The organism is Bradyrhizobium sp. SEMIA (assembly GCF_014844175.1).
In the GTDB taxonomy this organism is placed as follows: domain Bacteria; phylum Pseudomonadota; class Alphaproteobacteria; order Rhizobiales; family Xanthobacteraceae; genus Bradyrhizobium; species Bradyrhizobium arachidis.
The window spans coordinates 6708296-6765966 of record NZ_CP046601.1 but is presented as its reverse complement, the minus strand read 5'-3'; the positions used below and the strand labels follow the sequence as shown (position 1 = coordinate 6765966).

General features: G+C 64.9%; 44 protein-coding genes and 8 pseudogenes (2 of these 52 running past the window's edge). 26 read left to right on the top strand and 26 right to left on the bottom strand.

What is annotated here, in order from left to right; all coding sequences use genetic code 11:
- Window positions 1-418, bottom strand: the start of a protein-coding gene (locus tag FOM02_RS32615; protein WP_027558168.1) for an electron transfer flavoprotein-ubiquinone oxidoreductase. It extends 1244 nt beyond the left edge of the window; 418 of the gene's 1662 nt are visible here — the first part of the coding sequence; it begins with the start codon at window positions 416-418; the stop codon falls past the left edge of the window.
- A gap of 136 nt (window positions 419-554) precedes the next feature.
- On the opposite strand from FOM02_RS32615, the pseudogene FOM02_RS32610 reads away from it, so the two are divergent.
- A pseudogene (locus FOM02_RS32610) lies at window positions 555-1297 on the top strand (uracil-DNA glycosylase).
- A 138-nt stretch (window positions 1298-1435) separates the two neighbouring features.
- Here FOM02_RS32610 and FOM02_RS46955 read toward each other — a convergent pair.
- The 4 genes and pseudogenes from FOM02_RS46955 to FOM02_RS32580 all read right to left on the bottom strand — a co-directional run bounded on the left by FOM02_RS46955 (window position 1436) and on the right by FOM02_RS32580 (window position 5729).
- Window positions 1436-2928: pseudogene (locus FOM02_RS46955) on the bottom strand (glycosyltransferase family 39 protein).
- Window positions 2929-3160: 232 nt separating this feature from the next.
- Window positions 3161-4009: a ribonuclease HII gene (locus tag FOM02_RS32590; RefSeq protein ID WP_265440569.1), complete on the bottom strand. Its 849-nt coding sequence runs from the start codon at window positions 4007-4009 to the stop codon at window positions 3161-3163.
- A gap of 74 nt (window positions 4010-4083) precedes the next feature.
- Window positions 4084-4539 carry a VOC family protein gene (locus tag FOM02_RS32585; RefSeq protein ID WP_027558164.1) on the bottom strand — a complete coding sequence of 152 codons (456 nt, stop codon included), beginning with the start codon at window positions 4537-4539 and terminating at the stop codon, window positions 4084-4086.
- A 23-nt stretch (window positions 4540-4562) separates the two neighbouring features.
- Window positions 4563-5729 carry a PA0069 family radical SAM protein gene (locus FOM02_RS32580; RefSeq protein WP_027558163.1) on the bottom strand — a complete coding sequence of 389 codons (1167 nt, stop codon included), beginning with the start codon at window positions 5727-5729 and terminating at the stop codon, window positions 4563-4565.
- A 211-nt stretch (window positions 5730-5940) separates the two neighbouring features.
- Between FOM02_RS32580 and FOM02_RS32575 the strand changes: the two are divergent.
- Both FOM02_RS32575 and FOM02_RS32570 read left to right on the top strand, forming a co-directional pair.
- Window positions 5941-8354 (top strand): annotated as a pseudogene (locus FOM02_RS32575) (phosphoketolase).
- Window positions 8355-8362: 8 nt separating this feature from the next.
- Window positions 8363-9556, top strand: coding sequence for an acetate/propionate family kinase (locus FOM02_RS32570; RefSeq protein ID WP_027558161.1), 1194 nt, complete (start codon window positions 8363-8365; stop codon window positions 9554-9556).
- Between the two features lie 132 nt (window positions 9557-9688).
- Here the strand turns inward: FOM02_RS32570 and FOM02_RS32565 are convergent, their stop codons facing one another.
- A complete protein-coding gene (locus FOM02_RS32565; protein WP_027558160.1) occupies window positions 9689-10528 on the bottom strand; it encodes an RMD1 family protein in 840 nt (279 codons plus the stop codon).
- 334 nt (window positions 10529-10862) lie between these two features.
- On the opposite strand from FOM02_RS32565, the gene FOM02_RS32560 reads away from it, so the two are divergent.
- Together FOM02_RS32560 and FOM02_RS32555 are read left to right on the top strand one after the other, a co-directional pair.
- The gene (locus FOM02_RS32560) at window positions 10863-11438 is read left to right on the top strand and encodes a glycosyltransferase (RefSeq protein ID WP_027558159.1); all 576 of its coding nucleotides are present in this window, start codon (window positions 10863-10865) and stop codon (window positions 11436-11438) included.
- A 63-nt stretch (window positions 11439-11501) separates the two neighbouring features.
- Entirely contained in the window at window positions 11502-12431 is a 930-nt protein-coding gene (locus tag FOM02_RS32555; protein WP_027558158.1) for a bifunctional helix-turn-helix transcriptional regulator/GNAT family N-acetyltransferase, read from the top strand.
- Between the two features lie 286 nt (window positions 12432-12717).
- On the opposite strand, the gene moaB is transcribed toward FOM02_RS32555, so the two are convergent.
- The 3 genes from moaB to FOM02_RS32540 all read right to left on the bottom strand — a co-directional run bounded on the left by moaB (window position 12718) and on the right by FOM02_RS32540 (window position 14655).
- Window positions 12718-13281, bottom strand: coding sequence for a molybdenum cofactor biosynthesis protein B (gene moaB / locus FOM02_RS32550; protein ID WP_027558157.1), 564 nt, complete (start codon window positions 13279-13281; stop codon window positions 12718-12720).
- 157 nt (window positions 13282-13438) lie between these two features.
- Window positions 13439-14377, bottom strand: coding sequence for a neutral zinc metallopeptidase (locus FOM02_RS32545; protein WP_027558156.1), 939 nt, complete (start codon window positions 14375-14377; stop codon window positions 13439-13441).
- A 137-nt stretch (window positions 14378-14514) separates the two neighbouring features.
- Complete coding sequence (locus FOM02_RS32540) at window positions 14515-14655, bottom strand: hypothetical protein (protein ID WP_156950876.1); 141 nt, start codon at window positions 14653-14655, stop codon at window positions 14515-14517.
- 143 nt (window positions 14656-14798) lie between these two features.
- Between FOM02_RS32540 and FOM02_RS32535 the strand changes: the two genes are divergently transcribed.
- From FOM02_RS32535 to FOM02_RS32525, 3 genes are all read left to right on the top strand, one after another.
- Window positions 14799-15929, top strand: a complete 1131-nt coding sequence (locus tag FOM02_RS32535) for a site-specific DNA-methyltransferase (protein ID WP_027558155.1) — start codon at window positions 14799-14801, stop codon at window positions 15927-15929.
- 190 nt (window positions 15930-16119) lie between these two features.
- Window positions 16120-16446: a hypothetical protein gene (locus FOM02_RS32530; protein ID WP_027558154.1), complete on the top strand. Its 327-nt coding sequence runs from the start codon at window positions 16120-16122 to the stop codon at window positions 16444-16446.
- Window positions 16447-16561: 115 nt separating this feature from the next.
- Window positions 16562-17242 carry a glutathione S-transferase family protein gene (locus FOM02_RS32525; RefSeq protein WP_027558153.1) on the top strand — a complete coding sequence of 227 codons (681 nt, stop codon included), beginning with the start codon at window positions 16562-16564 and terminating at the stop codon, window positions 17240-17242.
- Between the two features lie 59 nt (window positions 17243-17301).
- Here FOM02_RS32525 and FOM02_RS32520 read toward each other — a convergent pair.
- The 5 genes and pseudogenes from FOM02_RS32520 to FOM02_RS32500 form a co-directional block, all read right to left on the bottom strand.
- Window positions 17302-19309, bottom strand: a pseudogene (locus FOM02_RS32520) (HAMP domain-containing methyl-accepting chemotaxis protein).
- A 265-nt stretch (window positions 19310-19574) separates the two neighbouring features.
- A complete protein-coding gene (locus tag FOM02_RS32515; protein WP_027558151.1) occupies window positions 19575-22118 on the bottom strand; it encodes an HWE histidine kinase domain-containing protein in 2544 nt (847 codons plus the stop codon).
- Entirely contained in the window at window positions 22115-22633 is a 519-nt protein-coding gene (locus tag FOM02_RS32510) for a biliverdin-producing heme oxygenase (protein WP_231164293.1), read from the bottom strand. The genes FOM02_RS32515 and FOM02_RS32510 overlap by 4 nt, the downstream gene beginning before the upstream one ends.
- A gap of 200 nt (window positions 22634-22833) precedes the next feature.
- A complete protein-coding gene (locus tag FOM02_RS32505) occupies window positions 22834-23049 on the bottom strand; it encodes a DUF1127 domain-containing protein (RefSeq protein WP_035730085.1) in 216 nt (71 codons plus the stop codon).
- Window positions 23050-23054: 5 nt separating this feature from the next.
- Entirely contained in the window at window positions 23055-23498 is a 444-nt protein-coding gene (locus FOM02_RS32500; protein ID WP_027558149.1) for a nuclear transport factor 2 family protein, read from the bottom strand.
- 91 nt (window positions 23499-23589) lie between these two features.
- On the opposite strand from FOM02_RS32500, the gene FOM02_RS32495 reads away from it, so the two are divergent.
- Window positions 23590-24513 (top strand): LysR family transcriptional regulator, encoded by a 924-nt coding sequence (locus FOM02_RS32495; RefSeq protein ID WP_027558148.1) that lies wholly within the window; start codon window positions 23590-23592, stop codon window positions 24511-24513.
- A 301-nt stretch (window positions 24514-24814) separates the two neighbouring features.
- On the opposite strand, the gene FOM02_RS32490 is transcribed toward FOM02_RS32495, so the two are convergent.
- Window positions 24815-25435, bottom strand: a complete 621-nt coding sequence (locus FOM02_RS32490) for a glutathione S-transferase family protein (protein ID WP_027558147.1) — start codon at window positions 25433-25435, stop codon at window positions 24815-24817.
- A 129-nt stretch (window positions 25436-25564) separates the two neighbouring features.
- On the opposite strand from FOM02_RS32490, the gene FOM02_RS32485 reads away from it, so the two are divergent.
- Window positions 25565-26839 carry a flavin-dependent oxidoreductase gene (locus FOM02_RS32485; RefSeq protein WP_027558146.1) on the top strand — a complete coding sequence of 425 codons (1275 nt, stop codon included), beginning with the start codon at window positions 25565-25567 and terminating at the stop codon, window positions 26837-26839.
- A 187-nt stretch (window positions 26840-27026) separates the two neighbouring features.
- Here the strand turns inward: FOM02_RS32485 and FOM02_RS32480 are convergent, their stop codons facing one another.
- Entirely contained in the window at window positions 27027-27446 is a 420-nt protein-coding gene (locus FOM02_RS32480) for a PaaI family thioesterase (RefSeq protein ID WP_027558145.1), read from the bottom strand.
- A 254-nt stretch (window positions 27447-27700) separates the two neighbouring features.
- Between FOM02_RS32480 and FOM02_RS32475 the strand changes: the two genes are divergently transcribed.
- Window positions 27701-29446, top strand: coding sequence for a sensor domain-containing diguanylate cyclase (locus tag FOM02_RS32475; RefSeq protein ID WP_265440568.1), 1746 nt, complete (start codon window positions 27701-27703; stop codon window positions 29444-29446).
- A gap of 6 nt (window positions 29447-29452) precedes the next feature.
- On the opposite strand, the gene mutY is transcribed toward FOM02_RS32475, so the two are convergent.
- A complete protein-coding gene (mutY, locus tag FOM02_RS32470; protein ID WP_027558143.1) occupies window positions 29453-30550 on the bottom strand; it encodes an A/G-specific adenine glycosylase in 1098 nt (365 codons plus the stop codon).
- A 160-nt stretch (window positions 30551-30710) separates the two neighbouring features.
- Here mutY and FOM02_RS32465 point away from each other — a divergent pair, with 160 nt between their 5' ends.
- The 8 genes and pseudogenes from FOM02_RS32465 to FOM02_RS32430 all read left to right on the top strand — a co-directional run bounded on the left by FOM02_RS32465 (window position 30711) and on the right by FOM02_RS32430 (window position 39649).
- Window positions 30711-31208, top strand: coding sequence for a DUF721 domain-containing protein (locus FOM02_RS32465; RefSeq protein WP_027558142.1), 498 nt, complete (start codon window positions 30711-30713; stop codon window positions 31206-31208).
- 127 nt (window positions 31209-31335) lie between these two features.
- The gene (locus FOM02_RS32460) at window positions 31336-32007 is read left to right on the top strand and encodes a DsbA family protein (protein WP_027558141.1); all 672 of its coding nucleotides are present in this window, start codon (window positions 31336-31338) and stop codon (window positions 32005-32007) included.
- A 217-nt stretch (window positions 32008-32224) separates the two neighbouring features.
- Window positions 32225-34813, top strand: a complete 2589-nt coding sequence (locus FOM02_RS32455; RefSeq protein ID WP_265440567.1) for a chromosome segregation SMC family protein — start codon at window positions 32225-32227, stop codon at window positions 34811-34813.
- A gap of 130 nt (window positions 34814-34943) precedes the next feature.
- Window positions 34944-35922, top strand: a pseudogene (locus FOM02_RS32450) (small ribosomal subunit Rsm22 family protein).
- 138 nt (window positions 35923-36060) lie between these two features.
- The gene (locus FOM02_RS32445) at window positions 36061-36621 is read left to right on the top strand and encodes a LemA family protein (RefSeq protein ID WP_027558138.1); all 561 of its coding nucleotides are present in this window, start codon (window positions 36061-36063) and stop codon (window positions 36619-36621) included.
- Between the two features lie 150 nt (window positions 36622-36771).
- Complete coding sequence (locus FOM02_RS32440) at window positions 36772-37977, top strand: M48 family metallopeptidase (protein ID WP_027558137.1); 1206 nt, start codon at window positions 36772-36774, stop codon at window positions 37975-37977.
- Window positions 37978-38165: 188 nt separating this feature from the next.
- The gene (locus FOM02_RS32435; RefSeq protein ID WP_027558136.1) at window positions 38166-38918 is read left to right on the top strand and encodes a hypothetical protein; all 753 of its coding nucleotides are present in this window, start codon (window positions 38166-38168) and stop codon (window positions 38916-38918) included.
- A 62-nt stretch (window positions 38919-38980) separates the two neighbouring features.
- Window positions 38981-39649, top strand: a complete 669-nt coding sequence (locus FOM02_RS32430) for a hypothetical protein (RefSeq protein WP_027558135.1) — start codon at window positions 38981-38983, stop codon at window positions 39647-39649.
- 19 nt (window positions 39650-39668) lie between these two features.
- Here FOM02_RS32430 and FOM02_RS32425 read toward each other — a convergent pair whose 3' ends face one another.
- The 5 genes and pseudogenes from FOM02_RS32425 to petA all read right to left on the bottom strand — a co-directional run bounded on the left by FOM02_RS32425 (window position 39669) and on the right by petA (window position 46352).
- The gene (locus FOM02_RS32425; protein ID WP_027558134.1) at window positions 39669-40208 is read right to left on the bottom strand and encodes an adenine phosphoribosyltransferase; all 540 of its coding nucleotides are present in this window, start codon (window positions 40206-40208) and stop codon (window positions 39669-39671) included.
- 137 nt (window positions 40209-40345) lie between these two features.
- Window positions 40346-42511: an anthranilate synthase component I gene (locus FOM02_RS32420; protein WP_027558133.1), complete on the bottom strand. Its 2166-nt coding sequence runs from the start codon at window positions 42509-42511 to the stop codon at window positions 40346-40348.
- A 297-nt stretch (window positions 42512-42808) separates the two neighbouring features.
- Window positions 42809-43483, bottom strand: a complete 675-nt coding sequence (locus tag FOM02_RS32415) for a dienelactone hydrolase family protein (protein ID WP_027558132.1) — start codon at window positions 43481-43483, stop codon at window positions 42809-42811.
- A 213-nt stretch (window positions 43484-43696) separates the two neighbouring features.
- Window positions 43697-45759 (bottom strand): annotated as a pseudogene (fbcH, locus tag FOM02_RS32410) (cytochrome b/c1).
- Between the two features lie 62 nt (window positions 45760-45821).
- Window positions 45822-46352, bottom strand: a complete 531-nt coding sequence (gene petA, locus FOM02_RS32405; protein WP_027558130.1) for a ubiquinol-cytochrome c reductase iron-sulfur subunit — start codon at window positions 46350-46352, stop codon at window positions 45822-45824.
- A 279-nt stretch (window positions 46353-46631) separates the two neighbouring features.
- Here petA and FOM02_RS32400 point away from each other — a divergent pair, with 279 nt between their 5' ends.
- The 7 genes from FOM02_RS32400 to FOM02_RS32370 all read left to right on the top strand — a co-directional run bounded on the left by FOM02_RS32400 (window position 46632) and on the right by FOM02_RS32370 (window position 51591).
- The gene (locus tag FOM02_RS32400) at window positions 46632-47090 is read left to right on the top strand and encodes a tRNA (cytidine(34)-2'-O)-methyltransferase (protein ID WP_092217874.1); all 459 of its coding nucleotides are present in this window, start codon (window positions 46632-46634) and stop codon (window positions 47088-47090) included.
- A gap of 19 nt (window positions 47091-47109) precedes the next feature.
- Window positions 47110-47742, top strand: coding sequence for a 7-carboxy-7-deazaguanine synthase (gene queE, locus FOM02_RS32395; protein ID WP_027558128.1), 633 nt, complete (start codon window positions 47110-47112; stop codon window positions 47740-47742).
- 17 nt (window positions 47743-47759) lie between these two features.
- A complete protein-coding gene (locus tag FOM02_RS32390) occupies window positions 47760-48125 on the top strand; it encodes a 6-pyruvoyl trahydropterin synthase family protein (RefSeq protein ID WP_027558127.1) in 366 nt (121 codons plus the stop codon).
- A 123-nt stretch (window positions 48126-48248) separates the two neighbouring features.
- The gene (hemF, locus tag FOM02_RS32385) at window positions 48249-49136 is read left to right on the top strand and encodes an oxygen-dependent coproporphyrinogen oxidase (RefSeq protein WP_027558126.1); all 888 of its coding nucleotides are present in this window, start codon (window positions 48249-48251) and stop codon (window positions 49134-49136) included.
- A complete protein-coding gene (locus FOM02_RS32380) occupies window positions 49127-49873 on the top strand; it encodes an HAD family hydrolase (RefSeq protein WP_027558125.1) in 747 nt (248 codons plus the stop codon). Before hemF ends, FOM02_RS32380 begins: the two co-directional genes overlap by 10 nt.
- Window positions 49874-50171: 298 nt before the next feature.
- Window positions 50172-51233 (top strand): hypothetical protein, encoded by a 1062-nt coding sequence (locus FOM02_RS32375; protein ID WP_141262945.1) that lies wholly within the window; start codon window positions 50172-50174, stop codon window positions 51231-51233.
- A gap of 130 nt (window positions 51234-51363) precedes the next feature.
- Window positions 51364-51591 (top strand): YodC family protein, encoded by a 228-nt coding sequence (locus FOM02_RS32370; protein WP_027558123.1) that lies wholly within the window; start codon window positions 51364-51366, stop codon window positions 51589-51591.
- 137 nt (window positions 51592-51728) lie between these two features.
- On the opposite strand, the pseudogene FOM02_RS32365 reads toward FOM02_RS32370, so the two are convergent.
- The 4 genes and pseudogenes from FOM02_RS32365 to FOM02_RS32345 all read right to left on the bottom strand — a co-directional run.
- A pseudogene (locus FOM02_RS32365) lies at window positions 51729-54770 on the bottom strand (efflux RND transporter permease subunit).
- Window positions 54771-54775: 5 nt separating this feature from the next.
- Window positions 54776-55882 (bottom strand): efflux RND transporter periplasmic adaptor subunit, encoded by a 1107-nt coding sequence (locus FOM02_RS32360; protein ID WP_084334200.1) that lies wholly within the window; start codon window positions 55880-55882, stop codon window positions 54776-54778.
- Between the two features lie 13 nt (window positions 55883-55895).
- Window positions 55896-56976: pseudogene (locus FOM02_RS47310) on the bottom strand (calcium:proton antiporter).
- Window positions 56977-57318: 342 nt separating this feature from the next.
- Window positions 57319-57671, bottom strand: partial view of a glycosyltransferase gene (locus FOM02_RS32345; protein WP_027564358.1) — the end only. The gene runs 946 nt beyond the window's last position; 353 of the gene's 1299 nt are visible here — the last part of the coding sequence; its start codon lies beyond the right edge, outside the window; its stop codon occupies window positions 57319-57321.

Below are 57671 nucleotides of genomic sequence, written 5' to 3'. Positions count from 1 at the left end.
CCGGATAGATCTCGACACCGAGCGCTTCCGCCTTCGGCGCGAGCCAACGGCAGACATTGCCGAGCGAGCCGATGTAGCAGTGATGGTTGTCCATCAGCGAGGGCATCGCGAAGCCCGGGAGCTTGATGCGGTTGTCGCCGAACATCCAGTAGAAGTGGTCGTCCTTGACCTGCGTCTTCAGCGGACAGTCGGGATCCTCGCGCCAATCGGGGATCAGCTTGTCGAGCGAGATTGGATCGATCACGGCGCCGGAGAGGATATGCGCGCCGACCTCGGAGCCCTTCTCCACGACGACGATGTTGAGATCGGCGTTGAGCTGCTTCAGCCGGATCGCCGCGGCCAGGCCCGAGGGGCCGGCGCCGACGATGACGACGTCGAATTCCATGGATTCGCGCGGGGGAAGTTCTTCGGTGCTCATCTGATCTCAGCCCTTGAGACGGTTCCTTGTCATTTGCGCTCCCTTGTTTCCGATTTTTCCGGGTAGGACAACCACGGAAATGCGTTCCGCTGGGATGCAAGGCGCCTTAAGATGAACTAATAGTCTGACTTTCCAAATGATCCCCGAGCCCGCACCCACCGTCCGAGAGCTTCTCGCCTTCTATCTGGAGGCAGGGGTCGACTGCGCGCTCGCGGAGGAGCCGATCGACCGCCTGGCGGAATTGGACGCACCGCCTCCGGCCCCGCGCGCGGCACCGCCGGTCGAGGCGCCGCGTCCGCACGCGAGGCCGCGCGCACCGCGCCGACGCTCGAGGCGCTGCGTGAGCTGATGCAAAACTTCGAGGGCTGCGCGTTGAAGCACACGGCGACGCGGCTGGTGTTCGCCGACGGCAATCCGCAGGCGCGCATCATGTTCGTCGGCGAGGCTCCGGGCCGCGACGAGGACATCGAGGGGCTGCCGTTCGTCGGGCGCAGCGGCAAGCTGCTCGATCTGATGATCGGCGCTATCGGCCTCAACCGCACCACCGCCTACATCGCCAACGTCATTCCCTGGCGGCCGCCCGGCAACCGCACGCCGACACCGCAGGAGACGCAGATCTGCCTGCCCTTCATCCAGCGCCAGATCGAGCTGGTGAATCCCGATGTGCTGGTGACGCTCGGCAATCCCTCGACGCAGACGCTGCTGTCGACCCGCGAAGGCATCATGCGCACGCGCGGACGATGGTTCGAGTACGAGATCGGCCAGCGCACCATCCGCGCGCTGCCGACGTTCCACCCGGCCTATCTCTTGCGCTCGCCGGCGTACAAGCGCCTAGCCTGGCAGGATCTGCGCGCGATTGCGAAGGTGCTGGCGGGATAGCGGGCTCCCGTAGCTCGTGTAGGGTGGGCAAAGCGAAGCGTGCCCACCATCCTTATCGTTGCGACGGATCGGCTTGACGTGGGCACGGCGCTTTGCGCCTTTGGCCACCCTACGATGTCAGCGTCCGGAGCACGCGCGTCAGCTCCCCTTCGGCCGCACGATCGCCCAGCCGACCCGCAGCAATCCCTGTCGACCATTGACCAGCCATTCGAACGCGCGCGGCACTTCCGGCACGATGCCGGGAAAGCGCGCGAGGATGTCCGGCGGCGGGGTGCCGGCGGTATCGGAGGCGCGCCAGACCACGACGCCGCCGGTCTCGCTGAACTTGGCCAGGCTCATCCACGGCGTCCGCCCGGGCTGGGCGTCGATGAACAGGTGCGGCCGGCCGGAATGCAGCGTGATCAGGCTGGCAAGCTGGGTCTCGCCGGCAACCGCGCGCAGGCGATGGTTGGTGCGGCGGGCGAAACTCTCGTCGAAGAAATCAGAGATCGCTCGCGCCGGCATCGAGGTCGCGATCTCGTTGGTGCCGGTCCGAGGGCAGGAACAGCACGGCGAGCACGACGCCGGCGGCCGGCGCGGCGACGCATCCGCGCGCGGCGCATCGCGATGAGGTCGCCGGCCGCGACCACCACGGCAAGCCCGGACATCACCAGCACGACGCCGGCGCCGCCGACGACGGAGTCGAGCCCGAGCAGGCCCGACGATCAGCACCGCGCCGAGTGCCGGCCGCCAGCGCCAAAGAAGTCAAACGAAAGTTGCGACCCGAGCGGCTCGACCGGCGGGCGGAAAATGATCGGCGCCTCCTCGCCCTTGGCGACGAAAAGACCGGTGTTGAGGAAGGTCAGCGCCGGGATCGCGGCAGCGCCCAGCACGAGCCCGCCGAGCAGCCAGGCCGCATGGATGGCGCGGGCGTTGAGCTCCGTGACTTGCGGCAAGGCCGGCACCGCAAACGTCTCGGCGCGCATCAGCCAGACCGCATAGGGCAGCGCCAGCACCGCGACGACGATCAGCGCGAACAAGGGATCGAGCGAGCGCAGCGTGCGGCGGCCGCCGGCGGTCGAGACCGCGAAGACGACGATCAGCAGCAGGAGGAAGATCGCGGCGGGCGTGGTGAGCAGCAACAGGCCGGCCTCGATCGACCAGGCGAACCAGGCATTGCCGCGGCGCTGGCCGATGATCTGCCAGGAATGCAGCAGCAGCAGCGCCCAGAGCGGCCGCGCCAGCACCAGCGGGCCGAAATCGAGCGCGGGCGAGGAGAAGGCCAGCACCGTCATGGTCAGCAGCACGGCGAGCACCGCCTGCTGCGAGCCGACCACGACGCGGGAGAGATGATAGAGCGCGACGAAGGTCGCGATCTCGCAGAGCTGGGCCAGCACATAGACGCCGAACACGTGGCCGCCGGCGGCGCGATAGGCGATGTCGGCGAGCCAGATCGGCAGCGGCGGACCCAGATCCGTACCGACCTGATATTCGCGGCCGAATGCCAGCAGCGTCGCGAGACTGCCGGGCGGGCTGCGATAGAACGCCAGCGCCACGAACAGCCACATCGAAGCCTGGAGCAGCACGGCGATCCACACGATCAGCCGCGGCCGGGCGCGAATGAGCTCGATGACCAGGGAGGTAAACCGCATGCAACGTCCGAAAGATGCAGCCAACCCGTCCAGCCGGCCCTATTCGCTCACACCTGTTTTGATAATGGGCGCTGCGCGCTGTGGCAACGACCGTCTGCTCCCTCTCCCGGTTCTTACGGGGAGAGGGTTGGGGTGAGGGGCCTCCCTCCACAATGACGGTGAGAGCTGAACTCGCGGAGACTCCCCCTCACCCGCACGCGGGGAGAGGCGAAAGACGCTGCGGAGAGACGCGCTACAGATTTGCCGACGCGTCGACCTCGACGCCCGCTTCCATCTGCACCTCGACCTCGCTCACCGAGAACAAATCCTGCACCGGCTCGACGGTCCAGGGCATGTGCTTGGCACGCGCCGCCGCGACGGGGGCGAAGAAGCTGCGGTGGTGGACGCTGGGGCCGAGGCGATCGAGGGCATCGAGATGCTCGGGGACCGCATAGCCCTTGTGCTGCTCGAAGCCGTAGCCGGGGCAGTCCTGCGCCAGCGCGCACATCAGGCGGTCACGCGTTACCTTGGCGATGATCGAGGCGGCGGCGATCGACAGCACGATGCCGTCACCGCCGATCACGGCCTCGCAGTCGCAAGCCGTGTCGAGCCGGTCGCGGCCGTCGACGAAGACGTGGCGCGGCTGCTCCGGCAGCGCCACCACGGCACGCTTCAAGGCCCACAGCGAGGCGCGCAAAATGTTGTCGCGGTCGATTCGCGACGGCGAGGCGACGGCGACCGAGACCTGCGCGGTGGCGCAGATCTTGTCGAACAGCTTTTCGCGCTCCTCAGCGGTCAGGCGCTTGGAATCGTCGATGCCGCGCGGGATGCGATCGGGGTCGAGAATCACGGCGGCAGCCACCACGGGGCCGGCCAGCGGCCCGCGGCCGGCCTCGTCGCAGCCGGCGACCGGGCGCTTGATCAGCGCGCGCTCGCGGCGGAAGCTCGGCGGCGCGATCGCGATGATGCCCTTCTTGCCCGGCAGGACCGGCGCGGCCTTGACGGCAGCTGCCTTCGCCTTGGCAGGCGCCGCCTTCTTCGCAGCAGCGCTGGCCTTGGGCGCGTCTTTGGCCGGCTTCTTGGCGGACTTGTCCCGAATCATGGCCGGGATCGTGCGCAAGCGATCCAGCCAGCGCAACCGGGAACCCTGCGCAATTCCCGTTATTCAGACCGTCGCTACTCCGCCAGATGCACCCGCCGGTCCTCGCCGACCTCGATGCTGGGCGCGACGACCACTTCCCAGGTATGGCCGTCGGGATCGGCAAAATAGCCGGAATAGCCGCCGTAATCGGTCTCATGCGCCGCCTTCAGCGGAGCAGCACCCTTGCCAAGCGCGAAGGCTAGCACCGCATCGACCTCCTCGCGTGTCCGGCAGTTCCAGGCGAGCGTCGTGCCGCGGAAGGTCGATGGCCTCGGATCGTCAGGCAACTTGGCGTCGGCCGCGAGCAGATCCCAGGGATACAGCGCGAGCACCGGGCCGCCGGTGTCGTAGAACGCGACGGCCTCGCCGGTCGCCTTCAGCCGGCGCGCAAAGCCGAGCGCGTCGTAAAAGGCGATGCTGGCGCGGATGTCGCTGACGCCGAGCGTGATGACAGTAAGCCGCGGTACCGGCGGAGGGAGTTCCTTGCTCATGCGACGCCTCTTCCGTTTCCCAATCAAAACAGGCTGAGCTGCTCGCCGTTCTGCTTCGGCTTGGCAAAGTGATCAGTCGTCAGCTTCGAGCGCCGCTTGTTGAGACCAAGCCTCTCGCAGGCGATCTCGAAGCGGCGGCCGATGGTCCAGGCCATCGGTCCCGTTCCCTTCATCCGCTCGCCCCATTTCGCGTCGTAATCGCGGCCGCCGCGCATGTCGCGGATCAGCGTGAAGACGTGACGATAACGGTCCGGATAGTTGGCCATCAGCCATTCGCGGAAGAGATCGCGCACCTCCAGCGGCAGCCGCAGCAATACGTACGACGCTTCCTTGACGCCGGCATGGGCGGCGGCATCGAGGATGCGCTCGATCTCGGAATCGTTCAGCGCGGGGATCACGGGCGCGACCATCACGGTGGTGGGAATGCCGGCCTCAGAGAGCTGCTTCAGCGCCTCCAGCCGCTTCGGCGGCGTCGAGGCGCGCGGTTCCATGGTGCGCGCCAGCTTCGGATCGAGCGAGGTGACTGATAGCGCGACCTTGGCGAGGTTGCGCCTCGCCATCCGCGCGAGGATGTCGATGTCGCGCACCACCAGCGCCGATTTGGTGACGATGCCGACGGGATGGCCGGTGCGCTCCAGCACCTCGAGAATGCCGCGCATGATTTTGCGTTCGCGCTCGATCGGCTGATAGGGATCGGTGTTGGTGCCGATCGCGATCATCCGCGGCTCGTAGCCGGGCGCGGCAAGCTCCTTCTCGAGCAGCGACGGCGCCTCGGGCTTCACGAACAGTTTTGACTCGAAGTCGAGCCCCGGCGACAGGCCGAGATAGGCATGCGTCGGCCGCGCGAAGCAATAGACGCAGCCATGCTCGCAGCCGCGATAGGGATTGATCGACCGGTCGAAACCGATGTCGGGGGAATCGTTGCGGGTGATCACCTTGCGCGAGGTGTCGACGCCGACGATGGTCTTGAACGGCGGCAGATCTTCCAGGCTCTGCCAGCCATCGTCGAAGGCGACGCGGGCCTCGGCCTCATATCGGCCGCTGGCATTGGATTGGGCGCCCCGCCCTCGCCTGCGCTGGCGGTCGATGGCGACGCCGAGCTCGGGAAAATCAGAGTCCGCACCCGCCGGCTCGGAGGGCGCCGTGACCGGCGGGTGCTTGAGAGCATGAGAGGATGCTGCTGGACTCATGAAGCCAAGATAGCACGGCATAGGAACAAATCAAGAACACAAACGAAAAACTCGAAAACAACCCCATGCACAGTAGCCGCCCAAATTTCGGGCGCGCGGCTTTGACCTCACGCAACACGCTTGCCGGGACGATCCAGTTTGATGCGGCCCAGGGATCGATCACGCTGGAACAATGTTGATGACGATCCCCCGGTGAAGGGTCGGCATGAAAATGACAAATCAACAACAATCGGCCGCCGCAAGCAGCGACCTCGATCTGCTCGATCGCTATTGGCGCGCCGCCAACTATCTCTCCGTCGGGCAAATCTACCTGCTGGACAATCCGCTGCTGCGCGAGCCGCTGCGGCCCGAGCACATCAAGCCGCGTTTGCTTGGCCATTGGGGCACGACGCCCGGGCTGAACTTCATCTACGCCCATCTCAACCGCGTCATCCGCGCGCTTGATCTCAGCATGATCTATATCTGCGGGCCCGGCCATGGCGGCCCGGGCATGGTCGCCAACACCTATCTCGAAGGCAGCTACAGCGAGATCTATCCTGATATCGCGCGCGATGCGGACGGATTGCGAAAACTTTTCAGACAGTTCTCCTTCCCCGGCGGCATCCCGAGCCATGCGGCACCGGAAACGCCGGGCTCGATCCACGAAGGCGGCGAGCTCGGCTACGCGCTGGTGCATGCCTATGGCGCGGCATTCGACAATCCCGATTTGATCGTCGCCTGCGTCGTCGGCGACGGCGAGGCCGAGACCGGCCCGCTCGCGGCCTCCTGGCATTCGAACAAGTTCCTGAACCCCGCCCACGACGGCGCGGTGCTGCCGATCCTGCATCTCAACGGCTACAAGATCGCCAACCCGACCGTGCTCGGGCGGATGCCTGACAGCGAGATCCGCGACCTCTTCCGCGGGCTCGGCCACGAGCCGCTGTTCGTCGAGGGCGACGATCCCAAATTGATGCACCAGGCCATGGCGGACGCACTCGACGTCGCGCTCGCCAGCATCCGCTCGATCCAGCAGCACGCCCGCGACGGACGCAAGGTGGTCGAGCGGCCGCGCTGGCCGATGATCGTGCTGCGCAGCCCGAAGGGCTGGACCGGCCCGAAGGAAGTCGACGGCAAGAAGGTCGAAGGTTTCTGGCGCGCGCATCAGGTGCCGGTTGCGAGCTGCCGCGAGAACCCGGCTCACTTAAAGATTCTCGAAGACTGGATGCGCAGCTATGAGCCGGACAAGCTGTTCGACAAGAGCGGCGCGCTCATCCCCGAGCTTCAGGCGCTGGCCCCCGACGGTACCAGGCGCATGGGCGCCAATCCGCATGCCAATGGCGGGCTGCTCAAGAAGGAGCTGAAGCTGCCGGACTTCCGCAGTTTTGCGGTGGATGTGTCTCAGCCCGGCAGCGTTGTGGCGGAGGCGACACGTGAGCTCGGCAAATTCCTGCGCGACGTCATTCGCCTCAATGCCGACGCGCGTAACTTCCGCATCATGGGACCGGACGAGACGGCGTCAAATCGGCTCGACGCAGTGTTCGAAGCGACCGAGCGGGTCTGGATGGAGCCAACGGAACCTTACGATGTGCATCTCGCGCAAGACGGGCGCGTGATGGAGGTGCTGAGCGAGCATCTCTGCCAGGGCTGGCTCGAGGGTTATCTCCTCACCGGCCGCCACGGCTTCTTCTCCTGCTACGAGGCGTTCATCCATATCGTGGATTCCATGTTCAACCAGCATGCCAAATGGCTGAAGGTGACGCGGCATCTGCCATGGCGGCGCCCGATCGCCTCGCTCAATTATCTCCTGACCTCGCATGTCTGGCGTCAGGACCATAACGGCTTCAGCCATCAGGATCCGGGCTTCGTCGATCTCGTCGCCAACAAGAAGGCCGACATCGTCCGCATCTATTTCCCGCCGGATGCCAACACGCTGCTGTGGATCGCCGATCACTGCCTGCGCACCTATAACCGCATCAACGTCATCGTCGCCGGCAAGCAGCCGCGCCGCAATGGCTGTCGATGCAGGAGGCCGCGACGCATTGCGATGCCGGCATCGGCATCTGGACCTGGGCCGGCAACGAGGATGCAGACAGCGAGCCCGACGTGGTGATGGCCTGCGCCGGCGACGTGCCGACGCTGGAGACGCTCGCCGCCGTCGACCTGCTGCGCAAGGCGCTGCCGGACCTGAATATCCGCGTCGTCAACGTCGTCGATTTGATGACGCTGCAACCGAGCGAGCAGCACCCGCACGGCCTCTCCGACCGCGACTTCGACAGCCTGTTCACGCGCGACAAGCCCGTGATCTTCGCCTATCACGGCTATCCCTACCTGATCCACCGTCTCACCTATAACCGCACCAACCATGCCGGCATGCATGTGCGCGGCTTTGCCGAGGAAGGCACCACGACGACACCATTCGACATGGTCGTGCTCAACGGGCTCGACCGCTATCACCTCGCGATCGAGGCGATCGAACGCGTGCCGGGCCTATCGACCAAGGCCGCGCAGGTGAAGCAGCAGTTCCGCGACAGACTGATCGAGCATTCGCGTTACGTGCGCGAGCACGGCGAGGACATGCCTGAGGTTCGCGACTGGGTCTGGCCAAACAGCGCCGGCGGCAACACGCCGGCCGAAGCCGGCGATTGACGCCCGCCATGTCGGATGCGGTCCTCGTTCTCAACTCGGGCTCGTCGAGCGTCAAGTTCGGCCTGTTCGATATCTCCGCGGCCGAGCCCACCCTGCTCTGCAAGGGCCTGCTCGACGAGCATGAGGCAAAGCCGCGGCTCGCCGTGAAGAGCCCTGCCGGCGAAGACCTTTTCGAAGCACACAGGCAAGCATCTGGTGCGGACAGCGGCGATCTGTTCGCTGATGTGCTCGGCTTCGTCGATGATCGTTTTGGCGACCATCGCCTGCGCGCCGTGGGTCACCGCATCGTTCACGGCGGGCCGGACTATTCAGGCCCGGTGGAAGTGACGGATGTTGTCTACGCGAAGCTGGAGCAACTGACTCCGCTGGCGCCTCTGCATCAGCCACGATGCCTGGAGCCGATCCGAACCATAGCGGCGATCAAGCCTGACCTCACGCAGATCGCCTGTTTCGACACTGCCTTCCATCACAGCATGGCGCCGCCGGCGAGCCGTTTTGCGATCCCGCGGCGCTTCGAGGCGCGCGGCATCCGCCGCTACGGCTTTCACGGTCTCTCGTTCGAATATGTCGCGGGCCGCATCGCGGAAATCGCGCCAGTGCTTGCGACGAAGCGCACCGTCATCGCGCATCTCGGCAATGGCGCGAGCCTCTGCGCATTGCGCGATGGCCGCAGCGTCGATACCACGATGGGGCTGACGCCGCTCGACGGCCTCGTGATGGGCACGCGAAGCGGCACGATCGATCCCGGCGTGCTGCTCTACCTGCAACAGCACGAGAAGATGTCTGCCGAAGACGTCCAGCACCTGCTCTATCACCAGTCGGGCCTGCTCGGCGTCTCCGGCATCTCCGCCGACATGCGCACGCTGCTCGCAAGCGGCGAGACTGCCGCGCGGGAGGCGGTCGATCTCTTCACGCTTCGTGCAGCGCAGCAGGTCGCAATGATGGCGACCACACTCGGCGGGCTTGCGTGTCTGGTCTTCACCGGCGGCATCGGCGAGCATGCGAGCGAGATCCGCAGCGCGATCGGCGAGCATCTTGCGTGGCTCGGCGTGCGCATCGATGCGGCGGCGAATGACAAGGGACGTGAGCGGATCAATACCGGCGCCTCGACGGTGGATGTCTTCATCATTCCGACTAACGAAGAGCTGACGATCGCACGGCATTGCGTCTCGGTGCTGCAAGCTACGGGGATAGTATCGTAGGGTGGGCAAAGCGGAGCGTACCCACCAATTCAAGGTGGTGGGCACGGCGCAAGCGCGCCTTTGCCCACCCTACGATACTACGATACCGGGACTTGCGGAGACATAGCGCACAACAACTTCCAGGCTCAGCGCTCAGTGAAGACCGGCAAAGATCTGGATGCACCCGATCGCAACCTCGATCAGGATCAGCACGACGACCGCAATCTCGAGTCGCAGCGACCGCTGGGTGTCGATGATGTCGGTCAGCGCATCGGCCGTCTCAGCAACGACCGTAAGCTTGCGCTCGAGCGTGTCGAGACGCTCCTTCAATTCGTACTCATCTTCGAGACGCGCATAGAGCCGGTCGAGCTGCGGTTTTTCCCACAGTGCGTCGGGCTTCTCGGCAACCGCGACGCGGCCGGCGACGCGCTGCTGGACGAGCAGCGCGTTGCCGATGAGCTGCAGGATGCCCCTGCGTCGCCGCGACGTACGGCCTTTCTCGGCGAGCTCCCGCGCAAAAGGCTCGATGACATCGAAGACCGCAGCGACGCGCCGCTCGTCGCGCGCAAGCGACGTGCTTTTGGCGAGTGCGTCCGCGATCAGCAGCAGCCGTTCGTCGGAAAATTTCGAGAGGTTGATCGGGCCGCCCGGCTGGATCGCTTCGGCATTTTCATCCTTGCAGAGCTGGGCCTGCGCGGTCTCCTCCTCATGGGGGCTGAGCTCGCCGATCACGCGGGACTTGAGGCTGTCAAGCAGCACCTTCTCTTCCGACGGCAGCAGACCGATCAGCACCACGACGCCGTAGCGGAAGATCACGACGAGGCCGGCATGGACGCGGAAAGCGGCCGGCGTCGAGGAGACGGGCGCACCAAGCTCGAGGCCAGACGGATTGATGCGTTCGCCGAGCATCACGGCGCGGATCCGCAAGGTCGGCGCGGCGTCCGGCTTCGGCGATGCTGGTGTGGTGCCAACGGGAAGTTGATCGGCGCTCACTCGACTATCTCACTCTCAGTGCCGGCGGTTGCAGGTTTTCCCGTCGCAGGGTCGATGTCAGACCGCCGATGCGGGCTTGCGGACCGGTAGCATCCTCACCTCGATCATATCGGCGGAGACAGCCCCGTTTGAAGCTCACGAAGCCGAAATTCGCCGAAAACGTTGGGCAATATTGCCACCCCGCGCAGGACAGATTTAGCAGCGATGGGCGGGCGTGGTTTACCATCGCATGGCGGAACGCCGCCAAAAAGTTGCACTCGGCGACGCCGCGTGTTTATGACAAAGCCATAACAAGCTACGCTTCTCCCGAATTGCGGACCTCGAAGCCTCAATCATGCTGAGCGTCATCATTCCGACCGAAGGTGTCGAGCAGACGGCGGTCGCAACTCTGGCCGCGCTGGTACCCGGTGCGGCCGCAGGCATCATCCGCGAAGTGCTGCTGGTCGACGGCACCCGCAACGGCGTCATCGAGCGCGTTGCCGACGTCGCAGGCTGCCGTTTCATCGACTTCGAGGGATCTTCCCATGGCGCGGCGCTCGCCGCCGGTGCGCATCAGGCCCGTTCGCCCTGGCTGATGTTCTTGCCCGCCGGCGCCGTGCTGGAAACCGGCTGGATCGAGGAGACCACCCAGTTCATCCAGGCCGTCTCCGCCAGCGGACGGGATCGTGCAGCGGTTTTCCGTTATGCCCGCTCGCCTTACGCAGATACCGGTCTGCGCGACGTGTTCCGCGCCGTAGCGCGTAACTTGGTCGGCCCGCTGGGGGATCAGGGGCTTTTGATCGCGCGTGACCATTACGACCGGGTTGGCGGCTATCCGCCCCAGGCCCGCCGTTCCGAGGCACGGTTGCTCCGCCGCCTCGGCCGCTCGTCCCGGACCATGCTGCGCAGCCGGATCGTCATGGTCGGCTGAGGGCACCTAATACTTGCCAAAGTCAAATAATTATTTGACAGTGGCAATTATTGAGGTGTCCCGATGTCATTCAACGGTACCGACCACCAGATCGCGGCAGTCCGCGCCTTCAACCGCTTCTACACCCGCAAACTCGGCGTGCTCGACCAGCACCTTGGACAGAGCCCGTTCTCGCTCAGCGAGGCCCGCGTGCTGTACGAACTCGCGCATCGCGACGAGCTTTCGGCAAAGGAGATCGGGAACGAGCTTGGTCTCGACCCCGGCTATCTCAGCCGCATCGTGCAGAGCTTTGACGAGAAGGGTCTGATCACGCGAACGCCACTGCCCGCAGATCGCAGGCAATATCAGCTCAACCTCACCGCCAAGGGCCGCCAGACCTTCGCCAAGCTGAACCTCGGCTCGCAAAACGAGGTTGCCGCCATGCTGGCGCAGCTGTCGGCCGGCGATGCAGTGCGGCTCACCCAGGCCATGGCGACCATCGAGGCCGTGCTGGAGCAACGCCGAAGCCAGCCCACTTCTTTCATGCTGCGCAGCCATCGCGTCGGCGACATGGGCTGGGTCGTCTCTCGCCAAGGCGCCGCCTATGCCGCGGACTATGGCTGGGACATCAGCTACGAGGCCCTGGTCGCCGAGATCTGCGCGCAGTTCATCAGGAATTACGATCCCGCGCGCGAGCACTGCTGGATCGCGGAGGTCGGCGGCGAGCCGGTCGGCTCGATCTTCCTGGTCAAGGCCACGGACGAGATCGCCAAGCTGCGCCTGTTGCAGGTGGAGAAGAAGGCGCGCGGACTCGGCGTCGGCCGCGCGCTGGTCGAGCAATGCATCCAGGGCGCGCGCGAGCGCGGCTACAGCAGAATGACGCTGTGGACCCAGAGCATCCTGGTCGCCGCACGCGGCATCTATCAGAGTGCGGGATTCAAACCCGTGAAGGAAGAGAAGCACCACAGTTTTGGTGCCGATCTGGTCGGCGAGACGTGGGAGCGGGATCTCTAGCTGCGCACACAGCGATGCGCATGAATGTGCCCTCTCCCCTTGCGGGAGAGGGCAGCGACGCTGGCGGACACAACCTCACTTGGGTGAGGGGTATTTCCCGCGAGCGTGAACTCGTAGGGTGGGCAAAGGCGCACTTGCGCCGTGCCCACCACTGATGCCGCATTGACCGAAGTCGTGGGCACGCTTCGCTTTGCCCACCCTACGAGACTGTGAGCGCGGAGACATACCCCTCATCCGGCGCTTCGCACCACCTTCCCCCACAAGGGGGAAGGGAAGAAAGAACAGACTACACCGTCGCGCCCTGCGCCTTTGGCCTGCGCAGATGCTCATCCAGCCGCGGCATGATCTCGACGAAATTGCAGGGGCGCGTGCGGTAGTCGAGCTGGCTTGCGAGGATGCCGTCCCAGCCGTCGCGGCAGGCGCCGGGCGAGCCCGGCAGGCAGAAGATATAGGTCGCGCCCGCAACGCCGGCGGTGGCGCGGCTCTGGATCGTCGACGTGCCGATCTTGGCGTGGCTCAACATGTGGAAGGCGATCGAGAAACCGTCCATGCGCTTCTCGAACAGCGGCTCGATCGCCTCCGGCGTGACGTCGCGCCCGGTAAAGCCGGTGCCGCCGGTGGTGATGACGACGTCGATGCCGGCGTCCGCGATCCAGCGGCGGATGACGGCGCGGATCGCCTCGACGTCGTCGGTGACGATCTCGCGCGCGGCGAGATGATGGCCGGCTAAGGTCAGGCGATCGGCGAGCGTCTGGCCCGACTTGTCGTCGGCGAGCGCGCGCGTGTCGGAGACGGTGAGCACCGCGATGTTGAGCGGGATGAACTGTTTTGTTTCGTCGATCGAGGCCATTTGCCCTATCCTCTCGTGTCCCGGACGCGATGCAGCGCGTTAGCGGTGCGCTGCAGAGCCGGGACCCATTCTAAGGGACGTGAGGACCGGCAATATGGGCCCCGGCTCAGCAGCGCAGCATTACATGCTGCGCCGCGTCCGGGGCACGAGACCGTCGCTACTGCCCGCCGCCGAACGTGTTGCAGGCCTGGACCGTGCCTTGCTGATAGCCGGTCATGAACCATTGCTTGCGCTGCGCGGCCGAGCCGTGGGTGAAGGAATCAGGCACGACGCGGCCCGTCGCCTGGCGCTGCAGCGTGTCGTCGCCGATCGCGCTCGCCGTGGTCAGCGCGGCGTCGATGTCGCCGGGCTCGAGGAAGTTCGGACGCTTCTTGGCCTCGCGGTTGACCCAGACGCCGGAGAGACAATCCGCCTGCAGCTCCACCTTGACCTGGAGCGCGTTGGCCTCGGCCTTGCTGCCGGCCTGCTGCTGCAGCCGCGTCACGCGCGGGATGATGCCGAGCAGGTTCTGGATGTGGTGGCCGGCTTCATGCGCGATGATGTAGGCGGTGGTGAAGTTGCACGCCGACTTGCCGGAGCAGCCGCGGAAGCGCGTCTCGACCTCGCGGAAGAAGCTGGTGTCGAGGAAGATGGTGCGGTCCGGCGGGCAGTAGAACGGCCCCATCGCCGACTGCGCCATGCCGCAGCGGCCGCCATTGGTGGCGTTGCGGAACAGCACGACCTTCGGACCGGTATAGGACTGACCGCTGGCCTGGAAGATCTCGCTCCAGCGATCGTCGATCTCGCCGAGGATGCCTGATATCATGCTGCCGACCTCGTCGGTCGGCGCGCCGCGCTTGGCCGAGGTCGACTGCCGATCGGTCTGGTAGCTCGGCGCCTGGCCGCCGCCGCCGAGGATCTCGGCGCCGCCGATCAGGATGCGCGGATCGATGCCGAAGGCATAGCCGATCAGGCCGAGCACGATGATGGTACCGATGCCGAGCCCGCCGCCGCCCATCGGCAGGCCGAACCCGCCGCCTCCACCGCCGCCAAAGCCACCACCTTCGTCGCGACGATCCTCGACGTCGTCGCTGCGGCGGAAGTCATCGTAACGCATGGCGGTCTTCCCTTGGGGGTCCCAGATTTGCGGGTCCCTGATTCAGTTTCGGCGGTGCGCAAATACGCAAAAGCTCAACGCGCCACACAGGTAAAATTTCCATTGCGTTAATCAATATCCCGGTCGGCAAAAATTGCCTAGTGCGACAGCACGCCCGCACCAGCAATTTTTTCCGATCCGCGTGCAATTTTTTCCGAGAGAAATTTGCGGCCGCGACAGCCGCCGCGCCGCAGATGAATGCGAAATATACCGTAAAACACAGCGATTGCGCGCATCATGCGGCATGTCGCGGGCGATGCGGCGCCTGCTCAGAAAAGCAGCGGGTTAAGTCGTTTTTTACTTTGCCGCTGCAATGTAACGGCCAGTCGGTTGTTTGGTCCCGCGTCGCCGACAGCGTCGCCTGAGTCAGAGTTCTTGAGTCATGGTAGAGTCGCGTCGCGGGGCGTCTGCAAGGGCGCCCCGCACAAATTTTGAGTCCGCCTCGCATCGCATCATCGTCGGCGATTGCGTCGCCGAGATGTCGAAGCTTCAGGCTGGCAGCGTCGATCTGGTGTTCGCAGATCCGCCGTACAATCTCCAGCTCAAGGGCGATCTCAAGCGTCCCGACGAATCCCATGTCGATGCCGTCAACGACGACTGGGACAAGTTCGATTCGTTTTCCGCCTACGACGATTTCACCCGCGCCTGGCTGCTTGCCGCGCGCCGCGCGATGAAGCCGTCGGCGACGATCTGGGTGATCGGCTCCTATCACAACATCTTCCGCGTCGGCGCGATCATGCAGGACCTCGGCTTCTGGCTCCTGAACGACATCGTCTGGCGCAAGACCAATCCGATGCCGAATTTCCGCGGCCGCCGCTTCACCAACGCGCACGAAACGATGATCTGGGCCGCGCGTGACGAAAAAGCCAAGGGCTACACGTTCAACTACGAAACGCTGAAGGCCGCCAACGAGGACGTGCAGGCACGTTCGGACTGGCTGATCCCGCTCTGCACCGGCGAGGAGCGCCTCAAGGGCGCGGACGGCAAGAAAGTGCATCCGACGCAGAAGCCGGAAGGCCTGCTCGCGCGCGTGCTGCTGTCGTCGTCGAAGCCCGGCGATCTCGTGATCGATCCCTTCAACGGCACCGGCACGACCGGCGCCGTCGCCAAGCGCCTCGGCCGCTCCTATATCGGCTTCGAGCGCGACAAGACCTATGCGAAAGCCGCCGAAGCGCGCATCGCCAAGGTCGAGCCGCTGCCGGAAGAGAGCCTCGCCCCGTTCATGACCGCGCGCGAAGCCCCACGTGTCGCGTTCTCCGAGCTGATCGAGCGCGGCATGATCATGCCCGGCACCAAACTGTTCGACGCCAAGAAGAAGCTCGGCGCCCTCGTCCGCGCCGACGGCGCCATCATGCTCGGCGACAAGGTCGGCTCGATCCACCGCATCGGCGCGGTGGCGCAAGGCGCGCAGGCCTGCAACGGCTGGACCTTCTGGCACGTCGAGACCAAGAAGGGCCTCAAGCTGATCGACGAGCTCCGCGCCGAGATCCGTGCGGGCATGGCGGCAGAGTAGCTGCTGCCGCACGTCGCGACCGTGTAGGGTGGGCAAAGGCGCTCTTGCGCCGTGCCTACGGCATCTTTCCGGAGCATGCAGAGTCCGTGGGCACGGCGCTTCGCGCCTTTGCCCACCCTACGGCTCCTTGAATGGCGCGACAGCCGGGACTACATTTGCCCGATCAGCCCCGTCCCGACGGGTGGCCCCCATGCGACGACAGTCCGAGACTTTGCTGTTGGTGCCGCTGCTGCCGATCTTCCTGCTCGGCATGTTTCCGATGTTCCTGATCGCCCTGCTCGGCTTCTTTGGCCTCGCTCTGTTCGGCGTGCTCGTGATCTGCGTTGGCCTTGCCAGCAGCAACGAGGCGCACGACAATTTCAATCACGACGTCATCGTGCACGGCTATGCCCGCGAAACCGAGCGCGCGGCGCGGGCGTCCGACATGCATCTCGCCGCCAAGCTCGGGCTGAGGCTGGAAGCGGTCGGCGCGGCGATGATCGTTACGGCGGCGATCGGGCTTTGTTACGCCGGCTGATCTGCGTGGCGCGCAGATACCGCCCGGCAAACTCGGCGGTTGCGCGTCTGGTCCCGAGTTTGGCAAGAGAGGGCGCCACGCGTTCGCTCTCGGCAACACACTGGGGAGATGCTCAATGCTCAAATTCTATTTCAACGGATCGCCGAACCCGACCAAGGTCGCGCTGTTCCTCGAGGAGTCCGGACTGCCGTTCGAGCCCGTTGCGGTCGACACCCGCAAGGGCGATCAGTTCACGCCGGACTATCTGAAGATCAATCCGAACGCCAAAGTGCCGGCGATCGACGACAATGGCACGATCGTGTTCGATTCCAACGCCATCCTGCTCTATCTCGCCGAGAAGACCGATAAGTTCCTGCCCGCCAATCGCGCCGAATTGCTGTCATGGCTGATGTTCGTGGCGACCGGCGTCGGCCCGTATTCGGGTCAGGCCGTGCACTTCAAGCATTTCGCGCCGAAGGACCAGAACCACGACTACGCCCATAACCGCTACCAGTACGAGACCGACCGCCACTACACGATCCTCGACGGTCACCTCAAAGGCCGCAGCTACATGGTCGGCGATGCCTATTCGATCGTCGACATGGCGCTGTGGGGCTGGGCGCGGATGGTGCCGTTCAAGCTCGGTGACGGCGCCTTTGCGCGCTACCCGAACGTGAAGCGGCTTGTCGACGAGATCTCGGCGCGTCCCGCCGCGGCACGCGCAATCGCGCTGAAGGACAAGTTCACCTTCAAGGCCGAGATGGACGACGAGGCCCGTCGCAACATGTTCAAGCACATGATGACCAAGGTCGCCTGATCGCGTCCTGCCGCAGTTTAAAGGCCACGCGCATGCGCGTGGCCTTTTGCTTCTAGGGTTCAGGCGGCGTGGACCGAGTTCAGGAATTTGGCGACTTCCTGCTTCAGCCGGTTGCTGTCGGCCGACAGCGAGCGTGCCGCCGACAGCACTTGCGATGAGGCCGAGCCGGTCTCGGACGCGCCGCGCTGCACGTCGCCGATATTGGTCGAGACGCGCTGGGTGCCGTGCGCCGCCTGCTGGACGTTGCGGGAAATTTCCCGCGTCGCCGCGCCCTGCTGTTCAACGGCCGCCGCAACTGTCGAGGAAATCTCCGACAGCCGCTCGATGGTGCCGCTGATCTCCCTGATGGAGCCGACCGACTCTTCCGTGGCGGCCTGGATGCCGGAGACCTGCTGGGCGATCTCGTCGGTCGCCTTCGCGGTCTGTTGGGCGAGCGCCTTGACCTCGGAGGCGACCACGGCAAAGCCGCGGCCGGCATCGCCGGCGCGCGCCGCCTCGATCGTGGCATTGAGCGCAAGGAGATTGGTCTGGCCGGCGATGGTGGTGATCAGCTCGACCACGTCGCCGATGCGGGCGGCGCTTGGACAGCTCGCCGACGCGCGCATTGGTCCGGCTCGCCTGGCCGACGGCCTCGGTGGCGATGCGGGCGGATTCCTGCACCTGGCGGGCGATCTCGCTCACCGAGGAGGACAGCTCCTCCGTCGCCGACGCGACCGCCTGCACGTTGGCCGTGGCCTCCTGCGAGGCGGAGGCCACTTCGGTCGACCGGTCCTGGGCACGCGAGGCGGTCGCGGTGAGCGTGCCGGCCGAGGCTTCCAGCTCGCTCGATGCCGACGACACCGTGTCGACGATCTCGCCGACCGCCTGCTCGAACTGATCGGCCAGCCGGACCATGTCTTTCTTGCGGCTTTCGGCCTGCCGCGCCTCGACCTCGACCTGCTCGGCGCGAAGGCGCTCGGTTTCGACCATGTTGTCCTTGAACACCTGGATCGCCTTGGCCATGTCGCCGATCTCGTCGGCCTTGCCGCGACCGGGGATCTCGATCTCGAGATTGCCGCCGGCCAATAGCCCCATCGCACGCGTCATTGAGGTCAGGGGACCAACGAGGCTGCGGGCGGTCAGGAAGGCGACGATCAGGCCGAACAGGACGGCGATGCCGCCTGCAATCTCCTGCACGGTCGTCGTGCCGTCGATGACGGCTTCGGCCTGGCTGCGGGATTCCTTGTAGTCCTTCTTCAGGGCGGCTTCCGCCACCTTGAGCTTGGCGATGCTGTCGACGATCAGCGGCGCGAGATTCTTGTGATAGATCTCGTCAGCCTGGAGCATTGCCGCCGACGTGGTCTCGAACGCGGATTTGTAGATTCCGAGCGAGGTCTTCACCGGAGCCAGCGTGGTGCGCAGCTCGCTCGCCTGCGGGCTCTTTTCGAGCGCCGAAAGCCGCTGCATCGCCCGGTCCACATTGGTCCGGAAGTTGGCCGGCCCCTTGGTGTCGCGCAGGGCCAGGAAACGCCAGTTGGCGATCTGCACGACCAGCAACCTGGATTCGAGATCCGCAACCAGCGCCGCGGTGTCTTCGTCGACGGCCGCACGGGCGACGTCGACCAGCTTGCCCATCTTGACGGTCAGCTCGTCGCCGCTCGGCAGCAGCGTCGCCTTGCCCGTCCGCGCCTCGTTGACGGCATCGCCGAGATTGTCACGCAGGCTTCGCATCCTGGCGATATCGGCGATCAGATCGTTGTAGAGCTTGCGCCGCTCCTCCGAGGCCGTCCCCTTCGCGCCGACCTGCAACAGCTCGGTCGCCGCGGTCTCGCGCTCTGCGGCCTCCCTCATCGCGGATTCATTGGCGTCGTAGATGTAGCGCAGATTGGCCCGCTGGATCGCCTGAAGATGGGTCGAGATCTCCAGCACCCGCGCCGTGCTGTCCGAAAATGCCGAGGCCTTCGCGACCTGCTCCTGCACCGACCTCAAGTTCCAGACGGCAACCACCGCCATCACGAGACCGACCGCCACCAGGGCCATGAAGCCTGCGTACAGGCGTCCCCTGATCCGCAAACGAAACTTCGGCATTCCCACTGTCCACCCAGATGCATGTGAATTCGAGCGGACCGAACGAATCCGGCAATCGTCACGGCCACCCTGGCAGCCGCACGTCGCGCTTGAGGCGACTCACGCTGCACTGCGACACAATGGGGGACACTCGTTAATTGAACCTTCCAATATTTCGCGCAAACCTGCGGCGAAGCGCGCGACGCCTGCTGATTTTGTAGCCAGCCGCGCAAGGATTTGGCGTCCGGCCGCGGTGGACCGCGCGTGTTTCGGCGATGACCGCTCGTCAGGCGTTCGCCTGCTGCAATTTGCCGAGCGCGTGCTCGACAACTTCCAGCGTGTAGGGCTTCTGAACCACCGGCGCCGATGCCAGCTGCTCCGGGATCGGCGCGCGTTCGCCGTATCCCGTCGCAAAAATGAAGGGCACGCCGATCTCCTTCAGCTTCTGCGCCACCTTGATGCTGGTCTCGTTGCCGAGATTGAGATCGAGCAGGGCAAAGCTCGGCCGGGTGCGCTCGATCGAGCGCAGCGCCTGGTCGACAGTCGCGGCGGTGTCGACGTGGCGGGCGCCGAGATCGAGCAGGATGACCTCGGCGGCCATGGCGATGATCAGATTGTCTTCGACGATCAGCGCCGTGTCGGAAATCCTGGGGCGGGTGGATTGCTGCTCTTCGATGCGCATGGCGGCTCCCGCGATGGACGGTACGAGTTGGACGAAATTGGGGGGAATGACGAACTTCGCCTGCACGCCCAGCAGGTCGAAGCGAATCTCGGCATCGCCCTTGAGATCGAACGGCACCGACCGTTCGATGATGGTGGTCCCGAAGCCGCGCCGCGACGGCGGCTGCACCGGCGGCCCGCCGCTCTCCTTCCATTCGATCACGAGGCTGGAGGATGGATCGAGGCGCCAGACCACCTCGACGCTGCCGGTGGAATCGGCCAGCGCACCGTATTTGGCGGAATTGGTCATCATCTCGTGCACGACAAGCGCCAGCGTTGCGAACGCCTTGGGATCGAGCGCCACGTCCGGGCCACCCATCTTCACGCGCCCGGCGCGCGCGCCGAGATAGGCGCCAGCCTCGGATTCGACCAGGGTGCGGAGCGCGACCGGCGCCCAGTTCAGATTGGTGATCTGGTCATGGGCGCGCGCCAGCGCCTGGATGCGGCCGCCGAGCACGCCGGCGAATTCCTCGACATTGGTGGCCGTGTCCTTGCTCTGGGCGACCAGGGCGCGAACCAGACTGAGAATGTTGCGGACGCGGTGATTGAGCTCGGCGATCATCAGTTCCTGCCGCTCCTGGGCGCCGCGGCGCTCGCGGGCGGCAAGGTCGGACAGTTGCAGGATCACCTCGAGCAGCGTCACGCGCAGGCTCTCGGCGATGCGGATATCGGCCGCCGACCACGGCTTCGACTGCCCCGCCACCGTCTCCTGCCAGAGCTCGAAGCTCTTGCGCGGCGTCAGGCGCGGCCCATTCGGCCCCTCATCGTAGACCTTGTCGGCTGCGCCGGCCCAGTTCACGGACCGCGTGACCTCGCGGCGGAAGAAGATCAGGCAATCGCGCGGGGTGCGCGAGATCGGGATGGCGAGAAAGCCTGCCGCACGGTCCCGGAAGGCCTGGCCGGCGGCGTAGACCTTGGCGATCTCGGCGCTGGCGAAAATCCGCCCCGGCGAGGTCCGGTTGATGAAGGCGACGAGGTCCTTCACCTCGTCCTCGGTCGGCCCCTCGCCCTGGAGCGCGATCTTGTTGTCGGACCAGACCGCAACGCCGTCGCAGTCGATCATTTGCCGGTAGTCGCCGACGAAATCGAAGATCGCACGGCGGCTATGCTCGTGCGAGGCCGCGGTCTCGATCAGCCGCTCCTGGACCTGGTGGGCGCGGGTCTCGTAGGCAACGTCGCCCTCGCGCTCGCGGCCCTCGACGATCCAGGAGAACATCTGGCCGAACAGCTCGGCCGCGGTGCGCTTCTCGAACGAGATGTAGCGCGGCGCATAATGGTGGCAGGCGAACAGGCCCCATAGCTTGCCGTCGCGCAGGATCGACACCGACATCGAGGCCGCGACGCCCATGTTGCGCAGATACTCGATGTGGATCGGCGACACCGAGCGCAGCACGCTCATGGAGAGATCGAGCAGCCCGGCATTGTGCGTAGCGGTCGAGACCAGCGCGGCGGGCCTCGTATCGATGTCCGCAATGATGCGCAGCCAGTTGCGCTGATAGAGGATGCGGGCCTGCTTGGGGATGTCGGACGCCGGATAATGCAGGCCGAGGAAGGATTCGAGGCCGGTCTCCGCGGTCTCGGCGATGACCTCGCCCGATCCATCCGGGTGGAACTGGTAGACCATGACGCGGTCGAAGCCGGTCAGCACCTTGAGCTGGCGCGCCGCCTCGCGGGCGAGCTCGCTCATGCTGCGCGTCTTGCGGATGCGCTCCAGCATCAGGCGGACGAGTTCGCCGGAATTGACACCGGGCTCATTCACACTCGGCTCCGCCTCGATCACGAGATAGGCGGCGGAGAAGTGAATGGAGACGTCATAAGGCGGCTTGCCGGCCTGGAGCTCGAGGCCGAACAGACGCTCCGTCGCATCGGGACCGCTCAGATGATCGACCCGGCTGCGGATGGTGTCGACCGCGCCTTGCGTGAAGATGCTCGACAGCGGCTGCCGGAGCAGGTCGGCGACGTCAATCCCGAGAAAGCCGCCCACATTCTCCGAGGCCATGCAGATCGTGAAATCGGAGAGCACCGTAAGCAGGAAGCCGTAGGGCTGCACGCTGCCGGGAATGTGGATCGGCTCGCGATCGCAATTGGTGAGATTGACGGCCTCGTTCATGCGCGGTCCGCCGCTCGCTCGAACGCGGCGAAGGCGATGCGGGCGAAATCGATCGCCTCGTCCTCCTCGCAACCCTCCTCGCTCGCGAGCTTCGCCAGAAAGCTCTGCCAAAGCCGCTTGCCCGTGCCATGATTGAGATAGGCGGCCGCCTCACCGAGGCGCGGATCGGCCGCGTCCGCGACCGTCTTGAGCAGGAATTTCGAGCCGAGCCGGGAGCCTTCGAGCACATACATCGTGCCGAGCATGCCGCTGCGCGTCAGCGCCGGCACGCAGACAGTGAACGGCACGGCGCTGCCGAGGCGGCCGAGGTCGGCGACAATCGCGGCACTGCGCGACCGCTCCGGCCAGTCCGGAAATAGTCTTGCGACGCCGGCCTCGACCAGCGCGGTTTCGAGCGGCAGCAGGGCGGCGGCGCTCGCTTGCAGAAAGCGGCGGTAGCCGGAAAACACGGTGAGGTCGAACGCAGACAGCTGCGCATCGAGCTCCCGATGCGCCGACGCGGTTGAGTCCCTCAATCGTTCGCGGAGTCCGGAGAAGCTGCGGCCCACATGTGATGAAACGTCCGAAGCCCCAGCCAGCATGAAATTCCCACGACCCATGTTGCCGGGCGCGCAAGTACCCCCGGAAACCGAGGGAACGTCGGCGGAATTCAAAAGTTCCCTCCGGGGTCTTGATGAGCGGGGCAGACGTCATGTCCCTGCCCCGCACTGATGCTCTATTTCCGCCGAACGGGCTTCTTCAGCTCATAGGCAATCTCCGACCGGGTCATGCCGCAGTCCTGAAGCTCCCGTTCGGTCATGGCAGCGAGCTGATACCAGGCCCGGGACCGCTCCCGCCTGATACGCATGATGTCCACCAGCATCCGCCATGCTCGCACGACAATCGACGGCTGTGACGGATGGAACCGGCTGGCGGACGCGACGTCGTTCAATCCGCTCAGCTCGCGGCCCTCGCACCCGTCTGCGGAAAAGGACCCAGCGCCTTCTCGGTCAGGACGGAGTCGCAGTATTCCCGGATCTCCTTGATCTTGCCCTCCTCGAACTGAAACACGAGACAATAGTCGTTGTCGTAGCGCACGCCCTCGGGCGTGACGTTGTCGCCCTTGGCTTCGACCACGACGACGTCGCCGTCGGCGATGAAGCGATGTGCGACGGTGCGCGTGCGATCGCGCAGGCGGGTGCGCACATAGCCGTGCAGATCGTTGAGGATCGCCTCCTTGCCGGTGAAGGTGCGCGACCAGGAATACTGGCCGGTCACGACCCATCTGGCATCGTCGGCAAGGCTTGCGGTGAACAGGGCGCGATCGCGCACGGCCGGATCGGGATTGGCGGCGGCGGCGAAAATATCCTGCATCAGTTTCTTGTTGGCGCTCGCGCTCATGGCGGCATCTCCTTTGGTAAGAACCACGGAGATCATCGTTCGCCGATCGAAATTCTTCAAATCGATAGCGAATATGATATCTATTCGCCTCATGAATTTGAATTCGCTTGACCTCAATCTCCTGACCGCGCTCGACGCGCTGCTGCGCGAGGCCAATGTCAGCCGCGCCGCGATGAGGATGGGCCTGTCGCAGCCGGCGGCGAGCCACGCACTGCAGCGCCTGCGCGACATCTTCGGCGATCCGCTGCTGGTGCGGACCGGCGCGCGGATGGAGCTGACGCCGCGGGCACAGGCGCTCCGCGCGCCACTGGCGCAGGCGCTCGACCAGGTCCGCGGCCTGTTCCTGCCGGAGGACTTTGATGCCGCGCGCAGTGAGCGGCAATTCCGCCTGATGATGCCGGATCTGGCGGTCGAGCTGCTGATGCCGCCTTTGATGGAGAAGGTGACGCGCCTTGCGCCCAACGTCCGCATCGACGTCGTGCCGTGGCGGGGGCCGGCGATCTTCCACGCCGAGTTTGCCCGCACCATCGACCTCGTGATCTCGATCGGCAACGCCTTCAAGGGGTTTCACCGCCAGCTGCTCTACACCGATAGCGACGCCCTGGCGGTGCGGCGCGGCCATCCGATGGCTGCGAAGCTGAAGCGGCGTGAGGCATTCCTGGCCGCGCGCCATGTCGGCGTGATCATTCGCGGCAATGCAGAGGATCTCATCGACACCTGGCTGCACAGCAAAGGCATCGAGCGGCATATCTCGCTGGTGGTGTCGGGCTATCTCGAAGCGCTGCACGTCGCGGCGCGAACCGACCTCGTTGCCTTCGTGCCGCGCCGGCTGATCGCGGCGCTGTCCAAGCAGCTCGGCCTCGTCGCGGTGACGCCGCCGTTCGACCCTGGGATCGACGAGCAGTTCATGTTCTATCCGACCCGCGCGCAGATGGATCCGGGCTCGATCTGGCTGCGGCGGCTGATGCTGGAGACGGGACGGGAGCTGGAGCAAGCCAAGCGCAAGCTGTCGTAGCTGCCGTAGGGTGGGCAAAGCGGCTTGTCCGCCGTAGCTCGAAGAGCGAACGCGGAAGCGTACCCACCATCTGTCGCCACCGGAGAAAGATCGTGGGCACGGCGCGTTGCGCCTTTGCCCACCCTACGAGACGGCACGCTGGGTAGAATGTTCTCTCAACAAACGCGGTGTCGTCCCGGACAAGCGAGGTGCAAACTGCCGTAGGGTGGCAAAGCGAAGCGTGCCCACCATCTGCCGCCGCCGGAGAAAGATCGTGGGCACGGCGCGTTGCGCCTTTGCCCACCCTACGGGAGCAGTGCTCCTACGCCTTCTGCGCGTCCATCACCTTGCGGATCGCCGGGCGATCGGACATGCGCTTGAAATGATCCGCGATCTTCGGCGTCGCGCTGATGTCGACGCTGTCGCCTTCGAGCCAGTGCGAGAGCGTGTGGAGATAGGGATCGCAGATCGTGAACTGATCACCCATCACCCAGGGCCCCCTGAACATCTTGTCTTCGATCAGCTTGAAGCAGGCGCCCATGGTCTGCGGGACCTTCGCCTTCATGTCCGCAAACGAGGTCTCCTCGGTCGCCCAGCGCGCGCCGCGCATCTTGTGGGCATGGTTGATGTGCACGGTCGAGCAGAGATAGGAGTTGAACGACTGCACCTGCGCGAAGTCGAAGGGATCGTCGAGCGGCGCGAGCTTCGCCTTGGGGAAGGTTTGCGCGATATAGGCCAGCATCGCCGGCGTCTCGGTGAGGACGCCGCGATCGGTCACCAGCGCCGGCACGCGGCCCTTCGGATTGATCGCGAGATAGTCCGGGCTGTTCTGCTGGTTGTCCTTGAAGCTCAGCCGTTCAGCCGTGTAGTCGGCGCCGGCCTCCTCCAGGGTCATATAGGTGGCGAGCGCGCAGGTGCCGGTGGCGTAGTAGAGCTTGAGCATGTCGGACCTCATGGGAAAATTGGAAATTAACGACTGTTGCCCCGGAGGTCCATAGCAAGACATCCTCTTCGCAGTTGCCCACCGCCGTCCGCCTGTGCCAAGACGCCGATGATCGGAGGGGGATTTGTCATGACGGTACTCATCGCCGGTGGCGGCATCGGCGGGCTGACGCTGGCGCTCAGCCTGCATCAGATCGGCATTCCCGTAAGAGTGTTCGAGAGCGTCGCGGAACTGAAGCCGCTCGGCGTCGGCATCAACGTGCTGCCGCATGCGGTCCGCGAGCTGATCGAGCTCGGGCTGATGGACAAGCTGGATGCCAGCGGCGTGCGGACCCGCGAACTCGCCTATTTCTCCAAGCACGGCAAGCCGATCTGGAGCGAGCCGCGCGGGCTGGAAGCCGGCTACAAATGGCCGCAATTCTCGATCCATCGCGGCACGCTGCAGCAGCTCCTGCTCGACACGGCGGTCGAGCGGCTCGGCCGCGACAACATTTTGACCAGCCATCATCTGACCGGCTGGCGCGAAACGGCGAGCGGCGTGCGCGCCGACTTCATCGACCGGGCGACCGGCAAGGCCGCTGGCAGTTACGATGGCGCGATCATGATCGCCGCCGACGGCATCCATTCCGCCGCGCGAGAAAAGCTCTATCCGAACGAAGGCCCGCCGATCTGGAACGGCCGCATTCTCTGGCGCGGCGTCACGCCATCAAAAGCGTTCCTCACCGGTCGTACCATGATCATGGCCGGCCACGAAATCCTGAAATTCGTCTGCTATCCCATTTCGAAAGAGCCGGACGCATCCGGCAACCATCTGATCAACTGGGTGGCCGAGCGCCACATGCCGCCGACCTATCAATGGCGGCGCGAGGACTATAACCGCACTGCGCGGCTCGAAGAATTCCTGCCCTGGTTCGAGAGCTGGCAGTTCGACTGGCTCGACGTGCCCGGCCTGATCAGGAACTGCCCGCACGCCTATGAATATCCGCTGGTGGACCGCGATCCGGTGTCGCAATGGACCTTCGGCAAGGTCACGCTGATGGGCGATGCCGCACACCCGATGTATCCGATCGGCTCGAACGGCGCCTCGCAGGCGATCCTCGACGCCCGCGTCATCACCCGCGAGATCTTGGCGCACGGCCCGACGCAAGCGGCGCTGCTCGCCTATGAGGCCGAGCGGAGACCCGCAACCACCGACCTCGTCCTGCTCAACCGCAAGAACGGTCCCGAGCAGGTGATGCAGCTCGTCGAGGAGCGCGCGCCGGACGGTTACAAGGTGGTCACCGACGTGCTGTCGCAAAAGGAGCTGGAAGACATCGCCGCCAACTACAAAGCCGTCGCGGGATTCCAGGTCGAGGCGCTGAATGCGAAGCCGCCGATCGTGAGCAAGGACGCGCGCGCGGGTTAGCAGATCAGCGAGCCGCGGGCTCCTTCTTTACCTCGCCCCGCTTGCGGGGAGAGGTTGGATTGCATCGCAGATGCAATCCGGGTGAGGGGGTACAGGTCTCACGACAATCGCATACGCGGAGAGAAGCCCCTCACCCCACCCTCTCCCCGTAAGAACGGGGCGAGGGAGTGAGAGAGCGGTGCCCGCCTTACTTCACCACCCTCGCCGCTTCCAGCAACCGCTCGCTCGCGCTCGCCGTCGCCAGCACGGTGCCGTCCGCCGCCGTCAGCTTGCCCTCGACGAACGCAATGGTCTTCCCGAGCTGCGTCACCTTGGCTTCACCAATGATCGGCCCGGGCTTTGCCGGCGCCAAGAAGTTCACTGTCATGCTGATGGTCGTGGTGTAGAGCCGCCCCTCGCTCATCACCAGCACCGCCGGGCCCATGGTGTCGTCGAGCATGGCCGAGAGCATGCCGCCCTGGATGAAGCCCGCGGGATTGCAGAACTCCGGCTTCCCGTCGAAGGCGAGCTTGATCCAGCCCTCCTCGGGGCGGGCGTCGAGCAGATGCCATCCCAACAGCTCGGCGCAGGGCGGCCTTGGAAAGTTGTCGAGCGCGGTCTTGACCATGTGGCACCTCCGTTACTGCCGACAGATAACCTAGCCCTGCTGACACCCTGGTGGCAGCAGACGACACGCCGCAGCGCGGCAGGCCCTGGGAAAATACGGAAAATTGTGCAGATCGAGGACAGTCCGCACGGCATTAAGCCCACCTCAACCAACCGATTTCACGACCGATTCAATACGATCCAATTGGGCAATCCGCCGGTAAGCGATTGGAAGCTACGACATGGCATGAGCGACGGTCACACCGGAGCCTTTCCATGCGAGCCCTCTTGCAGCAGGCAGCCAGCCGCCTGCATGCGATCGAAGATCGACTGACGGTACGGACGCAGATCGCCGCGGCCGTCGCCGCGATGTCCATCGTGCTGGTGGGCACGCTGGCAGCCGGCGCAGCCCTCATCAGCTACCGAAATACAGCCGCCCTGATCGAGAGCAGCCTCGCCGGGATCGCATCCAGCACCTCGGCCAGGCTCGATCGCTTCATGGCGACGCGGCAGCAGGAGATGAAGCTGTTCGCGGAGCTCCAGCCGATGCAGCGGCTGTGGCAGGGCAACCCCGATGAACTGCGCAGCGCGCTCGAGGCGCTGCAGCATTCGTTCGATTTCACCTGGATCGGCTTCGCCGACGTCGACGGCAACGTCGTCGCCTCGACCGGTAGCCTGCTGCGAGGCCAGTCCGTCGCCTCGCGGCCCTGGTTCAAGCAGGGCCTCGAACGGGTCGCCGTCGGCGACGTGCACGAGGCCATGCTGCTGGCCTCACTGCTGACGCAGCGCGCCAATAACGAGCCCTATCGCTTCGTCGACATCGCCGTCCCCGTCCGCGACGCCTCCGGCAAGCTGCTTGGCGTGCTCGGCGGTCATCTGGACTGGAATTGGGCTTCCAACCTGATCAAGGACGTCGAAGCCAATGACGGCAACACCGACACGCAGCTTTCGATCCTGAGCAAGGGTGGCGTCGTCCTGATCGGACCGCAGAAGGAACCGACGCGTTATGCCGGCGACGAACTCGCCGGCATCCTGAATGCCCGCGACGGCACCTTCCGCGAAACGACTGACGGGCGGCAGATGCTGACCGCGTTCCACGTCGGCCGCGGCTATCGCGACTATCAGGGCCTGAACTGGATCGTCACCGCAAGCCAGCCGGCGAGCGTGGCACTGGCCGCCGCGATCTCGTCGGCGCAGGCGATTCTGGCGATCGGCGGCGTCACCGCCCTCATCGCGTTGTCGCTGGCCGTGCTGGTCGCACGCCGGATCGCAGGCCCGATCATCGCCATCACGCAGGAAGCCGACCGTATCGGGCGCGCCCATGGCCCGACCATGCTGGCGCGACAGAGCGGCTCGGCCGAAGTCGTGCAGCTCTCTCGCGCGCTGCGCTCGCTGATCCGCCGCATCGGCCTCGCCGAGGAGCGCACCAAGGAAGCCGAGTTGCGCGCCACGGAGAACGCGATGCAGCTTCAGGAGGACATGCTGAAGCTGCGCCAGCTCGCCGACACCGATTTCATGACCGGCCTGATGAACCGCCGCTCCTTCCTCGCCGTCGCCGACGATGCCGTCGCGTTCTGCCGCCGCTACAAGCGCAACATGGCGACGCTGATGATCGACATCGATCATTTCAAGAAGATCAACGATACCCACGGTCACGCTGCCGGCGACGACGCCATCAAGCGCGTCGCCGAGATCGTCAGCCAGTCGATCCGCACCACCGACAAGGCCGCCCGCTTCGGCGGCGAGGAGTTCGTGGTGCTGCTGCGCGAGATCGACCAGGAGACCGCCATCCTGCTCGCCGATCGCATCAGGACATCGATCGAGAGCGCCACGGTGCGCCACGGCGACACCGTCATTCCCATCACCGTCTCGGTCGGCCTCGCGCTGTTCGACGACAGCGACCGCGACGTGCAGGACGTGATCGAGCGCGCCGACCAGGGCCTCTATGTCGCCAAGAAGACCGGGCGCAACCGCACCTTCTTGATGCCGGCCGAAGACGAGCGCGCGGCACGCGCGGCCTGACGATTTTCAGTCGAGCGCGTGCGCGATCACCTTGCGCATGACATTGGGCAGCGCCTCGCCGGCAAGGGTTGCGATCGGCACCCAGCGCATGCCCTCGGGCGCGCGCGTGCGCGCCTCCGCCTTCGCCGTGTAGACCACCAGCTCCAGCGGAAAATGCGTGAAGACGTGGGTGACGACGCCCACCTTGCGCTGCCAGCGCGACAGCCCCTTCAATTCGGGCGCCTGCTGCTTCGCCGTCGCATCCTCCTGGCCGGCCAGCCAGTCCGAGCCCGGCACTTCCGTCATGCCGCCGAGCAGGCCCTTTTCGGGCCTCGAGCGGACAAGCAGCTCGTCGCCGCGCGTGACGACGAAGGCTGCGCCACGCCGTAACGTCCCACTCTTCTTCGGCGCCTTGCGCGGGAACGTTTCCTGCGTGCCCTGCGCACGCGCGGTGCAGTCGTCATTCAGCGGACACAGCGAGCAGGCCGGCTTCTTCGGCGTGCAGATCGATGCGCCGAGATCCATCAGCGCCTGCGCGCTGTCGCCGGCGCGGGTGTCGGCCAGCAGCGTCGCCGCCAACTGCTGGATCAGGGGCTTTGCCTGCGGGAGCTCTTCTTCAACCGCAAAGAGCCGCGACACCACGCGCTCGATATTGCCGTCGACCGGCATGGTACGGCGGTCGAAGGCGATCGCGGCAATCGCCGCCGCTGTATAGGGCCCGATCCCCGGCAGTGCCCGCAGGCCTTCCTCGGTGTCGGGGAAGACACCACCATGCTCGCGCGTCACAGCGACTGCGCAGGCATAGAGATTGCGCGCCCGCGAGTAGTAACCGAGCCCGGCCCACATCCGCAGCACGTCGTCCTGCGAAGCGCTCCCCAGCGCCGTGACGTCAGGCCAGCGCGCGACGAATTTTTCGAAGTAAGGCCCGACCGCCTTCACCGTGGTCTGCTGCAACATGATCTCCGACAGCCAGACGCGGTAGGGCTCCGATGCCTCGCCGGGCGGGGCGCGCCAGGGCAGCCGGCGGCGATGGCGATCGTACCATTGGAGGAGCGCGAGCGGACGCGATGTGGTCTCCGGCGGGGAAGGTTCCGGCTTCGGCTTGCGGGCGGATCTGGAGCTCATGCCTCACTGTAACGGCAAAGGCACCGGCCTCTCTACGTCATGCCCGCGCTTGTCGCGGGCATCCACGTCTTTCTTCGCAGGATACGTGGATGGCCGGGACAAGCCCGGCCATGACGGCATTGAGCCTATGGCCCGCCTCACGGAGTGCTATAACGCCGCCATGTCCAAATCCGGCCCGATCTTCAAACCCGGTCCCATCAGCGCAAAACCGCTCGGGATCCTGCTCGACGACGTCTTTGCCGAGGCCTATGCCAAGCAGGGTTTTGCGGCGCGCGAGCTGGTGACGCGGTGGGCGCAGATTGCCGGGCCCGAGATCGCGGCCCATGCCGAGCCGCTGAAGATGCAATGGCCGCGCCCCGTGGAGGGCCAGCCGCAGGAGCCGGCGACGCTGGTGCTGCGGGTCGAGGGGCCGATGGCGCTGGAGATCCAGCACTCCGCCGACGTCATCCTGGAGCGGGTCAACCGCTTCTTCGGCTGGAGCGCGGTCGGCAAGCTGGCCTTCCGCCAGGCCCCCCTGTCGCGCCCTCGGATCCGGAAGCGACCCGGCCCGCCGGACCCCAAGAGCGTCGCCAAGGTGGCCGAGAGCCTCGCGGACATCGAAGATGAAGACTTGAAGACAGCGCTGGCGCGGCTCGGGGCCGCCATCAAGCGAAATTGAGCCTCATTCCCCGGCTAATCTGGACCTGTCTTTGTCCCTCGCCATTGCCTCGAACGAGGTTTCAAGCTAGCGACAGGCCGCCCGAACGGGAACCTCGGGCGACACCTTGCCAATTCGGGAGCCGACCTTGATCATCACCCGCCGCGCCTTCACCACGATGCTGTCGCTGACCGGGCTTGCCGCGGTCGCCGGGCTCTCACCACTGCGGATCATCTCCGAGGCGATGATCCCTGAAGCAAAGGCGCAGACCGCCGCCGACGTCGCCAAGCCGGTGTCGCTGCCCGACATGGCGCTCGGCCCGAAGGACGCCCCCGTCACCATCACCGAATTCGCCTCGATGACCTGCCCGCATTGCGCGGCCTTCAACGAGCAAGTGTTCCCCAAGATCAAGTCGGAATACATCGACACCGGCAAGATCCGTTACATCTTCCGCGAGTTCCCGCTCGACATCAAAGCTGCCGCCGGCTCGATGCTGTCGCGCTGCATTGCCAATGGCGACGCGACGAAATACTTCGCGGTCACCGACATGCTGTTCCGCCAGCAGAGCGACTGGGTGATGAAGAACACCACCGAGACCCTGACGCGGATCGGCAAGCAGGCCGGCCTCACCCAGCAGCAGGTCGAAGCCTGCCTGAAGGACCAGGCGCTGCTCGACAAGATCGCCGCCGACCAGAAATATGCCAGCGACATCCTGAAGGTGGATTCGACGCCGACCTTCTTCATCAACGGCGAGAAGATCAAGGGCGAGGCCTCGTTCGAGGAGTTCGCCAAGAAGATCAACCCGCTGCTCAAGAGCTGATTCGCTCGTCAAGATCCTGATTCGCATCTCGAAAGCCGTATCGTTCCCGTCATAAATCCCTTGGGAAAAGCGGCTTTCGCCGGTTGCCCTCGCGGCGCACCGCGGCCATTGTCCAGCCGCATGAGGCGCCTCGCGCGACTCGCCCGGATAGCGACATTGCCTTCCATGGTAGTGTCCCGGCAGGGGGATTCGCGCCTGCCAACAGAGATGCGTGCTTATGAAAATCACCCGCCTGCGCCTTCACGGCTTCAAGTCTTTCGTTGAGCCCACGGATTTCGTCATCGAGCCCGGCCTGACCGGCGTGGTCGGCCCCAACGGCTGCGGCAAGTCGAATCTCGTCGAGGCGCTGCGCTGGGCGATGGGTGAAACCTCGTACAAGAGCTTGCGCGCCGCCGACATGGACGCGGTGATCTTCGCCGGCTCCGGCAACCGTCCCGCGCGCAACCACGCCGAAGTGACGATGACGATCGACAATGCCGATCGCACCGCGCCGGCGGCGATGAACGACAGCCAGCTTCTCGAAATCTCCCGCCGCATCGAGCGCGAAGCCGGCTCGGTCTATCGCATCAACGGCCGCGACGTGCGCGCCCGCGACGTGCAGATCCTGTTCGCGGATGCCGCCACCGGTGCGCGTTCGCCCGCCCTCGTCCACCAGGGCAAGATCGGCGAGATCATCCAGGCCAAGCCCGAGCAGCGCCGCCGCGTGCTGGAAGACGCCGCCGGCGTCGCCGGCCTGCACGCCCGCCGCCACGAAGCCGAGCTGCGCCTGAAGGCCGCCGAAACCAACCTCACCCGCGTCGAGGACGTGATCGGCCAGCTCTCCGGCCAGATGGAAGGCCTGAAGAAGCAGGCCCGCCAGGCCGTGCGCTATCGCGAGGTCGCGGCCAAGGTCCGCAAGGCCGAAGCCACGCTGTTCCACCTGCGCTGGATCGGCGCTCATGCCGACGTCAACGAATCCGGCCAGACCCACGATCTCGCCGTGCGCGAGATGGCCGAGCGCACCCAGCACCAGGCCGAAGCCGCCCGCATCCAGGCGATCCGCGCCGCCGAAATGCCGGCGCTGCGCGATGCCGAAGCGCGCGCCGCGGCCGGGCTGCAGCGCCTCACCAATGCCCGCGAATTGCTCGACCGCGAGGAAGAGCGCGCCAAGGAGCGCGTCGCCGAGCTCGAGCGCCGCCTTGCGCAGTTCGAAGGCGACATTTCGCGTGCTCAGCAACAAACGATGGACGCCGACGTCGCGCTGCAGCGGCTCGACGCCGAAGACGCCGAGCTGAAGGAAGAGATCAAGTCGCGCGTCGAGAAGCGCTCCGGCGTCGACGAGCGCGTCGGCGAAGCCGAGGCGGTGCTGACCGAGACCGAGCAGCAGTTCGCCGAGCTCACCACCGCGCTCGCCGACCTCACCGCCAAGCGCAACCAACTCGAAGCCAACGTCCGCACCCATCGCGACAAGCTCGCCCGGCTCGACCAGGAAATCGCGAACGTCACCGCCGAAGAGCAGAAGCTCGCCGCGGATACCGGCGGCTTCGGCGATCTCGACGAGCTGACCGCGACGGTTGAGACCGCGGAGCAGACGCTGGCAGCTTCCGAAGCCGCGGCGCAGGCGAGCGAAGCCGCGCACGTCGCGGCGCGCCAGACGCTGGAATCCTCGCGCTCACCGCTGAACGAGGCCGACAAGCGCGTGCAGCGCCTCGAGACCGAAGCACGCACGATCTCCAAGATCGTCAACGGCGAGACCAAGAATCTGTGGCCGCCGATCATCGACGGCATCACCGTCGACAAGGGTTTTGAAAAGGCGATCGGCGCCGCGCTCGGCGACGATCTCGACGCGCCGGTCGACCCGTCAGCGCCGATGCGCTGGACCAATGCCGGCGTCACCGAGGGCGATCCGGAGCTGCCCGAAGGCGTCACCCCGCTCGCCAACCATGTGCAGGCGCCGGCCGAGCTGGCGCGTCGTCTGGCGCAGATCGGCGTGGTGCCGCGCGAGCGCGGCGCCGAAGAACGCATGGAAGGCGCGCGGCGCCGGCTCGAGGACATCGAGCGCGAGATCCGCGACATGCTCGAGGTCGAGCCGCAGGCGGTTGCCGGCCTCGCCGAGATCGAGCCCGGCGCGGAGCTGCCGCCGCTGCACGACATCGAGGAAGACCTCGAAAAGATGCGCCGCGACCGCGAGCGCCTCGGCGCAGTCAATTTGCGCGCCGAGGAAGAGCTGCGCGAGGTCGAGACCCAGCACACCGGCCTCGTCACCGAGCGCGACGACCTCGTCGAAGCCATCAAGCGGCTGCGCCAGGGCATCCAGAGCCTCAACAAGGAAGCGCGCGAGCGCCTCCTGACCTCGTTCGAGGTCGTCAACAACCACTTCAAGCGCCTGTTCGTCGAGCTGTTCGGCGGCGGCGAGGCCGCGCTGCACCTGATCGAGAGCGACGACCCGCTCGAAGCCGGTCTCGAGATCATCGCCAAGCCCCCGGGCAAGAAGCCGCAGACGCTGTCGCTGCTCTCGGGCGGTGAGCAGGCATTGACCGCGATGGCGCTGATCTTCGCGGTGTTCTTGACCAACCCCTCGCCGATCTGCGTGCTGGACGAAGTCGACGCGCCGCTCGACGACCACAACGTCGAACGGTACTGCAACCTCTTGCACGAGATGACCGGCTCGACCGACACGCGCTTCATCATCATCACGCACAACCCGATCACCATGGCGCGGATGAACCGGCTGTTCGGCGTCACCATGGCCGAGCGTGGCGTCTCGCAACTGGTGTCGGTGAGCCTCGCCGAGGCCGTGGACATTCTCGACCAGAACGTGGCGTGACGCTGCGGTCGCGCCACACCCATTGACGTCATCATCCGCGAAGGCGGATGATTCAGTACGCCGTGACTTCTCGATTGACGGCACTGTCTCGGAGTACTGGATGCCCCGCCTGCGCGGGGCATGACTGCGGATGATGATAGCCCCCACCCTCCCCGCCGAATTGAAAGCCGCCCTCGACGGCAAGCTGCAGGGCTTCTCTCGTACCGACGCCGCACAACGCTCGCAGAAAATCTCCACCACCTATCGCGCCGGCGGCGGCTCGGGCACGATCAAGTCGGAGGCCGATGCGCTGGCTTACGCGCTGGCGCGCATGCCGGCGACCTACGCGGCCGTGGCCGCGAGCCTGAATGCGCTGACCGAGATCGCGCCAAGCCTTGCGCCTGAAACGCTGCTCGACGTCGGCGCAGGCCCGGGCACTGCGAGCTGGGCCGCCGCGGAGGCGTTTCCATCGCTGCAGGATTTCACCCTGCTCGACGCCAACCCCACGCTGAGCCGGCTCGCGCTCGAGCTGGCGCGCGACAGCTCGCGCCTTTCGGAGTGCCGCTATCTGCCGGGCGACGCCGGCGGCAACCTCACTGAAGTCTCGCAAGCCGATCTCGTCGTCGCCAGCTACATCATCGGCGAGCTCAATGAAGGCGACCAGCGCAAGCTGACGGAAGCGATGTGGGCCAAGGCGCGCCACGCGCTGGTCGTGATCGAGCCCGGGCACGCCCGCCGGCTACGCCCGCATCCTCGCGCTGCGCCAGCAGCTGATCGCAGCTGGCGCCTACGTCGCCGCGCCCTGCCCGCACGAAAAGCCCTGCCCGCTCGTAGCGCCCGACTGGTGCCATTTCAGCCAGCGCCTGCCGCGCTCGCAGGCGCACCGCCAGATCAAGGGTGCCGAGGTGCCGTTCGAGGACGAGCGCTTCATCTACGTCGCCCTGACCCGTACGCCGCCAACGCGTGCGTCACGCGTGCTGGCACCGCCGGATGTCGGCAAGGCCGAGATCACGGCCAAGCTCTGCACCGAGAGCGGCGTCGAACTCGCCAAGGTCGCCCGCCGCGACAAGGCCGCCTATGCGGCTGCCCGGCGCTGGCGCTGGGGCGATGCCGTTATTGCCGAAAGTTAACCTCATTCAAGGCTTTCGCCTTGAACTTGGATGGTTCCCGGTTCGACCAAGTCTTACCTGCCCTCTGCGCCGGGGCTCTCGTCCTGCGCCAATTTGGTCTACCCTAGCGCCCGCCTCAATCCCCTTCAGGAGTCCTCCATGTCGACCGGCTGGATCGTTCTCGGCGTCATCGTCGTTCTCGTGTTCTTGGCCTTCAGCGCCTACAACCGCCTGGTCGCGCTGGGCCAGCGCGTCGGCCAGGCCTTTGCCGATATCGACGTGCAGCTCAAGCAGCGTCACGATCTCATTCCGAACCTGGTCGAGACCGTGAAGGGCTATGCCTCGCATGAGCGCGGCACGCTCGACGACGTCATCAAGGCGCGCAATTCGGCGATGTCGGCGCAGGGCCCGGCGCAGGTATCCGCCGCCGAGAACCAGCTCTCCGGTGCGCTCGGCCGGCTGATCGCGCTGTCGGAGGCCTATCCGGACCTCAAGGCCAATGCCAACTTCCAGCAACTCGCATCCGAGCTCTCCGACCTCGAGAACAAGATCGCGGCGAGCCGCCGCTTCTTCAACAACGCGGTCCAGGAATACAACACCGGCATCCAGCAGATGCCCGCCGCGCTGTTCGCCGGCATGTTCGGCTTCACCAGGAAGGACTTCTTCGATCTCGGCGCCAGCCGCACCGAGGTCGAAGCCACGCCTCAGGTGAAGTTCTGATTGCCTAGCATGTCCATTGTTTTTCTCCGTCATTCTGGGGCGTCACGAAGCGACGAACTATGGTGCGCAGTTGCGCACCAGGGAATCTCGAGGTTCCGGGTTCGCGCCTTCGGCGCGCCCCGGAACGACGGACATTGACGAAGGCCCGCCATGGCCGCGTATGGACTCTACACGCATATCGCCTCGAACAAGTTTCGTTCGATGCTGCTGCTCGCCGGCCTGTTCGCGCTGGTCTATGTGCTGGTCTATGCCGGCGCGCTGGTCGCTGAAGTTCTGATCGACAGCAATCGGACCGCCGCCTTCTACCTGAGCCACGCCTTCCATGATCTGATCGTCGCCGCGCCCATTGCGACGGTCGTCACAGTGGCCTGGGTCGTGATCGCCTATTTCTTCCACCAGTCGATGATCGACGCCGTGACCGGCGGCCACGATGTCACCCGGCAGGAGGAGCCGCGGCTCTACAATCTGCTCGAAAACCTCTGCATCTCGCGCGGCATCACCATGCCGAAGCTGAAGATCATGGAAAGCCCGGCGTTGAACGCGTTCGCGACCGGCCTCAACCCGCGGCAATACTCGGTCACCGTCACGACCGGTCTCCTCAGCGCGCTGAACGACAAGGAGATCGAGGCGGTGCTGGGGCATGAGCTGACCCACATCAAGAACGGCGACGTGCAGCTGATGGTGGTTGCCGTCATCATCGCCGGCGTGGTCGGCTTCTTCGGCGAATTGTTCTTCCGCCTGTTCACCAATTTCAGCTGGAACACCAGTGGCGGCTCGTGGTCGTCAGGCTCCTCCTCCTCGTCGCGCTCGTCCTCGTCGAGCGACAGCAAGAGCTCCGGCGGCGGCGCGGTGATCGTCATCATCATCGCGGTCGTGCTGATCGTGGTGGCCTGGCTGATGTCGCAGGTGGTGAAGCTGGCGCTGTCGCGCTCGCGCGAATATCTCGCCGATGCCGGCTCGGTCGAGCTGACCAAAGATCCCGATGCCATGATCTCGGCGCTGCGCAAGATCGAGGGCCGCGGCGAGCTACCGGGCGCGACCTCGGCGGTGATGGAGCTCTGCGTCGACAATCCGCGCGAGGGCTTTGCCGATTTGTTCGCCACCCATCCCTCGGTGCAGTCCCGGGTCGATGCACTGGTCAAGTTTGCCGGCGGCCACGATCCCGGCCCGCTGCCCGACCCGACTGCAGCGACGGATCAGCCCGAAGCGCAGGCTGACTCGCAAACCACCCCGCCGCCGCTATCGCAGGGACCGTGGGGCGATGCAGCCGGTCCGGCCAGTCCGCCGCCGATCCCCGCGCCCAGCCCCTCCGGAACCGCGGCTGGCAATCCGATGGGTCCCTGGGGCCGCCATTGAAGCAGGCACCGCGTGCGGCGGTTTCGCAACGATCAGGAAAAACCGCCGGAATAGCTGCATCGGCGTGCCGAGGATTTGAATTCTCCCTTGTTTCTGCCATGTTCGCGCCCAACAGCAGACTCGGGACATCGGTCTCGGGCCCGGCCGATTGCGACCTCGCGATCGGGGGCGCGCGTTAGGGGACAGCAATGGCAAAGCCGGCAGTGGTTGTGGTGGGCGCGGACAAGGGCGGGGTCGGCAAGACCACGGTATCGCGCACCCTGCTCGATTATTTCTCAGCCAACAACGTGCCGACTCGTGCCTTCGACACGGAGTCGCCGCGCGGAACCCTGAAGCGCTTCCACCCTGATATCACCGAGATCGTCGACATGACGACGACGGCCGACCAGATGAAAATTTTCGACACGCTCAACGCGGTCAGCCCGTCGGTCACCGTCATCGACGTCCGCGCCGGTCTGCTCTCGCCCGCGCTGGCCTCGCTCCGCGACATCGGCTTCCTCGACGCCGCCAAGGCCGGCCAGATCACCTTCGCGGTGTTCCATATCCTCGGCCCCTCGATCGCCTCGCTGGAGGAAATCGCCGAGACCGCCGGCTTCATGACCGGCGCGAAATACTTCCTGGTCAAGAATTTCATCAACGATACCCAGTTCTTCCAGTGGGATCAGGCGACCTATAATTCCTATTTCCACCGCATCAAGGACGCCACCGAGCTGACCATCCCCAAGCTCAACGAGATGGCCTATGAGCAGGTCGAGGTGTCGTCCGTTCCGTTCCTGAAATTCGTCGCCAACAAGGGCATCAGCGACGAGGCCGCGAACTATTCCTTCGTGCTACGCGGCTATGTCCGGCACTGGCTGGCCAATGTCTGGAGCGAGTTCGACCGCATTCGCCTGACGGACATCGTCGGTTCGAAGCCGGTGACCCGCAACAGCGAAAAATAGTTGCGGACCCCGGGCGGATACGGCTGGATTGGGCGGCAAGTTCGCTCAAATAATAACCCGCAATGTCCGCGACACCCGTCTACATCATCTGCTCGCCCCGCCCGCAGGTCGGCAAGACCCTGCTGGCGCGGCTTCTGAGCGAATTCCTGCTGCTCAAGAACGGCAACGTGGCGGCCTTCGACGTCAATCTGAAGGAGCCGTCGCTGCTGGACTATCTGCCTGGCATCACCGAGACCGCCGACGTGATCGACACCTACGGCAAGATGCAGCTGATGGACCGCGTCATCGTCGATGACGGCCTCGCCAAGGTCATCGACCTCGGCTTCCACGCCTTCGACGAGTTCTTCAAGATGACCGAGGAGATCGGCCTGCTCAAGGAAGCGGCACGCCGGCATGTCGCACCGCAGATCATGTTCGTCGCCGACACCGACCGCGTCTCGGCGCGCGCCCACGAGATGCTGCGCGGACAGATCCCCCGGATGAGCTTGATCACGGTTGACAATGAATATGTCGTGCGCGGCGAGCTACCGGCCGCGATGGAAGGCGGCCGGCTGTTCCGCCTGCCCGCGCTGCCCGGCTTCCTGAAAACCTATATCGACCGGCTGAACTTCTCCTTCACCGGCTATCTGCGCCAGGAGAAGGACTCTTCGACCGAGCTCCACCAGTGGACCCGGAGGAATTACCTCGCCTTCCGCGAGCTGGAGCTCAACCTGATCCTGCAGAGGTCGTGACCCGAAACGACCCGGGCGCTCAGTGCCCCTCGAACGTCATCAGCGTGCGTACCGGCAGGTCCATGGCGCGCAGCTTGGCGGCGCCGCCGAGCTCGGGCAGGTCGACGATGAAGCAGGCAGCGATCACGTTGGCGCCGATCTGGCGCAGCAGTTTTACAGCGCCCTCCGCGGTGCCGCCGGTGGCGATGAGATCGTCGACGAGAATGACGCGTTCACCGGGCTGGACCGCATCCACATGCATCTCCATCTCGTCGATGCCGTATTCGAGCGAGTAGGCGATGCGCACGGTGGTGTGCGGCAGCTTGCCCTTCTTGCGGATCGGCACGAAGCCGGCCGAGAGCTGATGCGCCACCGCCCCGCCGATGATGAAGCCGCGCGCTTCCATGCCGGCGACCTTGTCGATCTTGTTGCCGGCCCAGGGATTGACGAGCTCGTCCACGGCGCGGCGGAAGGCGCGCGCATCGGCGAGCAAGGTCGTGATATCGCGGAACATGACCCCCGGCTTGGGATAGTCGGGGATGGTGCGGACGCTCGCCTTCAGGTCGTGGTCAAAGGTCATTTGTATCCCATGTTAGCTGTCATTCCGGAGCGGCTCGAAGAGCCGAACTCTGGTGCGCAATTGCGCACCTGAGAATCTCGAGATTCCGGGTCTGGTGCTTGCGCACCATCCCGGAATGACGAGCATGAAACATGCACTCAATTCGTCCCGGCATCCAGCCGGAACGCATTCTCGACAATCTTCAAGCCCACCTCGTTGCCGAGCGACATCAGCGATTCCGGGTGGAATTGCACGCCGGCGACCGGCAGGGTCTTGTGCTCCAGCGCCATGGCGACGCCGTCCTCGGTGCTGGCGGTGACGCTTAGCACCTCCGGCATGCTGTCGCGCTCGACGAACAGCGAATGATAGCGGCCGATGACAATCTCGTTCGGCAGATTGCGCATCAAGCGTCCGCCGCGCACCTGCACCCGCGACGGCCGGCCGTGGGCGGGATGGGTGAGCTGGCCGAGCTCGCCGCCGAAATATTCGCCGATGGCCTGCACGCCGAGGCAGACGCCGAACACCGGCAGCTGCTTCTCCAGCGCCGCATCGATCGTCTTTTTGATCCCGAAATCTTCGGGGCGCCCAGGGCCAGGCGACAGCACGAGCAAATCCCACCTCTTGCGCTTGAGCATGTCGAGCGCATGCACATAGCGGACCACGGTGACCTCGGCGCCGACCTGGCGGAAATAGTCGGCGAGCATATGCACAAAGCTGTCGTCGTGGTCGATCAGCAGCACCTGCTTGCCCGAGCCTGTGGCATCGGGCGCGAAAGTGGAGAGCGGCTTTGGCGGATCGCCGCGCAGCGCCTGGAACAATGCGGCAGCCTTGACCTGGCACTCGCGGTCTTCCGCGGCGGGATCGGAGTCGAACAGACAAGTCGCGCCGACCCGCACTTCGGCAAGGCCGTCTTTCATGCGGATGGTGCGGATGGTGAGGCCGGTGTTGATGCTGCCGTCAAAATTCACCGCGCCGATGGCGCCGGCGTACCAGCGCCGGGGCGAGCGTTCGTGATCCTCGACGAACTGCATCGCCCAGAGCTTTGGCGCGCCGGTTACGGTCACCGCCCAGGCATGGGTGAGGAAGGCGTCGAGCGCGTCGAAGCCGGGGCGCAGCATGCCCTCGACGTGATCGACGGTGTGGAACAGCTTTGAGTAGGTCTCGATCTGCCGCCTCGCCAGCACCTTGATGGTGCCGGGCACGCAGACGCGCGCCTTGTCGTTGCGATCGACGTCGGTGCACATGTTGAGCTCGAACTCGTCCTTCTCCGAGTTCAGCAGCTGGCGGATTTGTTCGGCATCACCGATCGCGTCGGTGCCGCGCGCGATCGTGCCCGAGATCGGGCAGGTCTCGACGCGGCGTCCGTCCGAGCGCACGAACATTTCCGGCGAGGCAGAGACGAGGAATTCGCCCTCGCCGAGATTCATCAGCGCGCCATAGGGCGACGGGTTGATGACGCAGAGCCGCTGAAACACTTCGGCCGGCGAGCGATCGCATGGTTCTGCGAAGAGCTGGCCGGGCACGGCCTCGAACAAATCGCCGCGGGCAAACGCCGCGCGCGCGGTCTCGACGGTCGCCTGATACTCGCCGGGCGCGTGATCGGCAAAGCCCTGGCGCGGCGTCTTCAGATACGGGCTCTCGGCGGTCTCGCGCGGCAGGCCCTCGGTGGATTTGCCCTTCCAGGCAAAATCGTAGGTGAGCACCACGCCGCGGCCGGTGGCGCGGTCATAGGCCAGCAGGCGATCGGGAACGTACAGCACGATGTCGCGCTGGTCGGCCTCGCGCGGGCGTTTTTGCACGAGGTCCTCGATCTGGAACACGAGGTCATAGGCGAAGGCGCCGAACAGGCCGAGCAGCCCATCGTCATTGGCGGAGAAAGCGGCAATGATGTCGCGCACCAGCGACATCACGCTGGCGCGCCGCGTGCGCTGGTCCTCCTCGACCGGCGCATCGCCGCGGATGATGTGGCCGGCAAGGCGTGTCGCGGTCTTCTCGGAGATGACGACGCAGGGCTCGCGCAAGACGTCCGCGAGGAAGGCGATCAGCACCTCGCCGCGCGCGTTGAGCGCCTCCAGCTTGAAATCGACGCCTGATGTCTCGAGCTTGAGCGGCGGATCGGAGAAGCCGAGGTCAAAGCTCTCGTAGCGGCCGGGCACGGTGGTGCCCGAGGACAGCACCACGCCACGGCGGCGGTCGAGCAGGTTGATGAGATCGTCGAGCCGGTTGGCGCCGCCGGTGAACTGCTCCGCGACACGCGTGATCGCGAGACCGCCTCGGGTCACGTAATCGCTTCTGGCCGGGAGGGCAAAGACTGTCCTGTTCATGTGATCCTCTTGGGGTCCTCTTACGAGACTTGCCGAGGGAACGCCACACAGGACAAACGAGAAGGCCGCCGCGCTGTGCTGGCGACCTCAGACGATTTGGGAAAGGAAAATCGCACCGGCCACCTCTTTAGGAGGTGCGCCACCAAAGACGGGCTGGGCGGACGGCGGTGCTCATGGGGCGGATACTCACCATGGCCCGGGGGCGGCGTCAAGGGTGGCGGCAAGGCGGTAGCCCGGATGGAGCGAACGGGGCGACGCTTCGCGCCGATCCGTTGGCTCCATCCGGGCTACGAGCGATCACCCGAGATGCTTCCGGAAAAACTCCGTCGCCCTGCCCCAGGCGAGTTCGGCGGCTTCGCGGTCGTGCACGGCCTGGCGCTGCTCGTTGACGAAGGCGTGTTCGGCGTCATAGCGGAACAGCTCGAGCGACTTGCCGGCGGCCTTCATGGCCTTCTCGAAGCCGCTGACCAGCTCCGGCGTGCACCAGTCGTCCTTGTTGGCGAAATGGGCCTGGAGCGGGATCTTGACGTCGGCGGGCTTGGCGGCCTGCTCCGGCGGGATGCCGTAGAACACGACGCCGGCGGCGAGCTCAGGCACATGGACCGCGCCGATGATGGTGACGGCACCGCCGAGGCAGAAGCCTGTCAGCCCGACCTTGGCACCGTTGCGCGACAGATATTGCGCGGCGCCGCGCACGGTCTGCGTGGTGGCATCCATGAAGTCGAGCGAGTTCATTTCCTTGTTGGCGGAATCCGTGTCGTGATACGGCACCACCTTGCCCTTGTAGAGATCGGGCGCCAGCGCATCGAAGCCGGCCAGCGCAAAGCGATCGCACAGGCCCTTGATCTGGTCCGACAGGCCCCACCATTCCTGGATCACGACCACGCCCGGCGCATTGCCGCGCGCGGCATTGGCGAGATAGCCCGAGGCGTCCTTGCCGTCCGGGCGCTTGAAGGTGATCGTGGTTCCCATGGTGTCCTCCGGTGAGTTTCTTGGGGGAGCGGTTGACGGCATTTTGGCGGGTGAGGACGTGTGAAGCAATCCACACTCTCGTCATTCCGGGGCGGTGCGCAGCACCGAACCCGGAATCCCGAGATTCCGGGTTCGCGCTATCGCGCGCCCCGGAATGACCGCACAACAAAAAAGCCCCCTTGCGGGGGCTTCTTTATTCTCGTCGCGCGCCGCTCAGTGGGAGTCGGCCCAGACCTTCTTCTTGGTGAAGTACATCAGCAGCGCGAAGATGATCAGGAACACGAACACCTGGAAACCGAGGCGCTTGCGCGCTTCCATGTGCGGTTCGGCGGTCCACATCAGGAACGTGGTGACGTCCTTGGAGTATTGCGCGACCGTGGTCGGCGAGCCGTCGTCATAGGTCACCTGGCCGTCGCTGAGCGGCTTCGGCATCTTGATGGCGTGGCCCGGGAAGTACCTGTTGAAGTAGGAGCCCTCCGGGATCGTCACGCCCTCCGGCACCTTCTCCTCAAAACCCTGGAGCACCGCCGCGACATAGTCCGGGCCCTGCTCCTGGTACTGGGTGAAGAAGTCGAAGATGAACCAGGGGAAACCGCGGCCGTAGGAACGCGCCTTGGTGATCAGCGACAGGTCGGGCGGCGCCGCACCGCCGTTGGCCGCACGGGCGGCCTGCTCGTTCGGGAACGGCGAGGGGAAGTAGTCGGCTGCCCGGCCAGGGCGCTCGAACATGTCGCCCGCGTCGTTCGGACCATCCTTGATCTTGTAGTCGGAGGCGAAGGCTGCCACCTGCGCCACGGAATAGCCGGGGCCACCGGGTTCACCGAGATTGCGGAAGGCGACGTAGGACAGGCCGTGGCAGTTGGCGCAGACCTCCTTGTAGACCTTCAGGCCGCGCTGGAGCGCGCCGCGGTCGAACTTGCCGAACGGACCTGAGAACGACCATTTGTTGCCCGGCGGCTTGTCGCTGCCTTCACTGGCCCGGGCATCCCCGAGGCTGCCGAGGAACAGCGCACCGGCGGCGACCAGCGCGACCGCGACGGAGGCCACAGCCTTGCTGCCCTTGGCGAGGATCGCCTCCGAGATCGAGTTCGGCACCGGCCGCGGCGTCTCGATGCGCGAGAGCAGCGGCAGCACGATCAGGAAATAGGCGAAGTAGCACACCGTCAGGACCCGGCCGGCAACCACGTAGATGCCTTCCGGCGGCTGCGCGCCGAGATAGCCGAGCAGGATGCAGACCGCGACGAAGATCCAGAAGAACTGCTTGGCCAGCGGACGGTACTTCGACGACCGCGTCCTGGCGCTGTCCAGCCAGGGCAGGAAGCACAGGATGATGATCGCCGAGAACATCGCGATGACGCCCGCGAGCTTGTTCGGGATCGAGCGCAGGATCGCGTAGAACGGCAGGTAATACCATTCCGGCACGATGTGCGGCGGCGTCACGCCCGGGTTCGCCGGAATGTAGTTGTCGGCATCGCCCAGATAGTTCGGCATATAGAAGATGAACCAGGCGTAGAGCAGCAGGAAGCAGGACACGCCGAACATGTCCTTGATGGTCGCGTGCGGCGTGAACGGCACCGTGTCCTTTTCCGTCTTCGGCTCGACGCCGTCGGGATTGTTCTGGCCGGCGACGTGCAGCGCCCAGACGTGCAGCACGACGACGCCTGCGATCAGGAACGGCAAGAGATAGTGCAGCGAGAAGAAGCGGTTCAGCGTCGGGTTGCCGACCGAATAGCCGCCCCACAGCAGCGTCACGATGCTCTCGCCGACATAGGGAATGGCGGAGAACAGGTTGGTGATGACGGTGGCGCCCCAGAAGCTCATCTGGCCCCACGGCAGCACGTAGCCCATGAAGCCCGTCGCCATCATCAGGAGGTAGATGATGACGCCGAGGATCCACAGCACCTCGCGCGCTCCTTGTAGGAGCCGTAATAGAGGCCGCGCAGCATGTGGACATAGACCGCGAAGAAGAACATCGACGCGCCGCAGGCGTGCATGTTGCGCAGCAGCCAGCCGTAATTGACGTCACGGACGATCAGCTCGACCGACTTGAAGGCGAGATCGGCATGCGGCGTGTAGTGCATCGCCAGGATGACGCCGGTGAGGATCTGCATCCCCAGCATGAAGGAGAGGATGGCGCCGAAGGTCCACCAGTAGTTCAGGTTGCGCGGGGTGGGATAGACGACGAAGGAAGAGTGCATGAGGCCGAGGATCGGCAGACGCCGCTCGATCCATTGCAGGGCCGGATTGCTCGGCTGGTAGTCGGATGGTCCGCTCATGATGCGATCCTGAGGAAATATAACGACGAGACGGCGCGAAGCTTCGGACGCAGGTCCGCAGCTCAGCCGATCTGGATTTTGGTGTCGGAAACGAACTGGTACGGCGGCACGGCCAGGTTCGCGGGCGCGGGTCCCTGGCGGATGCGGCCGGACGAGTCGTACTGCGACCCATGGCAGGGGCAGAAGAAGCCGTCGTAATTGCCCTCATGGGCGATCGGGATGCAGCCGAGATGGGTGCAGATGCCGATCACGACCAGCCACTGCTCATGGCCGGACTTGACGCGGGCCTCGTCGGTCTGCGGATCGGGCAGGCTCGCCACGTTGACGGCGCGCGCCTCGTCGATCTGCTTCTTGGTGCGGTGGCTGATGTAGATCGGCTTGCCGCGCCAGAACACCTTGATGTCCTGGCCCTCGGCGACCGGGCTGAGATCGACCTCGATCGGCGCACCGGCGGCGATGGTCGACGCATCGGGATTCATTTGGGAGATGAAGGGCCAGAGCGCGGCTGCGCCCCCTACTGCTGCAGCTGCCCCTGTTGCAACGAATAAGAAATCACGGCGTGTCGGATGGTCCGCCGAAGACGCTGTCGTCACGATTCCAACCCTTTCTTCTTATGCTGCCGGCGGAACCGCTCCGGGAGCCCCCAAGGTCCCCAGAACAGCCTGCCGGCGCCCGCGGCCCCCCGCGGCGGCAGAACTTCACTTGTCCCCACCAAAACAAGGGCGAAAACAGCAGTCCAGAATCGTTCTATTGGCACCCTTGCCGGGCGAGCGCAAGCCCGCTAACGGCGCGGGAGCGTGCAATGCACGAATTCCCGCGCCAGCGATGTTTTATTGAGACAATTCGGTCCCGGCCCAACCCGACATCAAGCCATGCAGATAGCGCTTTTCCAGCCTGACATCCCCCAGAACACCGGCACGATTCTCCGCCTCTGCGCCTGCCTGGGTATGACTGCCCATATCATCGAGCCGGCAGGGTTCCCGGTCTCCGACCGCCATTTCCGCCGGGCGGGAATGGATTATCTTGACCATGTCAGCATCGTCAGACACGACTCCTGGGCGAAGTTCGAGGAGTGGCGCGCGGCACAGGGCTACCGCCTGCTCCTGTTCACCACCAAGGGTGCCACCGACTACCGCGATTTCCGTTACCAGACGGCGGACATCCTGCTATTCGGGCGCGAGAGCGCCGGGGTCACCGACGCGGTGGTCGAGGCCGCGGATGCGCGGCTGGTGATCCCGATCAATCCGGGGCTGCGGTCGCTCAATGTCGCCATGAGCGCGGCGATGGCCGCAGGCGAAGCGCTGCGGCAGCTCCGGAACCCGCAAGTTTGAGACCATTGAGGAGAGACCAGTGAGTTACGCGGTCAAGGAGATCTTCCTGACCCTGCAAGGCGAAGGCGCCCATGCCGGGCGCGCGTCGGTGTTCTGCCGTTTTGCCGGCTGCAACCTCTGGAGCGGCCGCGAGGCCGACCGCACGGACGCCGTGTGCAAGTTCTGTGACACGGACTTCGTCGGCACCGACGGCACGCTCGGCGGCCGTTACGCCTCGGCTGCGGATCTCGCCGACACCATCGCCGCGCAGTGGACCGCCTCCAACGACAACCGCTATGTGGTGCTTACCGGCGGCGAGCCGCTGCTCCAGGTCGACGCCGACCTGATCGATGCGCTCCATGCCCGCGGCTTCGAGATCGGCGTCGAGACCAACGGCACGATTGCAGCGCCTGACGGCCTCGACTGGATCTGCGTCAGCCCCAAGGGCGGCAGCGAGCTCGTGCAGACGCGCGGGCATGAGCTGAAGCTGGTCTATCCGCAGGCCCTCGCCGCCCCCGAGACCTTCGAGGGCCTCGCCTTCGAGCGCTTCTCGCTCCAGCCGATGGACGGGCCCGAGGTCACGGAGAACACCGCGCGCGCGATCGACTATTGCCTGCGCCACCCGCAGTGGCGGCTGAGCGTGCAGACGCATAAATCGCTCGGCATCAGATAGGATTGGTTTTCGGACAGATGTGGGAATTGACCAAATCGTTCCGCTTCGAAGCGGCGCACTCACTATCGGGCACGACCTTCGGTGCAGCGAGCGAAGAGATCCACGGCCACTCCTTCCGCGCCGAGGTGACGCTGCGCGGCACGCCCGATCCCAAGACGGGCATGGTGGTCGACCTCGGCCTCGTGCAGCGCGCCATCGAGGACGTCAGGCTCACGCTCGACCACAAGTACCTCAACAAGATCGAGGCACTGGGCACGCCGACGCTGGAAAACCTCTCGCGCTTCGTCTGGGAGCGGCTGGCGCATATCGGCAAGCTGACCCGCGTCAGCATCCACCGCGACAGTTGCAACGAGAGCTGCACCTATTACGGTCCGCAAGAATAGTCACGATCTCGTAGGGTGGGCAAAGCGGAGCGTGCCCACCAATCAAGACGACGGTGAAAGATGGTGGGCACGGCGCGAGGACGCCTTTGCCCACCCTACGGCAGCTTCGCTCGGGAATAGATGATGGACGCATCGACAATCGAAGACCGCAAGAGCCGCGCCCGCGCCTGGTTCGAAGCCCTGCGCGATGACATCTGCGCAAGCTTCGAGCGGCTCGAGGACGACGCGCCGCAGAGCCTCTATCCGGGCGAGGCCGGCCGCTTCGAACGCACGCCCTGGCAGCGCACCGACCACTCTGGCGCGGCGGGCGGCGGCGGCATGATGTCGATGATGCATGGGCGCCTGTTCGAGAAGGTCGGCGTGCATTGCTCGACCGTGCATGGCGAATTCGCACCCGAGTTTCGCGCGCAGATTCCGGGCGCGGCGGAGGACCCGAAATTCTGGGCCTCCGGCATCTCGCTGATCGCACATATGCGCAATCCGCATGTGCCCGCCGTGCACATGAACACGCGCTTCGTCGTCACCACCAAAGCCTGGTTCGGCGGCGGCGCGGACCTGACGCCGGTGCTCGACCGCCGGCGCACGCAGGAGGATGCCGACACGCTCGCTTTCCATGCCGCGATGAAAGAGGCGTGCGACCAGCCGAACGGCGTTGCCGACTACGACAAGTACAAGAAGTGGTGCGACGAGTATTTCTACCTGCCGCACCGGAAAGAGGCGCGCGGCATCGGCGGCATCTTCTACGACTGGCACGACAGCGGCGATTGGGACGCCGACCTCGCCTTCACGCGGGATGTCGGCCGCACCTTCCTGAAGATCTACCCCGAGATCGTCAGGCGTAATTTCGCGAGCGCCTGGACGGCCGATGATCGCGAGGAGCAACTGATCCGGCGCGGGCGCTATGTCGAATTCAACCTGCTCTACGACCGCGGCACCATCTTCGGGCTCAAGACCGGCGGCAATGTGGACTCCATCCTGTCGTCGCTGCCGCCGGAGGTGAAATGGCCATGAGCGCTTTGAGGCCACTGCCGCGCGCCATGTTGATCGACATGGACGACACCATCCTGTCGGCCTATGGCCGGCCCGAGATCGCCTGGAACACCATCGCCAACGAATTCGCCGCAGAGCTTGCCCCGCTGCCGCCGCGGGAGGTCGCAACGGCGGTGCTGGCCTTCGCGCGAAACTTCTGGACCAATGCGGACGCCTCGTGGCGGCTCAGGCTCGCCGAAGCCCGTCATCTGACGGTGAAGGGCGGCTTCGCCGCGCTCGCCGCCGCCGGCCACCGCGCGCTCCCCGACGAGCTCGCCATCCGCATCGCCGACCGCTTCACCGCCTATCGCGAGGAGGAGATGTTCGTCTTCCCCGGCGCGCATGAGGCGATCGACCAGTTGAAGGCGCTCGGGGTCAAGCTCGCGCTGGTGACCAACGGCGCCGCCGATACCCAGCGCGCCAAGGTCGAGCGCTTCGAGCTCGCGCACCGCTTCCACCACATCCAGATCGAAGGCGAGCACGGTTTCGGCAAGCCCGAGGAGCGCGCCTATCTGCACGCGATGGAGGCGCTCGGCGTCAGCGCGAAAGACACCTGGATGATCGGCGACAATCTGGAATGGGAAGTCGTGACGCCGCAGCGGCTCGGCATCTATGCGATCTGGATCGACGTGCATGGCGACGGCCTGCCCGCAGGCTCGACCGTCAGGCCCGACCGCATCATCCGCTCGCTGACCGAGCTCGTGCCGGACCGGGCTTGATCGGGGCACGCCACCAAAAATCGAAAACAACCCCATGCACAGTAGCGGGGTGTTGCAAATTCAAGAGATTGCTGATTTTCAGAATAGTCGTTGACGCGTCGGGCAAAACAGGGGCATGATGTCATCGTCGCGATGTCCGATGGACAGGCGGGCCCGCATCATCCGCTCGCCCATCGAGCCGCTGCCTCCCGACATCCGACAGCGCCCCTGCCCCACTTGAAGTGAAATACCTCACAGTTCGCAATCCGCGATTGCGCTACTTTTGCGCCATGGGGCGTGGAGTGAGTTGGAGGCGATCATGGAGCAGGAGAAGGAGAAGGACGCAGCGCAGAAGCAGCCTCCCGCCGAGGAACCGCTGGGTTGGCTCGCCAAGTTCGATCGCCGTTTCACCCTCGTCAAAGGCCTCTCGGTCGTGACGGTGCTGAGCAGCCTCTTTGTCGGATCCTTTCAGTACCTGGGATCCTATCAGGACAAGGTGAGCGCTCAGGCCAAGGAAAACATGCAAGCCGCGGCGAAGACGTTCGACGACATCTCGACGAAGTTTTCCCAGGTACAGGCGCTGCAACAGCAGCTGTTCTCCGACTACGCGACCGCACTCGACGATCGCGCCGACGCCAGCGAGCAGGCTCTTGCCGTCAAGAGCGCCCAGGAGATTCTGAAGGTTTACGAAGACGCCCAGCTCGCCCTGTTCGAAACCGGCGAGTTGATGGCGCGCAACGCCCAGATGTACATCGACTGGGCGACGAACTTCAGGCGCGATCCGACGGAACAATCTGCCCCGACCAGCGATCCCCTCGACCAGACCCTGCTGCGCGCGTATGACTTCGATTGCGACCACAACCTGCCGCAATTCATGCCCGCGAACGGCAGCACGGTCGCCGCCCCGCGCGTCTCTGCCGAGAATGCGTGCACGATCGATGCCAAGCATAATTGGGACCCGGCCTATTCCTACGTCGATATCTGTCCCAAGAACCGCGAGAAGGCCGGCTCGAACGAGTCCGTGACGATTCATTGGTACAGCGCCAAGCACCAGGTGCTGGTGATGCACTATTGCCTGCGCAATCTGCACGAGAGATTGGCGCCGGTGCGCCACTGGGCTTCGCGACCCGAAGCGAAGGCGGCCGCGAGCGAGGCTTCACCGCCGGTCGATCGGGACAACATCCAATTGGCGATCGACCTTCAGGCCAAGCGGCTCAACGCCTTCATGAACCTTGCGACCTTCGACATGGACGGCATCCGGGAGAGCTATCGTCCGGACAGCTTTGCCTGCCGTGTCCCGATCGTGACGTCCGTGGTGGGCTTCTTCAACGATTCCTGCACGCCGATCAAAACGACGCCGATCATCGTCACCAGGCGTTGATATCGCACCGAAATTTCGGGCGGCGCGGAGGCGTCCGCATCACCGGCTGAAACCCGGCCGCCGGTGATCGCCCTGTCATGACCGCCTGCTAACTTCGCCGCCGCGTCGATCAACTCGAAAGGGACAATCCATGGACTTGAAAGCCGGCGATGTCGTGATGCTGAAATCCGGCGGCCAGCCGCTGACCGTCGCGGAAGTGAAAGAAGACGACGTGCTCTGCCTCTGGATGGGCATGGAAGGCGACCTGTTCCGCGAGACGCTGCCGCTGGCCACGCTCGTGCAGGTGGAGGAAGACCCCGACGAGGAAGAGGACGACGAAGATGAGGATGAAGACGAGGACGACGAAGACGAGGAGTAGGCGCGCCTAAGACCGCATCCTCATCAGGCCGGAGCGTTCCGCTCCGGCGCTCTGATGTCCGCCTCTCTGCCGATAACGCTGCAATGGCGGACATCGCTGGATGGCGCGGATGGGCCAGAACTGACAATGCGATGGCTTCAATGGTGACTCCCGCCGAACCGGAAGAGCAAAAAATAGCCCGCCGGAACGAAAAACAATGTCAGCAACGAGGCGATGGCGAGCCCGGACATCATGAGTATCGCCATTGGCTGCCACAGCGCGCCACCCGCGATCGCCATCGGCGCCAGTCCGAGAACGGTAGTCGCCGAAGTCAAGAGGATCGGCCGTAGCCGCTTTTCGGCGGCCGAAACGATCGCGTCCCGTAAACTCAGCTCCCTTCGTTCGATGTCGATCTGATCAATCAATACGATCGCGTTATTGATGATGATTCCCGACAGGCTAATGATGCCGAGCGTTCCGAAGAAGGAAAGCGGTTGCCCGGTCAGCAGCAGGCCATAGGGGATGCCGATCAGGATCAGCGGAACGGTGATGAACGTCAGGAGCGTGCGGCGGAACGAGTTGAATTGCAGAATGATCGCAAGCACCATGACCCCCAGGGCAAGGGGAAATCCAGCGACGAGCTTCTGGTTTGTCTCCGCACTCTGTTCGATCTCACCTCCGATCGCGACATGATAGCCGCCTGCAAGGTTGAGAGTCTGCAGACCCGGGCGAATGGACTCGAGAAGCTGACCAGCCGTCATGGATGCACCCCGCGCAGACACCGTGATCGTTCGCTCCTGATTCTTCCGGCGGATGCGCGCAAGATCGAATTCGGGCCGCAGCCTCGCGAACTGCGCCAGCGGAATCAGACCGCCGTTCTTCGCAAAGGTCGCACTGGTGAGACCTTCCAGGTTTTCCGACGTGTAGGCTCCGGCGCGGAGCACGATCGGAATGAGATTGTCGCCTTCGCGATAGGTCGACACCGCGTCGCCGCTGAAATAGGTGTTGAGGAGCTGGGCGATGTCTTCCGTGGTTATTCCAAGCTGGCGCGCGCGGTCCTGATCTATCTCGACGACCACTTTGATGAGCTTGTTGCCCCAATCGTCCTCATTTTCCCGGACGCCCGCTACGGCGCGAAGCAGCGATTGCACGTGTTCGCTCAGCTTCAAGAGGCGATCGGCATCGGGTCCGGAGATCTCAACGTCGACGATCCCCGATTCCACGGCCCCCATTGCAAGACGCTTGATCTTGAAGCGCCCCTCGGGGTGATTGGTGTAGAGGTACTTCCAGGCACGATCCGCTGCCCGCACCGCGCCGGGGTAATCGTTGGCATCGACAAGGAAGAAGGCCGACGCGGGATCGGGCGCCACAGGGGTCAACGTCAGATAGAAGCGCGGACCGCCGTCTCCGATATAGACGATGTTGCTAGCGACCTCGGGATTTTGCGTTTTGTCGCCGAGCCATCTGGAAATCGCCAGAGCCTGCGTCTCGGTGCGGGAAATATCCGTGCCATCGGGCATGTTCATGTAGATCAGAAATTGGTTGCGCTCGCTTAGCGGAAACATCTGTCTCGGCACGCGGCCGAACAACGCAACAGAAAGCACGATCAGGCCGATGCACGCAGCCAGCACGAGAGGAGCGAACCGGAGCCCGGCCTGCAGGGCCGTGCCGTAAATCCGTTGCAGCGGTGACGGAGACGCGGGCCGGTTTTCGCTGATCTCGACGCGGCCGAACAGCCAGACGGTCAGTGCCGGTAGGATGTAGAGGGCGGCGAGCCAAGAACCGGCCAACGTCAGGGCGACGACTGCGGCGAGTGAGTAACCGTATTCGCCCGACGATCCCGGCAACAGAAACAGGGGCAAGAAGGCCGCGACCGTGGTAACCGAGGATATCAGCAGCGGAAAGGCATATTGCTCTCCGGAGGCAAGACCCGCAGCCTGGGCCGGCGTGCCGCGACCGATGCGACTGACGATATCCTCGACGATCACCACGCCATTGTCCACGAGAAGGCCAAGGGCAATGATGATGGCCGCGATCGAGACCTGCTCGAGCGCAATGCCGAGCTAACGCATGCCGATCAGCGCAAACATGATGGCAAACGGAACGATCATCGCCGCGATCAACCCCGCACGCAGGCCGAGAAACAGCACGACCAGCGCAGCCACGACCACGAAGGTTTGCGCCACGCTCGACAGCGCGGAATTGACGGAAGCGCGGACCTGATCGGCCTGGAAGCTCGCAAAGCTGATCGCGTACCCGATCGGAAGTTGTCGCTCATAGGCCTCCGCCTCGGCGCGCAGCCTCCGTCCGAGTTGCGTCACATCCTGGTCAGGCTGCATGATTACGCTGAGCACGACTGCGGCTCGCCCGTTGAAATAGACGGGCTTGGTCTTGGGAGAGACGTATCCGCGGTGAACGGTCACAAGATCGGCGAGCCGCACCAGGCTGTCCGTCACGCCCACGCGGGTCAGCATGGTCTCGATCGCACGCACGTTCGGAAAATCGCCGGATGTTTCCAACAGCAGTCGGGTGCCGTCCACGTTCATGGACCCAGATGGAACCACAACGTTCTGCGCCTGCAGATCTTTTACCAGCGCGTTGACCTGGACGCCGACGGAGCCGAGTTTGCGCACATCGAGCTCAAGCCAAACCCGTTCGTCCTGAACGCCGAGAAGGTCGATCTTGGCGGTCCCGGGCAGATCATAGAGCTTCTTGCGAAAGTCTTCCCCGACGTCCTTCAATTCTCGCTGTGAAAAGCCCTCGCCGGTGATCGCGATCGTCGCGATTGCGACGTCACCGAAGTCGCTGTTGACGAAGGGGCCGGCGACGCCGGCGGGCAGCTCGACCTTCACGTCGCCCATCTTGTCACGCAGACGTTGCCAGGTCGCATTGACGTTGCCAATCTCATCCTTGAGATCGACGTAAATGATGAGCGATCCTTCGCTGGCAAGCGTTCTGATATCCTTGACTTCGGCCAACTCGCGGATCTTGCGCTCGATCGGAATCGCAATCAGGTTTTCAACGCGCTCCGGTGCCATTCCCGGCGACAGCGCCGATACCACCGCGGTCCGGATCACGACGACCGGATCTTCACGCTTGGGAAAACTCGGGTAGAGCGCCACGCCCGCAGCAAGCAGTACGATCATGACTGCAATGGTGAATCGTGACCGGGCGAGACTAAATCGCGTGAGGAAGTTCACGTTGCTTACTCCTGCACGGGAAGAAGCTTCACTTTTTGCCCGTCAAACAGATAGGAGACGCCGGCAGACGCAACGATGTCTCCCTCGCTCAGACCTTCGGTGACGATCAGGCGATTGTCGCGAACGCCTCCGACGACGACCTTGCGCTTGAGCACCGTGGAGCTCTGGCCGTCATAGACAAACACCGTCGCAGGTCCCTTGAGTTCCTTGCCGCCCTCCGGCGCCAGCACGCTGATAGGCACCAGAAAGCCGCTTGGCCCACCGCTCAAGGGATCCTCGATCGTGACTTCGACCGACATTCCGGCATTCAATCCGGTAACGTTGTTGTCGAGCCGGACGACGGCTGGAAAGGCCGACACCTGCTCCGCTTTGGATCCGAGCTCTCTGATCTCCCCGGTCACGGAAACGTCGGGCAGGTCCGCGACCTTGACGCCGACATGCTGACCGACTTTCAGATTCTGAAAGGTCGGTGCCGGCACCAGGAAGGACATCTCGAAGCGGTCATCGCTGTACAGAGTGAGGATCGGCTGTCCGGCCGCAACCTGCGCGAATGACTTCGTGTCCACGCGCGCGACCGTGCCCGAGAACGGTGCGAGAAGCTTGCTGCGGTCGAGATTGTGACTCGCGAGATCAAGCTGCCGCTTCGCTTGGTCCACCTGCGCCCGGGAGGTCAGCAGCGCCGCTCGCGATTGGTCGAATATGGCCTGGGTCGTAACCCCTTTTTTGAGCAGGTCCTCCTTGCGCTGGAAATCCGCCTCTGCGTTGTCGAGCTGTGCCTGCGCCTGCTGCACGCCGGCGCCCGCCTGCTCGACCTGCGTCTGCAGTGAGCGGGGATCGATCTCAGCCAACACATCGCCCAAAGACACCTTCTGGCCGACGATGAGGGTGACCGCTCTCAGTTGGCCAGCGATCTCGAACGACAGGCTGCTGACGTCCGCCGGCTGCAGGACGGTGGGAAAGCGGCGAACACGGCTCCCGGCTGTCGTCGAGACCTTGTAGGCGCGAAGTCCGCGCAAGGGCTGGTCGGTGGCGGCCTGCTGCTTCTCGCTACAGCCCTGCAAACCAAAGACGACGAAAGCGCAGATGACGAGTCGAGAAGACGGTCGACGCATGGCTCTGCTCCGTTCATGGCGCGACAGCAAAGAACATGAACGCGGCGAAAATCATCAAATGGACGATGCCTTGAAGCACCGTGGTTCTGCCGGTGCCGAACGTAATCACGCTGATGAACAAAGTTATGGCCAGCAGGGATTGATCTTTGGAATCCAAACCGAGCTGCAGGCGCTGTCCGAGCACAATCGAGACCGCGGCAACGGCCGGAATGGTCAGGCCGATCGTCGCCAGGGCCGATCCCAGGGCAAGGTTGAGGCTTGTTTGCAACCGATTCATTTGCGCGGCTCTCAATGCCGCCAGGGCCTCGGGCAGCAACACAAGCGCTGCAATGACGACCCCGACGACGGCCTTCGGCACATCGAGGCGAGTGATGGTCAATTCAACCGTGGGGGTGAGAGCCTTCGCGAGCCCGACGATGCCGACCAGAGAGACCATCAGGAGGCCCGCGCTGAGCAGCGTCGTCTGCACAGACGGCGGATGCTCATGTATCTCCTCATCGTCGGTCTTGACCGGAAGAAAAAAAGTCGCGATGCCGCACTGTCTGAACGAAAACGAAAGCGCCGTACAACACCAACGACACGAAGCCCGCGAAAACCAGTTGCGGCGTCGTATAGGCCGGCCCGAGTTCCGCTGCCGCATAGTTGGGAAGGATCAGGGCAAGAAAGGTGAGGGCCGCCAGCACGACGAGCGCCGCGCTTGCCCCCTGGATCTGAAATCCCTGCTCGCGATGCCGGGCGCCCCCCATGAGCAGGGACAGGCCGACAATGCCATTGCACACAATCATCACCGCAGCGAAGACCGTATCGCGTGCCAAACCTGCCTTTTCAGCCGGAGCCGCGATCATCACCGAAACGATCAGCGCGGTCTCAATTGTCGTGACGGCCAGAGCCAGGACCAGAGTCCCGAACGGCTCGCCGACACGGTGAGCGATCACCTCCGCATGGTACACGGCCGCGAACACGGCACCGAACAGCGCAATGCCTGCGAGCGCGGAGACCAATCCGCCGGCACCGAGTACGAGCGCGAGTAGAAGTACGAGCCATGAGGCGACCGGCCACGCCCACGTCCACCAGCTAGTCCGTGCTGCACTCATCCGCACCCTCGTGCCCAGCTTTGCCCGCCGAGGATAATGCTGAACGATATCGTTGGAACCGCTTGATCTAAGTCAATGCAGCGCGGAAGTCCGCTTTGGGTCATGAACCGCCGATGACGGCCATACGAGGCGACTCCCGGCCTGCGCTCAGAAGCCGACGTCAACGAGCACGAGGCTCAATCCGCGATCCGGATGCAAACGCCAATCGGGCCGGGGCCGGATCGCAGACCCGCTAGGCTGCTGTTGCCCACAAATTCATGGCTTTCCGACACGGATCGCAATCTTGTCTGTCAGCTTGGCGGAGCAATGGTGTCGGGTACAAAATCCGTCGGCACCGAACCGTCAGGCAGATTTGCGAAGCGGCAGCCTGTTCGGTTGCTGTCTCGCCGCACGGCCGGTGGCGGCGATCGCCTCCATCTCCTCGACCAGGCTGGACCGATCGATATCGGCCTTCATGGCTTCGCCGAGGAGACCGGCTGCCATCCTGAATCGCGGCTCTGCGATCAATCGGTTCACCGCCGCGGCAATGTCCGCTACGGAGGCGGTTGGCGGCAATTGAAGCCCTGCCCCCTTCGCCTCGATGCGCGCGGCGTTGGCGGCCTGGTCCCGCCCCATCGGCAGAATGAGCTGCGGCAGTCCGTTGATGAGTGAGCGCGTGGTCGTTCCGTGGCCGCCTTGCGATATCACCACGGACA

Bases quoted from the DNA above. Each gene is read 5' to 3' on its own strand.
- FOM02_RS32590 (WP_265440569.1), bottom strand. From the start codon at position 4,009: ATGATTCGGGACAAGTCCGCCAAGAAGCCGGCCAAAGACGCGCCCAAG.
- FOM02_RS32585 (WP_027558164.1), bottom strand. From the start codon at position 4,539: ATGAGCAAGGAACTCCCTCCGCCGGTACCGCGGCTTACTGTCATCACG.
- FOM02_RS32580 (WP_027558163.1), bottom strand. From the start codon at position 5,729: ATGAGTCCAGCAGCATCCTCTCATGCTCTCAAGCACCCGCCGGTCACG.
- FOM02_RS32570 (WP_027558161.1), top strand. From the start codon at position 8,363: ATGTCGGATGCGGTCCTCGTTCTCAACTCGGGCTCGTCGAGCGTCAAG.
- FOM02_RS32560 (WP_027558159.1), top strand. From the start codon at position 10,863: ATGCTGAGCGTCATCATTCCGACCGAAGGTGTCGAGCAGACGGCGGTC.
- FOM02_RS32555 (WP_027558158.1), top strand. From the start codon at position 11,502: ATGTCATTCAACGGTACCGACCACCAGATCGCGGCAGTCCGCGCCTTC.
- moaB (WP_027558157.1), bottom strand. From the start codon at position 13,281: ATGGCCTCGATCGACGAAACAAAACAGTTCATCCCGCTCAACATCGCG.
- FOM02_RS32545 (WP_027558156.1), bottom strand. From the start codon at position 14,377: ATGCGTTACGATGACTTCCGCCGCAGCGACGACGTCGAGGATCGTCGC.
- FOM02_RS32540 (WP_156950876.1), bottom strand. From the start codon at position 14,655: ATGATGCGCGCAATCGCTGTGTTTTACGGTATATTTCGCATTCATCTG.
- FOM02_RS32535 (WP_027558155.1), top strand. From the start codon at position 14,799: ATGGTAGAGTCGCGTCGCGGGGCGTCTGCAAGGGCGCCCCGCACAAAT.
- FOM02_RS32530 (WP_027558154.1), top strand. From the start codon at position 16,120: ATGCGACGACAGTCCGAGACTTTGCTGTTGGTGCCGCTGCTGCCGATC.
- FOM02_RS32525 (WP_027558153.1), top strand. From the start codon at position 16,562: ATGCTCAAATTCTATTTCAACGGATCGCCGAACCCGACCAAGGTCGCG.
- FOM02_RS32515 (WP_027558151.1), bottom strand. From the start codon at position 22,118: ATGAACGAGGCCGTCAATCTCACCAATTGCGATCGCGAGCCGATCCAC.
- FOM02_RS32500 (WP_027558149.1), bottom strand. From the start codon at position 23,498: ATGAGCGCGAGCGCCAACAAGAAACTGATGCAGGATATTTTCGCCGCC.
- FOM02_RS32495 (WP_027558148.1), top strand. From the start codon at position 23,590: ATGAATTTGAATTCGCTTGACCTCAATCTCCTGACCGCGCTCGACGCG.
- FOM02_RS32490 (WP_027558147.1), bottom strand. From the start codon at position 25,435: ATGCTCAAGCTCTACTACGCCACCGGCACCTGCGCGCTCGCCACCTAT.
- FOM02_RS32485 (WP_027558146.1), top strand. From the start codon at position 25,565: ATGACGGTACTCATCGCCGGTGGCGGCATCGGCGGGCTGACGCTGGCG.
- FOM02_RS32480 (WP_027558145.1), bottom strand. From the start codon at position 27,446: ATGGTCAAGACCGCGCTCGACAACTTTCCAAGGCCGCCCTGCGCCGAG.
- FOM02_RS32475 (WP_265440568.1), top strand. From the start codon at position 27,701: ATGCGAGCCCTCTTGCAGCAGGCAGCCAGCCGCCTGCATGCGATCGAA.
- mutY (WP_027558143.1), bottom strand. From the start codon at position 30,550: ATGAGCTCCAGATCCGCCCGCAAGCCGAAGCCGGAACCTTCCCCGCCG.
- FOM02_RS32465 (WP_027558142.1), top strand. From the start codon at position 30,711: ATGTCCAAATCCGGCCCGATCTTCAAACCCGGTCCCATCAGCGCAAAA.
- FOM02_RS32455 (WP_265440567.1), top strand. From the start codon at position 32,225: ATGAAAATCACCCGCCTGCGCCTTCACGGCTTCAAGTCTTTCGTTGAG.
- FOM02_RS32445 (WP_027558138.1), top strand. From the start codon at position 36,061: ATGTCGACCGGCTGGATCGTTCTCGGCGTCATCGTCGTTCTCGTGTTC.
- FOM02_RS32440 (WP_027558137.1), top strand. From the start codon at position 36,772: ATGGCCGCGTATGGACTCTACACGCATATCGCCTCGAACAAGTTTCGT.
- FOM02_RS32435 (WP_027558136.1), top strand. From the start codon at position 38,166: ATGGCAAAGCCGGCAGTGGTTGTGGTGGGCGCGGACAAGGGCGGGGTC.
- FOM02_RS32430 (WP_027558135.1), top strand. From the start codon at position 38,981: ATGTCCGCGACACCCGTCTACATCATCTGCTCGCCCCGCCCGCAGGTC.
- FOM02_RS32425 (WP_027558134.1), bottom strand. From the start codon at position 40,208: ATGACCTTTGACCACGACCTGAAGGCGAGCGTCCGCACCATCCCCGAC.
- FOM02_RS32420 (WP_027558133.1), bottom strand. From the start codon at position 42,511: ATGAACAGGACAGTCTTTGCCCTCCCGGCCAGAAGCGATTACGTGACC.
- FOM02_RS32415 (WP_027558132.1), bottom strand. From the start codon at position 43,483: ATGGGAACCACGATCACCTTCAAGCGCCCGGACGGCAAGGACGCCTCG.
- FOM02_RS32400 (WP_092217874.1), top strand. From the start codon at position 46,632: ATGCAGATAGCGCTTTTCCAGCCTGACATCCCCCAGAACACCGGCACG.
- FOM02_RS32390 (WP_027558127.1), top strand. From the start codon at position 47,760: ATGTGGGAATTGACCAAATCGTTCCGCTTCGAAGCGGCGCACTCACTA.
- hemF (WP_027558126.1), top strand. From the start codon at position 48,249: ATGGACGCATCGACAATCGAAGACCGCAAGAGCCGCGCCCGCGCCTGG.
- FOM02_RS32380 (WP_027558125.1), top strand. From the start codon at position 49,127: ATGGCCATGAGCGCTTTGAGGCCACTGCCGCGCGCCATGTTGATCGAC.
- FOM02_RS32375 (WP_141262945.1), top strand. From the start codon at position 50,172: ATGGAGCAGGAGAAGGAGAAGGACGCAGCGCAGAAGCAGCCTCCCGCC.
- FOM02_RS32370 (WP_027558123.1), top strand. From the start codon at position 51,364: ATGGACTTGAAAGCCGGCGATGTCGTGATGCTGAAATCCGGCGGCCAG.
- FOM02_RS32360 (WP_084334200.1), bottom strand. From the start codon at position 55,882: ATGCGTCGACCGTCTTCTCGACTCGTCATCTGCGCTTTCGTCGTCTTT.